The following is a 48933-nucleotide window of genomic DNA, read 5'->3' on the forward strand; positions in this document are numbered from 1 at the left end:
GCCCGCACTGGAATGGGACCTGGAAGTTCGGTGCGGCGGACGCGGGCGCCTGCCCGAACCCGACCACGCCGAGCGCGGCGAGCACCACCGCCGCCAGGCCCGTGCCTAATCGTCGAAACATGAACCACCTCCTGCACCAGGGGGATTCATGCGATCACGGCGGGTCGGGCAAGAACAGACCTGTTAGGAGGATTCGTGGTTAATCTTTCCCGTCGTCAGCCAGACCGCGGTGTCGGCGGGCAGCGTCCCGCTCCAGTCGGCCGCGCCGTCGCTGCGCAGCAGCAGGTCTCCCGGCAGGTCCAGCTCGACGGGCGAGGCGCCGAAGTTCACCGCGCACGCGAAATCCGGTTCCCGGCGGAAGATCAGCACGCCTTCCGGCGCGTCGAGCCACTGCAAGGTGCCGTCGCCGAGCGCCGGATTACCGCGCCGCAGGGCCAAAGCGTCGCGGTAGGTCCGCAGCACCGAGCCGTCGCGGGCGTCCTGCGCGGCCACAGTCGACTCCGCCCACTCCCCCGGCACCGGGAGCCAGCTGTCCGCCGAGCCGAAGCCGAACGGCGGCCGATCGCCGGACCACGGGATCGGCACCCGGCAGCCGTCGCGGCCCCGATCGGTGCGGCCGGAGCGCTCCCAGATCGGGTCCTGCCGCACCTCGTCGGGCAGGTCCAGCACCTCGGGCAGGCCGAGTTCCTCGCCCTGGTAGACGTACACCGAGCCGGGCAGGGCGAAGCTGAACAGGGCGGCGGCGCGGGCCCGCCGCGTCCCCGGCTCGCCGTCGCCGTAGCGGGTCACCGGTCGCGACACGTCGTGGTTGCCGAGCACCCACGTCGTGGTGGCGCCGACCCGGGCGGTGGTGGCCAGCGATTCCTCGACCACGGCCCGGAAACCGGCCGCCGACCACGGCGCCTCCAGCAGCGCGAAGTTGAACGCCTGATGCAGTTCGTCGGGCCGGACGTAGCGCGCCAGCCGCTCGCTGGTCGACGCCCAAGCCTCGGCCACCCCGATGCGCGCGCCCTCGTAGGAGTCGAACAGCTGCCGCCAGTCGCGGTAGATCTCGTGCACCTCGTCCTGGTCGAAGTACGGCAGTTCGCCGCGCCCCAGCAGGGAGATCTGCTTGTCCAGCCCGGTGTCCGGCAGGTCCGGGTGCTTGATCATGCCGTGCGCGACGTCGATCCGGAAGCCGTCGACGCCGCGGTCCAGCCAGAACGCCAGCACCTTCCGGAAATCCGCGCGCACCTGGTGGTTCCGCCAGTTCAGGTCGGGCTGCTCCGGCGCGAACAGGTGCAGGTACCACTGGCCGTCGGCGAGCCTGGTCCACGCCGGACCGCCGAAGATGGATTCCCAGTCGTTGGGCGGGAGTTCGCCGTCCTCGCCCCGCCCGTCCCGGATGACGTAGCGATCCCGGGCCGTGGCGCCGGGGGCGGCCGCCAGCGCCTCGGCGAACCACGGGTGCCGGTCGGAGGTGTGGTTGGGCACCACGTCGACCAGGACCCGCAGCCCGAGCGAATGCGCCTGCGCGAGCAGCTCGTCGAAGTCGGTCATCGTGCCGAACATCGGGTCCACGTCGCAGTAGTCGGCCACGTCGTAGCCGCCGTCCGCCATCGGAGACGGGTAGAACGGGGTCAGCCACACCGCGTCGACGCCGAGCCGCACCAGGTGCGGTAACCGGTCGCGCACCCCGGCCAGGTCTCCGATGCCATCGCCGTCGCTGTCGGCGAAGCTGCGCACGTAGACCTGGTAGACGACCGCGTCCCGCCACCAGTTCTGAGACATCTCTGCTCCCGTCTTCGGACTTGCTTCCGGTCGTGCCTTCGGTCGGGTGCACGCGGGCAGCGGCGATTTCGCGCGAAATCGGCGTTCCCCACGCCCGCCGGGTGGCGATTTCGCGCGAAATCACCACCGCGTCGAGGTCAGATCCGCCGGGTGGATTCCCGGGCGATGAGGGTCGGGCGGAACATGCGGCTGAAGCCCGCCGAGCTGCGCCCCGGCTCGTCCGGGTCGAGCTGCCGCGCGAGCTCGTCGACCGCCGCGGCGGCCATGTCGTGGATGGGCTGCGCCAGCGTGGTGAGCGCGGGCTGGCAGTACGCGGCCAGCGGGATGTCGTCGAAGCCGACCACCGAGAGGTCCTCGGGAGTGCTCAGGCCGCGGCGCTTGGCTTCGCGCATCGCGCCGAGCGCCATGACGTCCGACGAGCAGAGCACCGCGGTCGGCCGCGGGCCGTCGAGCAGCCGGCCCATCGCCTCGGCGCCGCCCTCCGCGCCGAACGGCGCGTTCGCGACGAGCTCCGCGGCCGGCTCGACGCCGGCTTCCTCCAGCGCCGCGGCCCAGCCGGCCCGCTTCAGCCGGGACGGGAGCGCGCGGGCCGGGCCGCTGACGAAGCCGATCCGCCGGTGGCCGAGTTCGAGCAGGTGCGTCGCGGCCGCGTAGCCCGCGAGGTGCTCGTCGACGGTGATGTCCGGGACGTCCAGGCTCGGCGCGCCGCCGTTGACGAACACCATCCGGACGCCTTCGGCGCCGAGTTCCTCGTAGTAGTTGCGGCTCTTGCGCTCGTCGTTGTCCGGGTTGGCGATCTCCGGCGACACGAAGATCATGCCCTCGACGCCCCGCGCCACCAGCATCCGGACGTACTCCCGCTCGGTCATCGCGGCGCGCGTGTTGCACAGCAGCGTCGCGTAACCGGCCAGCGCGGCGCGGCTCTCCAGGGCTTCGGCGAAGGCCGGGAAGACCGGGTTGGACAGTTCCGGCACCAGCAGGCCGACGACGCCGGTGCGGCGCAGCGCGCCGACGCCGCGCGCGGTGTGCGGCATCTGGCTGAGCACTTCGAGCACGCGCTGCCGGGTCTCCTCCTTGATGCCGGCCTTGCGGTTGAGCACCCGGCTCACCGTGGACACGCTCACCCCTGCCGCCTGGGCGATATCGGCCAGACCCGCCACTGCTCCGCTCCTCCGCACCGGGACCGTCTGCCGCCACAATCCTGCACACGGCCGAAATATTTTGCAATCGTCGCGCAACTCAGCTCACCGCTCCGCGACCCATTTATACCTGAACACCTTGACTTGCGTCACATTTCGGGTATGGAATTTAACGCCAGTCGTTCGCAAATTTTTGCAAACAGGAGGTCCGCACATGAGATCAAGGGCCACGGTCGCCGCCGCCCTGGGCCTGGTCGGCGCGCTCACCGCCGGCTGCGGGAGCGACGCCGGGAACGCAGGCGAGGTCGTCTTCTGGGACACCAGCGGATCCGCGGAAAGCCCGGTGTTCGGCGAGATCGCCGCCGAGTGCGGCCGCACCGGCGGCTACCAGGTGCGCGTCGAAGCGGTCGCCTTCGACCAGGCGCTGAACAACTACAAGACCGCGGCGCAGGGCGGGCAGGGCCCCGACGTGCTGCGCGCCGACGTCGGCTGGGTCGCGCAGCTGGCGCAGGCCGGGCTGATCCAAGACCTCTCCGGCACCCCGCTGGCGGCCGACACCGGAGACTTCCTCGCCGCACCGCTGGAATCCACCGAGTTCCAGGGCAAGACCTACGGCGTCCCGCAGGTCACCGACGCGCTCGCGCTGTTCTACAACAAGAAGCAGCTCGCGGAGGCCGGCGTGACCCCGCCGAAGAGCTGGGACGAGCTGAAGGCCGTCGCGCCGAAGCTCGGCGGCGACCGAGCACTGTTCATCAACAACGACGAGTATTACGCGCTGCCGTTCATCTACACCTTCGGCGGCGACCTCGTGGACACCGAGGCGCGGCTGATCACGGTGAACGCGCCGGAAGCGGTGCGCGGCGTGCAGGTCGCCAAGGACCTCATCGACGCGAAGGCCGCCCGCACCGCGCTGGACCAGCCGAACTCCTACAGCAGCATGAAGGCGGCGTTCACCAGCGGCGAGGTCGCGATGGTCATCGACGGGCCGTGGGCGGTCTCGGAGTTCACCGAATCGGAGCCGTTCGCCGACCCGTCGAACCTCGGCATCGCCCCGGTTCCGGGCTCCGCGACGCCGTCGCCGGTGGGCGGGCACGACTACGTGATCCGGCAGGGCAGCGACGCCACCGAGGCATCGGTGAAGTTCGTCCAGTGCATGAGCAGCGCGGAGAACCAGGCGAAGGTCGCGGAGAAGCTCGGACTGCTGCCGACCCGCAAGTCCGCCTACGACGTCCCCGCCGTGGCGCAGAACCCGGTGGTGTCCGCGTTCCGGCCGCTGGCGACCAACGCGCACTCCCGGCCGTGGATCCCGGAGAACAGCGAGCTCCTCGAACCGCTGCAGACCTCCTACGCCGACATCCTGTCCGGGCGCAAGGACGTCCAGAAGGCCTTGGACGAAACGGCGCAGACCTACAAGACCTCGGTCCTGACCGACTACGCGCTGCGCTGAAACCCGGACCGTTCCTCGCGCTCCGCGTGCGATGCGGCGTCCCCCAGAGGGGTGCCGGGACGCAATTTCAATGGAAATCGAACCTCTGATTTCCATTGAAATTGCGGCGGCACGCGGCGTCGGGGCTGCGCGCTCCGCGGCGTGCGGCCGGCGTCGCGTCGGGCGCGAGGACCGGAACCGAATCCACCAACAAAGTTCTGAGGCGGCTTCAATGCGGTTGCGGAATCTCCTGGCGCGGCACTGGTTCGTCTACGCGATGATCTCGCCGGTCGTCGCGGTGCTCGCGCTGCTCGTGGTGTTCCCCCTGCTGCAGGGGTTGTTCTTCTCGTTCACCGACATCAACGACACCAACATCGCCAACCCGGTGCTGGACCGCGAGGCGAGCTACGAGTTCGTCGGGCCGGCCAACTACCTGAACGTGCTCTCCGGCGATCCGGCGTACGGCTCGTTCTGGTCGACGCTGGTGCGCACGCTGATCTGGACCTCCGCGTGCGTGGTCAGCCACTACGCGATCGGGCTGGCGCTGGCGCTGCTGCTCAACCGGCGGATGCGGCTGCGCGGGCTGTACCGGGTGCTGCTGATCCTGCCGTGGGCCGTGCCGGTGTTCATCAGCGCGTTCGCCTGGCGGTACCTGTTCAACGCCGAGTACGGGCTGATCAACTGGGCGCTGGAGTCGGTGGGGCTGCCCGCGCAGGTGTGGCTCGGGCAGTCGGACCTGGCGCTGGTGTCGGTGATCGTCGTGAACGTGTGGCTGGGCGTGCCGTTCATGATGGTGGCGCTGCTGGGCGGCTTGCAGGCCATCCCGGCGGACCTGTACGAGGCCGCGGAGATGGACGGCGCGTCGCCGTGGCACCGGTTCGTGCACGTGACGCTGCCGGGGCTGAGGCCGGTGTCCGGCGCGGTGGTGCTGCTCGGCGTGATCTGGACGTTCAACATGTTCCCGGTCATCTACCTGATCACCGGGAACAACCCGCACACCAGGATCCTGGTCAGCTACGCCTTCGAGCGGTTCTTCGCCGGCGCGACCCGGGATTACGCGATCGCCTCCACCTACGGCGTGCTGATCCTGTCGGTGCTGCTGGTGTTCGCGACGATCTACCGCCGCGCGATGGCCCGGCGGGGAGAGGTGCTCTGAGATGACCATCGACGCAGCATCGCTGCAGGCGACGTCCGCGGCCGCCGAGCCGGGCCGGGGGCGCCGGAGGTCCACGGCGGCGAGCATCGGCCTGCACTCGGCCCTGATCGTCGCGTCGCTGATCGCGGTGTTCCCGGTGTTCTGGGTGGTGGTGGTCTCGTTCAAGCCCAACGCCAAGGCGATCGAAGCCACCCCGACGCTGTTCAACGAGTCCAGTTTGGACAACTACCGGGACGTGCTCGCCGGCGCCAAGGGCGCGTTCCTGAGCTGGTTCGGCAATTCGGTGCTCATCGCGGCGCTGACGACGGTGCTCGGGGTGCTGCTGGCGGCCACCACCGCCTACGCGGCGAGCCGGTTCCGCTTCCCGGGGCGGCGCTGGCTGCTGCTGTCGTTCCTGGTGGTGCAGATGTTCCCGTTCGCGGTGCTGATCGTGCCGCTCTACAACATCCTGCTGGGCCTGGGCCTGCAGGGCAGCGCGTTCGGGCTGGTGCTGGTGTACTGCAGCACCGCGATCCCGTTCTGCACCTACATGCTGAAGGGCTACTTCGACGGAATCCCCGGCGACATCGACGAAGCGGGCCGGGTGGACGGGCTGTCGCCGTTCGGCGTGTTCTGGCGGCTGGTGCTGCCGCTGGCCAAACCCGGGCTGGCGGTGACGGCGTTCTACTCGTTCATCGTGGCCTGGAGCGAGGTGGCGTTCGCGTCGGCGTTCCTGTCGGCCGGCGACCGGTCGAAGACGCTGGCGGTGGGCCTGCAGGTGTTCGTGCAGCAGAACCGCGCCGAGTGGGGCCACCTCGCGGCCGCGTCGGTGCTGGTGGCGGTGCCCGCGGTGATCGTGTTCTACCTGGTCCAGCGCTTCCTCGTCAGCGGCCTCTCGGCGGGCAGCGTCAAGGGCTGAGCCGCCCGGGCGGGGCGCCGGCTCCGGGGGACGGAGCGTGGCGCCGGGTGCGGAGCGTGATCGTTTGTCGGGCCTGCGGCCCGATCCGCACTAGGGTGGGTGGCATGAACGCGTTCAGCCTCAGCGGCGCATCGATGATCCTGGACGGCGGCCTGGCCACCGAGCTGGAAGCACAGGGCCACGACCTGTCCGACGCGTTGTGGTCGGCACGCCTGCTGGCGGACGCGCCGGAGGAGATCGTCGCGGCGCACGCCGCGTTCTTCCGGGCGGGCGCGGAGATCGCGACGACGGCGAGCTACCAGGCGAGCTTCGAGGGGTTCGCCGAGCGCGGCATCGAACGCGCCGACGCGGCGAGGCTGATGCAGCGGAGCGTGGAGCTGGCGCGGCTGGCCGGCGACGTCGAGCCGGGCCGGCACCGCTGGGTGGCGGCGTCGATCGGACCGTACGGCGCGATGCTCGCCGACGGCTCGGAATACCGGGGCCGCTACGGCCTGACCAAGCGCCGGCTGCAGGACTTCCACCGGCCGCGGCTGGAGGTGCTGGCGGAGGTCCGCCCCGACGTCTTCGCGCTGGAGACCGTTCCGGACGTGGACGAGGCGGAGGCGCTGGTGGACGCGATCGACGGCCTGGACGTCCCGGCCTGGCTGTCGTTCACCATCAGCGGCGACCGGACCCGCGCGGGCCAGCCGCTGGCGGAGGCGTTCGCCGTGGCGGCGGGCAGCGACGCGATCATCGCCGTCGGCGTCAACTGCTCGGCGCCGGACGACGTGCTGCCCGCGATCGAAATCGCCCGGGCCGCAACGGAAAAGCCGATCGTCGTGTACCCCAACAGCGGCGAGGGCTGGGATGCGCAGCGGCGCGCGTGGACCGGCCGCGCCCGGCTGTCGGCCGAGGAGGCCCGCGGCTGGCGCGCGGCGGGCGCCCAGGTGATCGGCGGCTGCTGCCGGGTGCGCCCGGAGGACATCGCGGCCGTGGCGGACGCGCTGGTTGATCCGGCCGACTGAGCCGGCGCTGAGCCGATCGCCATCCCGGCCAAACATTTACCGGACAGTTCAACGGCAAGTTCTTTTCCGACGTACCGGATCTGCGGTGCAATGCGTTATCCATTCGTCGGCGGAAGGACGCGCATGCGCCGGATGACGAAGCTCGCGGGGGCGGCGGCCGGGGCCGCGCTGCTGCTGCTGGGCGCCACCCAGACGACCGCGACCAGCGAGCCCCTGGCGATCGCCGGGAAGACGATCTTCACGAAGGGCGAGGGCGGCTACAACTGCTTCCGCATCCCCGCCCTGGTGCGCACGCAGGACCGGAGCACGCTGCTGGCGTTCGCGGAGGGCCGCCACAACAACTGCGACGACACCGGCGACATCGACGTGGTACTCAAGCGCTCGACGGACGACGGGAAGACGTGGCGGCCGCTGGAGCTGGTCACCGATGGCGCCGGCGACACCCGCGGCAACCCGGTGCCGATCGTGGACCGCGCCACCGGCCGGATCTCGTTGCTGACGACGCACAACCCGGGCCCGCAGTGCAGCGGCAACGGCTGCACCCGGACGCCGTTCCTGCAGCACAGCACGAACCCGCAGGGTACGCAGTGGACGAAGCCGGTGGCCCAGCCGCAGCTGACGAAGCCGGAGTGGAACACCTGGTACGCCACCGGTCCGGGCCACGGCCTGCAGATGACCCGGGGCGAGCACGTGAACCGCATGGTGGCGGGCATCAACTTCGAGGGCGAGGGCGGCGTGAAGGGCGCCGGGATCGTCTACAGCGACGACGGCGGGACGAACTGGCGGCTCGGCGCGCTGGACGACCGGACCGGCAAGGCCATCAAGCCGCAGGAGCTGAGCCTGCTGGAAACGGTCGACGCCGAGATCTACGCGGCGGCCCGCAACCAGGACAACTCCGGGACGACGATCGCCGAGGGCAACCGGGCGCACGCGGTCAGCGCGGACGGCGGGGCGACGTTCCGCGCGCCGTTCGAGGTCGTGCCGCAGCTGAAGGGCCCGGTCGTGCAGGGCTCGGTGGTGCGCCTGCGCGCGACGACGGCGGGCGACCCGCACAACCTGATCCTGTTCTCCGGGCCGTACAACACGAATCCGGACATGGACCACCGCCGCCACACGATGCGCATCCGCACGTCGTCGGACGAGGGCGCGACCTGGCAGGAGGTGGGCACGGTCGTGGACGCGACCTGGTCGGCCTACTCGGACCTGATCAACCTGGGCGGCGGCTGGGCCGGCCTGCTCTACGAGGCGGGCTCGCCGAGCTCCGGCGACGCGAACGAGACGATCCGCTACGCGAGGTTCAGCGAGAACGACCTGGCGCGCTGAAAATCCATTGGCACGGCGAGTCCATCGTCCACGGCCATCCCGTCCCGGGTCTTCGGGAGTGGTTGCGCCAGGCGGGTTTCCGGGACGTCGAGACCCGCTGACCGCCGACCACGACCGAGCCCCGCCGGAGCCACGAACGCGGGGCGCCTCCACAGGCGCCCCGCATCCACTGTGGATATACCGGCCGGAACTGCACCAGGATCTCCGGAAGATCAGCCGAGCTTCGCGCCCGCGTGCAGCGCGACACCGGAGTTGGCCGCGACGGTGGCGGTGAACTTGCCGTCCCCGCCGACCTCCACCGCGTCGCCGGTGCACGACCCGCCGGAGAGCTCGCCGGTCATCACGTTGCAGTAGGTTCCCGCGGGCAGCGACGTCTGGAAGGTCTGCGACAGCTCGCCGCCTTCCCGGTTGATCACGACGAACCCGGCGTCCCCGCGCCCGAACGCGATCTGCCCGTTGCCGTTGTCCCACCAGCCGGTGAGCTCCTCGCCCTGCACCGCGGCGTGGAACCCGGCCATCCCCGCGATGATGGCGCGCCGGTGCTCGCACACCCAAGCCGAGTTGTCGCAACTGGCGGCCTCGGTCGTGCCGTCCGCGGCGGCGGGCGGCCCGGCGTCGGGGTTGTCGAAGGCGAAGCTGGAGATCAGCTGCGGCGTCCCGTACGGGTAGGCCAGCTCGAACGCGACGGCCAGGTCGTAGGTGACGCCGTCCTTGTAGGTCAGCGTCGGCGAGCTGCGCTGCGTGTCGTGGTTGTCGATGAAGACCACGGCCTGCTCGCTCGGCAGCGGCATCTGGTCCGGCAGGTTCGCCAGCCCTGCCAGCGAACCGTTCTTGAACGCGTTGGCGACCGTGCCGTAGTAGGCGAATTCGGTGACGTCGCCGTTGCCGGCGTACTCCCCCGCCGTCGTCGTGCCGTCCGCGATCACCTCCTGGAAGACGTACGGCTTGGCGCCCGTCCCCGGAACGTTCTGCAGCGACCCGAAGATCGCGCCGACGTCCTCCGGCGGCATGTGCTTGACACCGTCCACCCGGAACCCGGAAACGCCCAGGCCCACCAGGTCGTTGAGGTAGGCGATCTCGGTGTTGCGCACGTATTCGGACTCGGTCGCGAGGTCGGCGAGCCCGACGAGCTCGCAGTTGCGCACCTCCCACTTGTCGTTGTAGTTGGCGATGTCCCGGCGGCAGCCGTGGAAGTCGGCGTCCGAGTAGACGCCCGGGTAGTCGTACTTCGAGTAGGACGAGCCGCCGCTGCCCGGCCCGCTGCCGGCCGATCCGGTGCCGCTCATGTGGTTGACCACGGCATCGGCGTAGATCTGCACGCCCGCGGCGTTGCAGGCCTGCACCATCGCGGCGAACTGCTCCCGGTTGCCGCGCCGGGACTGCAGCTGGTAGCTCACCGGCTGGTAGTCCTGGTACCAGGGGTGGCCCGCGTCGGCGAGCACCACGTGCTCCTGCGGCGGCGACACCTGCACCGCGCCGAATCCCTTGGGGCCCAGGAAACTCGTGCACTCCTGCGCGATGGAATCCCACGGCCACTGGAACATCTGGATGATCGGGCCGCGCACCGGCGCGGCGGCGGGCGCCGCCGGCAGGCCCGCCGCGGCGGGCACCAGGGCCGTGCCGCCGAGCACCGCGGCCAGCAGCAACAACGGCATTCGCATGACAACCTCCTCTGCGTCGAGTGGGTCGCCTACGATCACATTTTCTTGCAGATGTTAAGTCAATACACCATCTGCACCAGCATTCACCTGCCCAAATCACTGCAAATTATTGCAAAAAATCTCCATTGATCCGATGTGGACACACGTCGGATCGATCCTGGTCGATGCAACGCGAGGGGCGCATCGTTTCCGTAGGTGATCGCCCGTGAGCGTTTTGGGGCGCTATGGCGACCCAACACACTCACGACCCCTGACCAGTCAAAACGTCATCCAGCAACGAACCTGCAGCACCGGGTGACCGCCCGTGCACCGAGCGCAGCGCCGTGCCCGGCCCGGCCGCGCACCGGGCACGCGGCGGACAATGACGGCATGCGCGAAGTGGAGATCCGGGACGACATGATCCGGCTCGGGCAGCTGTTGAAGCTGGCGGGCCTCGTCGAGCACGGAGCGGAGGCGAAGGAGCTGCTGGAGGACGGCCAGGTCGAGGTCAACGGCGCGGTCGAGACCCGCCGCGGCAAGCAGCTGGTCGAAGGCGACGAGGTCGTCCTCGGCGGCGAGGTCGTCCGGGTCGTCACCCGCTGACGGCCGCCACCGCAGACGGCAGGGCGCCTTCGCCGAGCTTCGGCGAAGGCGCCCTTCGCTCATCAGGTCACCTCGTGCACGATGCGGCCGCCGACGATGGTGCAGGCCACCCCGAGATCCGGCAGCTCGTCCGGGGCGCAGGCGAGCGGGTCGCCGTCGAAGCGGGCCGCGACCATCAGGAAGGTCAGGTAGAAGGCAGAGGTGCCGAAGGTGCTGACGCTGCCGATGGCGGCGCGGTTGAGCGCCAGCAGCAGGCCACCACAGTCACCGCGACGGCGCCGCCGACCGGCGCCTGTTTCCGGCTGACCAGCCCGCCCACGCTCAGCAGCGCGATCCAGATCGCGCGCGGCACGTGCCGGGTCGCGTTGCGGGTCTCCTCCGAGGTCGACACGCACGCGTCGAACCCGATGAACGCCCAGCCCCCGACGGCCAGCGCCACGCCGAACCAGCTGGTTCGGCGTCGGGACGACGCCGACGAGGGCGAACACCCGCGGTCCGCGCCGTCGACGCGGCGCAGGTCGACGCCGAAGCGTTCCGGGACGCCATCACGGCCTACATCGCGGGCCTGCCCGATCCCGCGTGACCGCCGGTGCCGGCTGGGACGATGGCGGCATGAACGAGGAAGTCATCCCGATCCTCCGCGTCGCGGATGCCGCCGCCGCGGTCGCCTGGTACGAGCGGCTGGGCTTCGCCGCGCAGTGGGAACACCGCTTCGAACCCGGGCTGCCCGCCTTCGTCGAGGTGGCCCGCGGCGCGTTGAAGCTGTTCCTGTCCGAGCACGAGGGCGACGCCCGCCCCGACACGCTGGTGTACCTCCGCGTCCGCGACCTGGATGCCATCGCGGACGCGTTCGGCGCCCAGATCGAGCACGCCGACTGGGGGCGCGAGATCGAACTGCGCGACCCCGACGGCAACCGGCTGCGGGTGGGCGCGCCGCCGGCATGAGCCCGGACAGCAAGGAGGCCGGCGCCCGCGGGCACCGGCCTCATGCCAGATCGGCTTGCTCGATCAGTGGAACGAGTCGCCGCAGGCGCACGACCCGCCGGCGTTCGGGTTGTCGATGGTGAAGCCCTGCTTCTCGATCGAGTCGACGAAGTCGATCACCGCGCCCTGCAGGTAGGGGGCGCTCATCCGGTCGACGACCACGCCCAGGCCCTCGAAGTCGCGCCGGACGTCGCCGTCGAGGCTCCGCTCGTCGAAGAAGAGCTGGTAGCGCAGGCCCGCGCAACCGCCGGGCTGCACGGCGATGCGCAGGTGCATGTCGTCGCGGCCCTCCTGCTCCAGCAGGGCCTTGGCCTTGTGAGCAGCCGAGTCGGTCAACGTGACACCGTGGGCGGGCGCCTCGCTCTCGGTCGTGGTGTTCGGGGCGGTCATGGACTCTCCCTAGAGGTCTCGCTCATCCGATTCCGGCGTGAGGTGCAACCCCACCCGGGCTCGGGCTATTCCCACGGGCGCCGCCCGGGGGAGCTGTGTCTTGTCTCCTCCGCCCATGGTGGCACAGCCACCCGCCTAGCTGGTGTGATGTGGCCACCCGTTGTCTGTTCCGCCGCAGGTGTCCGGTCTGCTGCAGCCCCGGCAGTGGCGTCGAATACCCTGTTGGAGTGAGGTTCCTTCGCCGTAACAGCGCTGAGCAGACCGCCACCACCGAGTCCGACACCGAGACCGGCCCGGCTGCGGCGGAGCATGCCCCCAATCACACCCCCAAGAAGGGGAAGCCCACGCCGAAGCGCCGGGAAGCGGAAGGCAAGCGACGCGGCCCGGTCCCGCCGCCGCCGAAGACCCAGCGCGAGGCGGTCAAGCGGGCGCGCGGCAACAAGGACGAGCGCCGCCAGGCGGCGAAGGAACGCCGCGAGCGGATGATGCAGGGCGACGACCGCTACCTGATGCCCCGCGACAAGGGCCCGGTGCGCGCGTACGTCCGCGACCTCGTCGACACCCGGCGGCACCTGATGGGCCTGTTCATGCCGCTGGTGCTGATCGTGTTCGCCACCACGCTGGCGCAGAACCTGGTGATCCAGCAGTACGCGACGCTGTTCTGCATGGTGCTGCTGGTGATGATGGTCGTCGAGGGCACCCTGCTCGGCCGCTACGTGAACAAGCGGGTGCGCGCGAAGTTCCCGGACGCCAAGGACCGCCCGTTCTCCCTGGGCTGGTACGCCTTCACCCGCGCGATGCAGATCCGCAAGCTCCGGGTCCCCCGCCCCCGCTACACCCCCAAGGACATCGCCAAGGTCGCCTGATCCCGGCAATTCCGCGGGAGCCGCACCCGGCCGGGGCGAATCGATCTTCCACGTCCGGTTCCGGGTAGCGTCCGAGCGTCTGTCGTAACGCGGAGGTTTTGCTGGTGGGTGGGCGCACTCTGGTGCTCGGCGGGGCTCGGTCCGGCAAGTCCGCGCACGCCGAGGGATTGGTGCCGGCCGCTGAGCCCGTCACCTACGTCGCCACCGCGCGGCGGGATCCGGACGACCTCGAGTGGGCCGAGCGGATCGCCTCGCACGTCGCCCGCCGGCCCGACACCTGGCGGACCGTCGAGGCCGGGGACGCCGATGCACTGCTGCGCGTGCTGACCGGGGCATCCCCTGCTGCGACGGTGCTGGTCGATGACCTGGCCACCTGGCTGACCGGGGTGCTCGACGACGCCGGTGCGTGGGATCGGGATCCGGCCGCGCTCGACGTCGTGGCCGGGCACTGCGCCGCGCTGGTCGAGGCCGTCGCCCGGTGTTCCGCGCGGGTCGTGCTCGTTTCCGCCGAGGTCGGCCTCGGGGTCGTTCCCGCGACCAGGTCTGGAAGGCTGTTCCGGGACGAACTCGGCTCGCTCAACGCCCGGCTGGCCGAGGTTTGCGACGAGGTCGTCCTGCTCGTCGCCGGGCTCCCGCTCCGGCTGCGCTGATTCAACGGAGGTTTTCGCTTGTCCACCGACGACCAGAACCAGTCCGGCCCGATCAGGTTCCCGGCGGTACCGGCGCCCGACGAGCAGGCCCGCCGCCAGGCTGTCGCCCGGCACGAGCAGCTGACCAAGCCCGCCGGCTCGCTGGGACGGTTGGAGGAACTCGGCGTCTGGGTGGCGGCCCGGCAGGGCGCTTGCCCGCCGCGCCCGTTCGCCCGCCCTCGCGTGATCGTCTTCGCCGGGGACCACGGCATCGCGGCGCACGGCGTCTCGGCCTACCCCAGCGACGTGACCGGCCAGATGGTCGGCAACTTCCTCAGCGGCGGCGCGGCGGTCAACGCGCTGGCCGCCGGGTCCGGCGCGACGGTGCGCGTGGTGGACATGGCGGTCAACACCGACACACCTCCGGTGGTCAGCGCGCACAAGGTGCGGCGCGGGTCGGGCTCGATCGACCGGGAGGACGCCCTCACCGCAGCCGAGGTGGACGCCGCGATCAACGCCGGGCGCACCATCGCCGACGAGGAGATCGACTCCGGCGCCGACCTGCTCATCGCCGGGGACATGGGCATCGGCAACACCACCCCGGCCGCGGTGCTGATCTCCGCGCTCACCGGGACCGAGCCGGTGGCGGTCGTCGGCCGCGGCACCGGCATCGACGACAACGCCTGGATGCGCAAGACCGCCGCGATCCGCGACGCGCTGCGCCGCGCCAGGAAGGTGCTCCACGACCCGGTGGAGCTGCTGCGGACCTCCAGCGGCGCCGACATCGCCGCGCTGGCCGGATTCCTCGCGCAGGCGGCGGTGCGGCGCACGCCGGTGCTGCTGGACGGTGTCGTGGTGGGCGCGGCGGCGCTGGTCGCCGAGGAGCTCGCGCCCGGCGCCCGGCAGTGGTGGCTCGCCGGGCACCGCTCCGCCGAACCGGGCGGACCGCTGGTTCTCGACCACCTCGACCTCACCCCGATCCTCGACCTGCAGATGCGGCTCGGCGAAGGTTCCGGGGCGCTCACCGCGCTGCCGGTGGTCGCCGCCGCGGTGCGGGTGCTGCGGGAAATGGCCACCTTCGCCGAGGCCGGCGTCGTCGGTCCGACCGAGGCCGAGGCCACCGGCCCGACGGCGTGACGGTGCTGGACGGCCTGCGCCTGGCGGTGTCGTGGCTGAGCGTGCTGCCGGTGCCCGCGCAGCGCGTCGACGACCGCACCTGCCGCCAGGCGATCTCCTTCGCACCGCTCGTCGGCGCGCTGGTCGGCGCTTTCGGCGCCGCCGCGCTCTGGGCGCTGACCGCGCTCGGCGCTCCCCCGCTGCTGGCCGGGCTGCTCACCGTCGGCGTCCTGGTGCTGGTCACGCGGGGCATGCACGTGGACGGCCTGGCGGACACGGTGGACGGTCTCGGTTGCTACGGACCGCCGGAGCGCGCGCTGACCGTGATGCGCGACGGCGGGGCCGGGCCGTTCGCGGTGGTCGCGCTGATCCTCGTGCTCGGCGTCCAGGCGGCCAGCCTCGCCGAGCTGGCGAATGCGCCGCTGACGCTCGTCCTGGCCTGCGCGGTCGGCCGCGCCGGATTCGTGCTGTGCTGCCGGACCGGCGTGCCCGCCGCGCGCCCCGAAGGCATGGGGGCGCTGGTCGCGGGCAGCCAACCGACGTGGCTGGTCGCCGCCTGGTGGCTCGCCCTGCTCGCGGTGGCCGGCGTCGGCTTCGGCTGGCAAGCGGCCCTCGCCGTGGTCCTCGCCGCGGCCCTGCTGCTCGCCTTCACCTGGCACACCCGGCGCCGTTTCGGCGGAATCACCGGAGACGTCCTAGGCGCCGCCTCCGAACTCGCGACCACCACAGTCCTCACGACCACGGCGATCCTCACCACCACGGCCATCGCCTGACCGCAATTTCCATTGAAATCGAAGATTCGATTTCAATGGAAATTGCGGACCTTCGGCGTGCCGGGCACCCGACACGCCGAAGGTTGTGGACAACTTCCGCAATTTCAATGGAAATTGCGGACCCTGGGCCGTCAGCCGAGCTTGGTCATCCAGCCGTGGGTGTCGGCGACCGTGCCGTGCTGGATGCCGGTGAGGCGCTCGCGCAGCTTCATCGTCACCTCGCCCGGCTTGCCGTCGGCGACGGTGAACTCGCCGTCGCGGTGCTTGACGTGGCCGACCGGGGTGATCACCGCGGCGGTGCCGCAGGCGAAGACCTCGGTGAGCTCACCGGTCGCGGCCTTCTTCTCCCACTCCTCGACGGTGACCTTCCGCTCCTCCACCTGCATGCCGAGCTCCCTGCCCAGCTCCAGCAGCGACGAGCGGGTCACGCCGGGCAGCAGGCTGCCGCTGAGCGCCGGGGTCACCAGGCGGGCGTCCGAACCCGAGCCGAACACGAAGAACAGGTTCATGCCGCCCATTTCCTCGACCACGTGCCGCTCGCACGCGTCGAGCCACACCACCTGGTCGCAGCCCTTCTCCACGGCCTCGGCCTGCGCGGCGAACGACGCCGCGTAGTTGCCCGCGAACTTCGCCGCACCGGTGCCGCCGGGGGCCGCGCGCACGTACTCGTGGCTCAACCACACGGTGACCGGCTTGATGCCACCGGCGAAGTACGAGCCGGCCGGGGAGGCGATCACCGCGTAGAGGTAGGCGTTGGCCGGGTTGTTGACCCCGAGGCCGATCTCGGTGGAGATCATGAACGGCCGCAGGTAGAGCGAGCTCTCCTCGGCGCTCGGCACCCAGGCGCCGTCCACCGCGATCAGCTCCCGCAGCGACTCGACGAACAGCTCCTCGGGCAGCTGGGCCATCGCGATCCGCTGCGCCGAACGCTGGAACCGCCGCGCGTTCGCGTCGGGCCGGAACGCCGCGATCGAACCGTCGGGCTGGCGGTAGGCCTTGAGCCCTTCGAAGATCGCCTGCGCGTAGTGCAGGACCGAGGTCGCCGGGTCGAGCTGCAGCGAGTGGTAGGGCTCCACGGCGGCGTCGTGCCAGCCGCGTTCCTCGGACCACTTGATGGTCACCATGTGGTCGGTGAAGTACCGTCCGAATCCCGGATTCGCCAATACTTCCGCGCGGCGCTCGTTGCTGGCCGGTTGCGGGTTGGGGGTCCGGGTGAACGACAGTGCTCCAGTCATGCGCGTACCGTATCGCGCGCCTCGGAGCAGTGGAAACCCGATCTACGGAACTTGGTCGTCCAAATATCCGTCGTCCGCTTACTCAACGCTGAAGGAACGCCACGGTTCGTGACGCGAGGCGGTGGAGCCGGGCCGGCCGACGCCTATGATGTGACCATGACGCACGCCCAGAACACCCCGGTCCCGGCGGGGCCCACGACGACGTCGCAAGACGCGCTGGCCGCCACCCTGGCGGCGCTGCTGCCGCTGGGCGGCGGCATGCTGGTGATGCTCGGTTACTCGTGGCTCGACATCTTCGGCTTGATCCTGGGCGTCGCCGGAGCGGCCGGCTGGGCCTTCTGGTGGCGCAACAAGCACAAGACGTTCTTCCCGAAGGACCTGCGCGGCGGCTCGGTCGGCGGGATCGGCGCCCTGGTCGCCGTCATCGGCATCCTGCTGTTCATCTCGCTCTGACACCGCGGGCCGGGTGCCTTCCGGGTCGCCCCGGAAGGCACCCGGCCCCGGTTCATCAGGCGATCAGCAGTCCCTCCGGGAGGGACGGAAGTGCCCACTTCGGATCGGGCGTGGCGTCGCAGTAGGTCCCGTCGAACGGGAACCGGCCCGCTTCGGCCAGCGCGATCATGTGCTCACCCTCCGACCGCAGCCGGTCCAGGTGCTGCTCGTCGAACCGGCCGGCGGCCAGCGCGTCGGCCAACTCGTGTTCGTCCTTCCAGGACCAGCACCCGTCGGGGAACACCTCGACGTCGAGCACGCCGTCGACGCGCCGGACGCCGGTGGCGTCCCGGCCCAACGGCACTTCGAGGTTGACGTACCAATTGCGGAAGGTGCCGTCCGGCTCGAAGAACCACCAGACCGACGCCCACCGGTGCTCGTACACCAGGCGCAGCGTCGAAGTGCCGCGCCAGGTCGACCTGGCCGGGACCCGCGGTCCGTTGAAGCGCTCGGCCAACGGCATCTGGCGCGGCGAGCGGCCGTCCGGGGAGGTGGTGACCCGGATCGGCGTCCCGTCCAGGACCCAGCAGAGCAGGTGGGCACCGTCGTCCTCGACCACCCGTGCCGGGTGGACGGTGCCGAGGGAACCGTCCAGCCGCCAGAAGTTGTAGTGGACTTCGTCGCCGGGCGCCCACTTGTGCGTTTCGGTGGTGGATTTCAGGGGAATGTTGGCAACACTCGTCTTGAGCATGACCCGCCTCATCTCCAGCGACGGGACACACCTCCCGTCGCCAAAGGACCGACAACAACGACAACAAGCGTCGCAAGCATCGCAGAAATCGGCATGCTCATAGCCAGGACGACGGAGAGCCCCATTCCCAGGCACGCCCCGCGCATCGGCCAGGCCCCGCCGTCCGCCAGCAGCAGCCGGGCACCGGCGTTCGCGAAGGCGTAGTGCACGAGCAGGCAACAGGCCGCGAACGCCATCGCCGGAATGGGCTCCACCAGCAGTGCGACCGCCGCAGCAGCCACACCGGCGACCAGGTCCAGCACGTAAGGCGTCCCGGCGCTGCCGGTGCGTCCCAAAAGGCTCGGCAGGTCTCGGTCGTGCACGAGAGCCAACGCCGTCCCGCGGAACGACTCCAGCGCGCCCAGCAGCACCGGCAGCAGCGCCACCGCCGCGCCGACGCCGACCAGCGGTGCGAGATCGGCGGCCGCGGCGGCGGTCAGCACCTCGCGGATCGGCATCGGCGACAACGCCAGCCGCGACCAGCCCAGCTGGTGGACCAGTGCGGCGGTCACCGCCGACAGCACCACGACGAGCGCGACCAGCGAGATCACGAGGCCGCGCTTCATCGACGACCAGGCGAACCGGTCCTGCTCGACGGCGGGCGCGGTCAACCGCTCGAAGCCGAGGAACGCGAAGAACAGCACCGCGGCGGCACCGGTGATGCCCACCGCGCTGTCGGACAGCGGGCGCCCGGCCGGGATCGGTGGCACGGGTTCGATCGCGAAGCAGGTGACCATCACGAGCCCGAGCACGGCGGCGGTCAGCACGAGCCAGATCCAGGCGGCGGCGCCCCGGATCCGCAGCCCCGCCGTCGCCGAGAGCACGACCAGCAGCAGCGCCGCCGCGGCGACCTGCGGCGCGGCCGAGGGCAGGAAGAAGTCGCCCAGCACCCGTGCGATCGCGGCCATCCCGGCGACCTGCCCGGCCAGGTACGCGCTGGCCCCGACCCGCGACGGCACCACACCCACTCGGGCCCGCACGCACACGTAAGCCGCGCCGGGCACGCGGTAGGTCTCGGACTGGTACGCGGTCGACGACGCCGAACACACGACGGCCGCCAGCGCGATCAGCAGCCCGAACGGCAGCCACGGCCCGGCCGCTGCGGCCGCGGGCGCCGGTCCCACGAACACCCCGGCGCCGAGCATCCCGCCTAGCGCGAGCGGGACCGCACCGGCACCGGATGCGAGCCGGCCGGCCGATTCAACCTGTTGGGCCACGGGACCACCCTTACAGACGAACACCGATGCGTGCAGCCGCCTGTCGGCTGACGCGAGAGTAGTCACGACCGGGTGCCCGAGCGCACCGCAACGCCGACCGATGTCCTGGTCTGATTCCCGGTTGCCGAGCGTTCTAGAGTGCGAAGAGCTTTGCTGACACCGCAGCGTTGATGCGTTACCCGGAGGATGACCACGTGACGACCCCGAAACTCGCCCTCACCGACACGGCGGTGGCCAAGCTGACCGCGGACGCGCTCGTCGTCGGAACCGTCCAGGGCACCGACGGCATGCGGCTCGCACCCGGCACCGATCAGGTCGCCGCCGCGTACGACGGAGACCTGGCGAAGGTCCTCGTCTCGCTGGGCGCGACCGGCAAGGCGGACGAGGTCGTCAAGCTGCCCGCGGGCGGCAAGCTGCGCGCCGGCATCCTGGTCGCGGTCGGGCTGGGCAAGCCCGCGGCCAACGGCGGGGTTTCCGGCGAGGCGGTGCGCCGGGCGTCCGGTGCCGCGGCCCGCGCGCTCGGCGGCGTCGAGCACGCCGCCACCACGCTGTCCGCTGTGGACCTCTCGGCCGCCGTGCAGGGCACGGTGATGGGCGCCTACGGCTACACCGAGTACAAGTCGCAGTCGGGCGACGCCCCGGTGTCCAAGGTGGACTTCCTGGTCGCCGACGCCAAGGCGGATGGGAACGCGCACGCGCTGAAGGGCGCCACCGCGATCGGCGAGGCCGTCAACACCGCCCGCGACTTCATCAACACCCCGCCCAACGACCTGTTCCCGGCGTCCTTCGCCGAGCGCGCCGCCGAGCTGGGGCGCTCCGCCGGCCTCGAGGTCGAGGTGCTCGACGACAACGCGCTGCGCAAGCAGGGCTTCGGCGGCATCCTCGGCGTCGGCGCCGGTTCCTCCCGCCCGCCGCGCCTGGTGCGGCTGCGGCACAAGGGCCCGAAGGCCGCCAAGAAGGTCGCGCTGATCGGCAAGGGCATCACCTTCGACACCGGCGGCATCTCGCTGAAGCCCGCCGCGAACATGGAGGAGATGACCTCGGACATGTCCGGGGCCGCCGCGGTGATCGCCACCATGCTGCTGGCCGCCCGGCTCAACTACCCGCTGGACATCACCGCGACCGTGCCGATGGCCGAGAACATGCCGTCGGGCACGGCGTACCGCCCGGGCGACGTGCTGACCATGTACGGCGGCAAGACCGTCGAGGTGCTCAACACCGACGCCGAGGGCCGGCTGATCCTGGTCGACGCCATCACTCGCGCCTGCGAGGACGAGCCGGACTACCTGATCGAGACGTCCACGCTGACCGGCGCGCAGGTGGTGGCGCTGGGCAAGCGCACGCCCGGCGTGATGGGCAGCGAGGACTTCCGGGACCGGGTGGCGCGGCTGTCGCAGGCCGTCGGCGAGGGCGGCTGGCCGATGCCGCTGCCGGAGGAGCTGCGCGGCGACCTGGATTCCAAGCTCGCCGACCTGGCGAACATCACCGGGCACCGCTGGGGCGGCATGCTCGCCGCGGGCATCTTCCTCGAGGAGTTCGTCGCCGACGGCGTGCAGTGGACGCACCTGGACATCGCGGGCCCGTCCTACAACACGAACTCGCCGTGGGGCTACACGCCCAAGGGCGGCACGGGCGTCCCGGTCCGCACCATCGCGGCGGTCCTCGCCGACATCGCCGGCCGGGGCTGACCGGTCCCGACGGGGTCGTGGGTCCGCCGGATCCACGACCCCGTCACGGCGAGTAGTTCTACGCCGCCGAGGTGGCGTATTTGTGACGTGAAACTCAAAAGGATCACCACTGCCCCGCACCGCGGTGTCACGATGGGTCGATGACCGATACGAAACCGGCCGCGCCCAGCACGGCCCGGCACGGCTACCAGGTCGACGTCGTGTGGACGGGCAACACCGGGCAGGGCACCAGCTCCTACCGCAGCTACGAACGCACCCACGAGGTGCGCGCGGCCGGCAAGGACGCCATCGACGCATCCGCGGATCCGGTCTTCCTTGGCGACGCGGACCGGTACAACCCGGAAGAACTGCTGGTCGCATCGTTGTCGCAGTGCCACATGCTCTGGTTCCTGCACCTGGCCGCGGACTGCGGCGTGGTGGTCACCGGCTACCACGACCAGGCGCGCGGGATCCTCGCCGAGAACCCCGACGGCTCCGGCCAGTTCGAAGAGGTGCGGCTCGCGCCCCAGGTCACGGTGGCCGACCGGGCGAGCGTGGACGTGGCGGAGGCGCTGCACGAGCGCGCGCACGAGCTCTGCTACATCGCGAAGTCGGTGACCTTCCCGGTCAACTGCACCCCGACCACCCGAATCGCGAACTGACGATCGAAGCCGTTCCAGACTCGCCCCGCATCGCGGTGCGAGTTGCCGGAGTGGGCTGAGCGGCTGCGCCGCTTCAAAGATCCGCTGCGAACGGCCCTAGCCGTCGGCCGCCTTGCGGTCGCGGTCGCGGAGGATGCGCTGGCGGGCCTGGTAGTCCCGCATCCGCTGCGGGTAGCCGACCTTGGCCACCTCGTAGAGCGGGATGCCGATCTTGCGGGTCAGCCGGTGCGCCGCCGCCGGGCCGTCCACCCGCCGCCGGGTCCACTCGCCGTCGTGCGCGATGAGCATCAGCGTCGTCTCGGTCACCGTCGTGCGCGGCTCCAGGTACCCCTCGACGCCGCGGCGCTGCGCCGCCCAGCCGATCAGGTGCTCGGTGTCCGCCGAGCTCGCGCCGCGCATCCTGCCGGAACGCCTCCCGCGGAACCGGTCGAACAGGCCCACCGGACTCGCCTCCCGTCGCTGGGGATGTGAAACAGCAGACGCTTCCGATGATGCCACCGCCCACATGGGGCGTGTGTGAAAAGCGTTCACTCCGGGCTGATCGGCGCCGACCTCGCAGTTGTGATCCGCGGCAGTGCAGCGCAGATCACCCGGCCCACGTCGCGTACGCCCGTCGTGTGGTGACAAGATGGCTCTCAGGCGCCCGTGAACGTCCTGTTCCGGCGGCGCCATCAGCTAGTCAACGATGCCTGTCGAGGAGTGCGAAGTGACCGACACGTCCGCCGATCTGGTCATTCTCGGCGGCGGTTCGGGCGGCTACGCCTGCGCCTTCCGCGCGGCCGAGCTAGGCCTGTCCGTCGTCCTTATCGAAAAGGACAAGCTCGGTGGGACGTGCCTGCACCGCGGCTGCATCCCGACCAAGGCACTGCTGCACGCAGCCGAGGTGGCCGACTCCGCCCGCGACGCCGACCAGTTCGGCGTCCGCGCCGCCCTCGAGGGCATCGACATCGACGGCGTCAACAAGTACAAGGACGGCGTCGTCGCCGGCCTGTACAAGGGCCTGCAGGGCCTGGCCAAGGCCCACAAGGTGACCCTGGTCGAGGGTGCCGGGACGCTGGTCGACGCGAAGACCGTCGAGGTCGACGGCACCCGGTACACCGGCAAGAACGTGGTCCTGGCCACCGGCTCCTACTCCAAGACGCTGCCGGGCCTGGAACTGGGCGGCAGGGTCATCGCCAGCGAGCAGGCCCTGAACCTCGACTTCATCCCGGAGAAGGTCGTCGTGCTCGGCGGCGGCGTGATCGGCGTCGAGTTCGCCAGCGTGTGGCGCTCCTTCGGCGCCGACGTGACCATCGTCGAAGCCCTCCCGCACCTGGTGCCCAACGAGGACGAATTCGTCTCCAAGCGCCTGGAGCGCGCCTTCCGCAAGCGCGGCATCAAGTTCAAGACCGGCGTGAAGTTCACCGGCGCGACCCCGACCGCCGCCGGCGTCTCGGTGAGCCTGGAGAACGGCGAGACCTACGACGCCGACCTGCTGCTCGTCGCGGTCGGCCGCGGCCCGAACACCGCCGGGCACGGTTTCGACGCCGCCGGCGTGCACATGGAGCGCGGCTTCGTCCGCACCGACGAGCGGCTGCGCACCAACCTGCCGGGCGTCTACGCCGTCGGCGACATCGTGCCCGGCCTGCAGCTGGCGCACCGCGGTTTCCAGCAGGGCATCTTCATCGCCGAGGACATCGCGGGGCTCAACCCGCAGCCGATCGACGAGGCCGGCATCCCGCGGGTGACCTACTGCCACCCCGAGGTCGCCTCGGTGGGCCTGACGGAGGCCGCGGCGAAGGAGCAGTACGGCTCGGTCGAGACGTTCACCTACGACCTGGCCGGCAACGGCAAGAGCCAGATCCTCAAGACCCAGGGCGCGGTCAAGCTGGTCCGCGCCACGGACGGCCCGGTGGTCGGCCTGCACCTGGTCGGCGACCGCGTCGGTGAGCTCATCGGCGAGGCGCAGCTGATCTACAACTGGGAAGCACTGCCGGAGGACGTCGCTCCCCTGGTGCACGCCCACCCCACCCAGACCGAAGCCCTGGGCGAGGCGCACCTCGCCCTGGCCGGCAAGCCGCTGCACGTGCACGGCTGACGTCGGCTCCCCAGTCAGCCAGCACCCCGCCACACCACGAGGAGTCAGCAACAGATGGCCTTCTCCGTTCAGATGCCGGCACTCGGCGAGAGCGTCACCGAGGGAACGATCACCCGGTGGCTCAAGCAGGAGGGCGAGACCGTCGAGGTCGACGAGCCGCTCCTGGAAGTCTCCACCGACAAGGTCGACACCGAGATCCCGTCGCCCGCCGCCGGCGTGCTCCAGCGCATCGTCGCCCAGGAAGACGACACCGTCGAGATCGGCGCCGAGCTCGCCGTGATCGCCGACAGCGGCGAAGCAGCGGCGCCCGCTCCGGCCGCCCCGGCCGAGCCCGCAGCCCCGGCACCCGCCGCGGAGCAGCCCGCCCCGCCGCAGCCGGAGGCCCCGGCTCCCGCTGCCGCCCCGGCTCCGGCCGGTGGCGCGACGGGCACGGACGTCAACATGCCGGCGCTCGGCGAGAGCGTCACCGAAGGCACCGTGACCCGGTGGCTCAAGCAGGTCGGCGACACCGTCGAGGTCGACGAGCCGCTCCTGGAAGTCTCCACCGACAAGGTCGACACCGAGATCCCGTCGCCGGTGGCCGGCACGCTGCTGGAGATCGCCGCCGATGAGGACGACACCGTCGAGGTCGGCGCCAAGCTCGCCGTGATCGGCGCCGCCGGCGCGGCTCCGGCCCCGGCTGCTCCGCCGGCTCCGGCGGCTCCGGCCCCGGCCCCGGCTGCTGCCGCTCCGCCTCCCGCCGCTCCCCCGGCCCCGCCGGCGGCCCCGGCTCCCGCTCCGGCCGAGCCGGCGTCGGCCGCCGGTGCGCCGTACGTGACGCCGCTGGTCCGGAAGCTGGCCAACGAGCACGGCATCGACCTGTCCGCGATCAAGGGCAGCGGTGTCGGCGGCCGGATCCGCAAGCAGGACGTGCAGGCCGCGATCGACGCCAAGCAGGCCCCGGCGCCCGCCGCCGCGGCTGCCCCGGCCGCCGTTGCACCGGCCGCTCCGGCACCGGTCGCGGAGCCGTCGGCGGAGGCCAAGGCGCTGCGCGGCACGACGCAGAAGATGTCCCGCCTGCGCCAGCTGCTGGCCCGCCGGATGGTCGAGTCGCTGCAGACCGCGGCGCAGCTGACCACGGTGATCGAGGTCGACGTGACCCGCATCGCCCGGCTGCGGGACCGCGCCAAGGCGAACTTCGAGGCCGCCGAGGGCGTCAAGCTGTCGTTCCTGCCGTTCTTCGCCAAGGCCGCGGCCGAGGCGCTGAAGCTGCACCCGAAGCTGAACGCCTCGATCGACGACGAGAACAAGCAGGTCACCTACCACGGTGCCGAGCACCTGTCGATCGCGGTGGACACCGAGCGCGGCCTGGTCTCGCCGGTGATCCACGACGCCGGGGACCTCAACCTCGGTGGGCTGGCCCGCAAGATCGCCGACCTGGCGGCGCGGACCCGGAACAACAAGATCAAGCCGGACGAGCTCTCCGGCGGCACCTTCACCATCACCAACACCGGTAGCCGCGGCGCGTTGTTCGACACGCCGATCCTGAACCCGCCGCAGGTGGGCATGCTCGGCACCGGCGCGGTGGTGAAGCGCCCGGTGGTGGTCGCCGACGAGAACGGTGGCGACACCATCGCGATCCGCTCGATGGTCTACTTGGCGCTGACCTACGACCACCGGCTGGTCGACGGCGCGGACGCCGCCCGCTTCCTCGCCACGCTCAAGCAGCGTCTGGAAGAAGGCGCCTTCGAGGCCGACCTGGGCCTCTAAGAGCTGTTTCGAAGGCGGTTTGCTCAGCGGTGCGGGTAGCCGCTTGTGAAACAGAACCTCTGATCCGGCGATAGCGACAAGGGCCGCTCACCTCCACGGTGGGCGGCCCTTTCGCTTCGATCCCGGCGGAATCGCTCGCACCGCGCCCGCCGGTGCGGGACGATTCCTGGCATGCGCGTGGTTGTCGCCGGTTCATCCGGGTTGATCGGCACGTCCCTGGTAGCCGCGTTGCGGCAGGCCGGGCACGAAGTGGTCCGGCTGGTTCGCCGGCTCCCTACCGCTCCCGACGAGCGGGGCTGGGATCCGGAGGGCGGCCAGCTCGACGCGGACGCGCTGGACGGCGCCGACGCGGTCGTGAACCTCTGCGGCGCGGGCATCGGCGAAAGGCGCTGGAGCCCGGAGCGCAAGCGGCAGCTGGTGCACACCCGGGTGCGGCCGACCGAAGTGCTCGCCGAGGCCGTCGCCGAGCGGGGCGTCCCGGTGCTGGCGAACGGGTCCGCGGTCGGGTTCTACGGCGACAGCGGTTCGAAACCGGTGACCGAGGCGTCCGAGCCGGGCTCCGACTTCCTCGCCCGCCTGTGCCAGCGCTGGGAGGCGGCGACCAAGCCGGCCACGGACGCCGGCGTGCGGGTGGTGCGACTGCGCTCCGGCCTGGTGCTCGCCCCTTCCGGCGGGCTGCTCGGCCAGCTCCGGCCGCTGTTCTCGATGCTGCTCGGCGGCCGCCTCGGCGACGGCACCCAGTACATGTCGTGGATCTCGCTGGACGACGAGGTCAGTGCCATCCGGTTCGTGCTGGAGCGGCCCGGGGTGTCCGGCCCGGTCAACCTCACCGGCCCGGCGCCGGTCACCAACGCGGAGTTCACCCGCGCGCTGGGCGAGGCGCTGGGCCGGCCGGCGCCGTGGATCGTGCCGGGCTTCGCGCTCCGGATCGCCCTCGGCGAGCTCGCCGACCAGGCGCTGACCGGGCAGCGCGCGTTGCCGACGGTGCTGGAGTCGGAGGGTTTCGCGTTCCAGCACCCGTCGGTCGGGGCGGCGCTGGCGGCGGCCGTCTCGTCGTGAGCCTTCGGGCGTCGCCGCTGGACCCGGGGCGTAGCCTGGCCGCGTGAGTCGTGCCAACACTTCGTGCCGCGCATCCGCCGATCCGATGGCCGTGCGCAACCTGGGAACCATCGATTACCTCTCCGCCTGGGACCTGCAGCGCGAGCTGGTCAACGGCCGCGCCGAGGGGCTGAACCCGGACACCCTGCTGCTGCTGGAGCACCCGTCGGTCTACACCGCGGGCAAGCGCACCTCGCCGGAGGACCGCCCGACGGACGGGACGCCGGTCATCGACGTCGACCGCGGCGGCAAGATCACCTGGCACGGCCCGGGGCAGATCGTCGGCTACCCGATCGTGCAGCTGGCGGACCCGATCGACGTGGTCGACTACGTCCGCCGCCTGGAGCAGGCGCTGATCTGGGTGTGCGACCAGTTCGGGCTGGAGGCGGGCCGGGTCGAGGGCCGCAGCGGTGTCTGGTTCCCGGCCGACGACGGCCGTCAGGAGCGCAAGATCGCGGCGATCGGCATCCGGGTGCAGCGCGGCATCACGATGCACGGGCTGGAACTGAACTGCAACGCCGACCTGACCAGCTTCGACCGGATCGTGCCGTGCGGCATCGCCGACGCGGGCACCACCTCGCTGAGCGCGGAGCTCGGCCGGACGGTCGAGGTGACCGAGGCGATGCCACTGGTCGAGAAGGGCGTGCGGGACGCGCTGGACGGCACGCTGCCGCTCAGCGAGCGCAACATCCCGCGCGAGCAGCCGACCGCGGCCGGGGTGACGCTCTCGCTGGACCCGAGCCTGCGCTGATCGGGGTCGACCGACGAACCGAAATCCACTCCTCTAGTATTCCGTAATTACGGACTACTAGAGGAGTGGATGTCATGCCGCTGTCCCGCCGCCGCCTGCTCGCCGCCACCGGGGCCGCCGTGCCGCTGCTGCTCGCCGCACCCTCGGCCGTCGCGCAACCGGCCGCCCCGCCCGACCTGGCGACCCCCGAGGGCTGGCTGACCTGGATCAGCGCGAACCGCGACAGGTTCGGCCTCGTGGTCGACGACGGGCACGGCAACCGGCTGCTGCACCGCCCGGACGCAGCGCAGCCGCTCGCCTCGGCAGTCAAGGTCGTGCACCTGGCCGCCTACTCCGCCGCCGTCGCCGAAGGCAGGCTGGACCCGGAGGAACAGATCCGCCTCGGCGACTGGGAACGCTTCTACGTGCCGACCGACGGCAACGCGCACGCGACCACGCTCAAGCACCTCGGCATCCCCACCGATCCGACCGGCCTGCACGCGGCGGACCCCGATCACCGGGTCAGGCTCGACGACATGGCCTCGGCCATGATCATGTTCAGCGACAGCGCGGTCCCCGACTTCCTGCGCAACCGGCTCGGTGACGCCGCGCTGCGCAAGGCCGCGGCGGCCGGCGGCTGGGCGCGGCCGGACATCCGGTCCATGTGCGCGGAGTACCTGTTCCTGCTGCCCGAGTTCGCGCCACCGGCGCAGCTGCCCACCCCGGCCCGGCGAATCTTCGGCTACGCCCTGGAACAGCGCTACAGCAACGACGCCGACCTGCGCAAACGCGTGCTGGACCGACTGATGCGCAACGGCCTGCCGCCGTACGAGCAGCAGCTCAGGTGGGGGTCGAAGACGATGTCGTCGACCGCGAGCCAGCTGGCCTCGCTGCACCGTGCCATCGCCACCGGCGGCGTCCCGGCCGAGGCCGCCCGCACCCACCTGGAACGCCCGCTCAGCGGCCACCTGCCGCCGGGCGTGCTCGGGATCGGCATGAAGGGCGGCAGCCTGCCCGGAGTCCTGACCTGCGGGATGTCGGTGCGCCGCCAGGACGGCACGGTCGCGTGGGGCGCCCTGCTCGCGCACGGCGATGTCACGCTGGAACAAGTCGGCACCGGCGATCCGGGCCTGCCGCTGCTGCTCGCGATGCAGCAGCCGGAGTGGCGGGACCGGCTTGCACGGGCGCTGGCCGGCTGAGGCAAGCTCGTCCGGTGACATCGGAGGACTTGCACCAGCGGATCGCCGCGCTGGAAGAGCGCGTCGCCGCCCTCGAAGGAGGGCGACGGGCCGACGAGGTCGAGCCCAGCGGCGGCGTCGTCCAGTACCAGGGCAGCCTGGCCGAACCGGTCGAGCTGGAGTGGCGCATCCACGTCGACCCGGCCTGGGTGCTCGGCATGGACGACGGCCCGCGCACGGACGTGCTGGCGGCGCTCGGCCACCCGGCCCGGGCCGCGATCGTGCGCCTGCTGGCCCAGCGGGGCGCCCAGCCCGCCGCCGCCCTGCAGGAAGCGGCGGACCTGGGCTCCACCGGGCAGCTCTACCACCACCTGAAGAGCCTGACCGCGTGCGGCCTGGTGGAGCAGGACAAACGCGGCACCTACCGGCTGCGCGCCCAGGCGACGATCCCGGCCCTGATCCTGCTCACCGCGGCCTCCGACATCGCGGGCCAACTCGGCCCGCGCTGAGCAGCGGTCCGGCCCGGCCTGCGCCAGATGCTCTCCGCTGGTCAGTCCCGCGAGCACGTTAGGTTGCTACAGGAACCAAAGTACTCACGGACAGCTGCGGAACCGCCGAAGCGTGGAAGCCGTCGCGCCCAGCGGTTCAAGGCCTACGCAGAGCCTGGCGGAGGACCTGGGCCAGGTGGGTGCCCTGGCGGTCGGTTCCCTGGGTGATCTGGGTGCGGCAGGAGAAGCCGTCGGCCAGGATCAGGTCGTCGGCGTCGGCGGCGCGGACCTTCGGGTAGAGCTCCTGCTCGGCGCAGGCATGGGAGACGTCCCAGTGCCCGCGTTCGAAGCCGAAGTTGCCCGCCAGGCCGCAGCACCCGGCCGAGATCACGTCGGTGTCGACGCCGACCCGGGCCAACACCTCGCGGTCGGGGTCGTAGGAGCCCTTGGCCTCCTGGTGGCAGTGCACCTGGGACACCGCGCGCACGTCCAGCCGCGCGAAGGGCCACGGCCCGTCGTGCTCGGCGACGAACTCGGCGAAGGTCCGGGTCTGCGCGGCGAGGCGCTGCGCGCGGGGATCGTCCGGCAGCAGCTCGGTCGCCTCGTCGCGCAGCATCACCGTGCAGGACGGCTCCAGCCCGATGATCGTCTGCCCAGCGGCCAGGTGCGGCGCCAGAGAGGCCAGCGACCGGGCCAGCACGCGCCGGGCGGTCGACAGCTGACCGGTCGAGTGCCAGGTCAGTCCGCAGCAGACGAAGCCGTCCGGCAGCACGACCCGGTAGCCCAGCGCCTCCAGAACCTCCACGGCCGCCCGGCCGACGTCGGGGCTGAGGAAGTTGGTGAACGTGTCCGGCCAGAGCACCACTGTCCGCGCCCCGTTCGACGCGCGTCGACGCATCCACCGGGACAGCGACCGCGGTGCGAACCGGATCATCTCGCGGCGGGGTTCGATCCCGCCGAGCCGCTTGACCAGCGCCGCGACCGGCCGCCTCGACAGCAACACGTTCGCGGCCGATGCCGTCCCGGGCACCGATGCGAGCAGCTTCGCCCACAGCGGCAGCCAGCCCATCGAGTAGTGCGCCATCGGCCGGACACGTCTCGCATAGTGGTGGTTCAGGAACTCGGCCTTGTAGGTGGCCATGTCCACATTGACCGGACATTCGCTTGCGCAAGCCTTGCAGGACAAGCACAGATCCAGCGCTTCCCGCGTCTCCTCCGACCGCCATCCGTCCGAAATGGACTCCCCGCGCAACATCTCGGCGAGCACCCGGGCACGCCCGCGCGTGGAGTGGACCTCGTCCCGCGTCGCCTTGAACGACGGGCACATGCTCCCGGTGTCGAGCGAGCGGCACGCGCCGACGCCGACGCAGCGGTTGACCGCCGCCGCGAACGATCCCCGGTCCCGGTGCAGCGCGTGTACCGGCGTCACCTCCAGCGCCCGGCGCCCGGGGCCCGGCCGCACGTCGGCGTCGATCGGCGCGGGAGCGACCAACACACCGGGGTTCAGTGTCGAATGTGGATCGAAGATGTGTTTGAACGCGGCGAAGCAGTCCAGCATCGGCCGCGAATACATGGTGCCGAGCAACTCCGAGCGCGCCCGCCCGTCACCGTGCTCACCGGACACCGATCCGCCGTGCGCGGCCACGACCTCGGCTGCGGCGGTGATGAACGACCGGTACCCGGCGAGACCTTCCTCGGTGCCAAGCTCGAAATCCACCCGCAGGTGCAGGCAGCCTTCCCCGAAGTGTCCGAATGGGACGCCGCGCAGCCCGTGCTCGTCCAGCAGTGCGTACAGGTCACGCAGGTACGCGGCCAGGTTCTGGGGCGGCACCGCGGAGTCCTCCCAGCCCGGCCACGCCTCGCCGCCGTCGGCGAGCCGGGTGACGATTCCCGCGCCGGATTCCCGGATCCGCCACAGCGCACGGGTTTCCGCCGCATCCGTCACCACCGATGACTTCACCGCGTCGACCCGCTCTATCGCGAGCCTGGCGAGCTCGTGAGCCCGCTCCTCCGCGTCGGCGAGCGACGCGCCCCCGGCCTCGCAGTAAAGCCACGCCTGACCCGCGGGCAGGACGTCCCCGGCGTTGGCCTTGCCGGGCCGTGACCGCAGCGCCGCGAGCAGGTCGGCACCCATCCCTTCGACGGTCATCGCCCCGGCCGCGGCCAGCTCCGGTGCGACTTCGGCGGCGCGGTAGACGTCCGGGAAGCCGAGCACGAGCAGGGCTCGGGCGGCCGGTGTTTCGACGAGCCGCACCGTCGCCTCGGTGATCAACCCGCAGGTGCTTTCGCTGCCCACCAGCGCCTTCGCCACGTCGAAGCCGCGTTCCGGCAGCAGGTGCTGGAGGCCGTAGCCGGACACCTGCCGCCCGAACCTGCCCAGCTCGGTGCGCAGCAGCGCGAGGTTGTCGCCGACCAGCGCGCGCAGCCGCTCGTCCGTTCCCGCGTCGCCGCTGGAGGTACCGGTAACGGTCACTTCGCGGCCATCGGCGCGCACGATGCGCAGCTCGATGACGTTGTCCGCGGTCGTGCCCCAGACCACCGAGTGAGAGCCGCAGGCGTTGTTGCCGATCATCCCGCCGATGGTGCAGCGGGAATGGGTAGAGGGGTCGGGCCCGAAGGTGAGCCCGTGCTCGCTCGCGGCGGCCCGCAGGTCGTCGAGCACCACGCCTGGTTGCACCCGCGCGGTGCGCGCCTGCGGGTCGATCTCGACGATCCGGTTCATCCGCCGCGAGAAGTCGAGCACCACGCCGCGACCGATGGCGTTGCCCGCCACCGATGTCCCGCCGCCGCGCGCCGTCACGGGCACCCCCGCGTCGGCGGCAGCCCGGACGACGGCCGCGACGTCCGCGGCCGAGCGGGGTTCGACCACGACGATCGGCACCTGCCGGTAGATCGAGGCATCCGAGGCGTAGGCGGCGCGCGTGGTCCGGTCCGCGCGCACCAACCCGGGCAGCTCTGTTTCGAGTTTCCGTTGCAGTGCAACCGCTTTCGCCTCGTCAACCACGAGCACACCTCTTCCGCCACAAGACCGGACAGCAATCCGAACGTTATGTTGCATGCAACAGTTGCATGTTACGTTCTACCGCACCGCGGAGGAAGCACGTCGAGAGGCTCCGCTTTCCGCGACCGGAAACCGTGTCAGCAGGCAAGGAGGCCAGACATGCCACGGGAAGCGCCACCGAAGACCGAGCCCGACGTCGGCCGCAGCGCCCTGCGCAAGGCCACCCGCAGAATCATCCCGATCCTGATGGCCGGGTACATCATCAGCTACCTGGACCGGATCAACATCAGCTTCGCCAAGTTCGGAATGGAGGAGAGCTTCGGCATGAGCGCGACCGCGTACGGTTTCGCCGCCGGGGTGTTCTTCATCGGGTACGTGCTGTTCGAAGTGCCCAGCAACATGATGATGCGCAAGGTCGGGGCGCGGCTGTGGATCAGCCGGATCATGATCAGCTGGGGCCTGATCGCGGCGGCCATGGGCTTCGTGCACAGCGCGGAGTGGATCTACGTGCTGCGCTTCCTGCTCGGCGTGGCCGAGGCGGGCTTCTTCCCGGGCATCATCCTGTACCTGACGTACTGGTACCCGGCCGCGCAGCACACCAAGATCATCTCGACGCTGATGATGTCGATCCCCATCTCCGGTGCCATCAGCGGGCCGATCAACGGCTGGATCCTGGACACCTTCGACGGCGCGTGGGGCATGGAAGGCTGGCGCTGGGTGTTCATCATCGGCGGGGTCCCGGCGGTCCTGCTCGGCGTGGTGTTCCTCGCGACTCTGACCAACAAGCCCGCGCAGGCGAAGTGGCTGACCCCGGCCGAACGCGACTGGCTGACCGACACCGTCGCCGCAGAGGAGCAGGCCCGCAGCGAAACCGCGCCGAAGGGGCACGCCGCGGTGTTCCGGGACAAGAAAGTGCTCGCCCTGGCGCTGGTGTACTTCCTGCTGCAGTGCGGCGCCTACCCGCTCACCTACTGGATGCCGTCGGTCATCGACGATGTCGGCCAGGGCCTGACCCCGACCCAGCTCGGCTGGCTGACCGCGGTGCCGTTCGCCTTCGCCGCGATCGCGATGTACCTGGTCGGTCGGCTGGTCCGCAAGGAGGGCTCGGCGGTGCCAGTGGCCATCGCGCTGGGCATCTCGGTGCTGGGCTTCGCGGGCACCGCCACCACGCTGAGCACGCCGATGCTGGCCTTCCTGCTGATCACGATCGCGACGATGGCCGCGCAGACGTCGAAACCGCTGTTCTGGCCGCTGTCCACGCTGTACCTGTCGGGTGCAGCCGCCGCCAGCGGGATCGCTCTGATCAACTCGCTGGGCAACGCCGCCGGGTTCATCAGCCCCTACGCGGTGGGCTGGATCCAGGACGCCAGCGGCGGCAACAACGGGTTGTCGATGATCGTGATGATCACCGCGAACCTGTTCGCGGTGATCATCGTGGCGCTGCTGAGCAGGTCGCGCAAGCACGCCTGACCGCTCGCACCGTAGTCGGGGCGACGGCAAGGGGGACCGTCGCCCCGACTACGATTCGGGGCGACGGCAAGGGGGACGCAGTGGACCGGTTGTCCGAGGAGCCCACCAAAAGCGAGCGGCTGGCCGTCGCGGTACGCGACGCGATCCGCAGCGGTGAGCTGGCGCCAGGACGCCTCTACTCCGCGCAGGAGCTCGGCGAGCGCTTCGGGGTCTCCCGCACCCCGGTGCGCGAGGCGTTGCTGAAGCTGGCCAACGCGGGCCTGGTGCGCATCGAGCGCAATCGCGGCGCGAGGATCCTCACCAGCACGGACAAGGACATCAACGAGGTCTTCACCCTGCGGCTGCTGCTGGAACCGCCGGCGGCTGGGCGGGCCGCCGGGCAACCGGCGTTCCCGGTGGCCGACCTCGACGCCGCGTTGGCCGACATGCGCGCCAACCAGGACGACCGCGAGGCGTTCTTCGCCGCCGACCGCGCCTTCCACGCCGTGATCCTGCGGGCCAGCGGCAACGAGCGGCTGGCGGAGTTCGTCGCCGGGCTCCGCGACGCGATCTCGCTGCAGGGCCGCCGGACCGTCCCCAGTGGACGCAGCCCAACGGAGATCCTCGCCGAGCACGAGGAAATTGCTGCGGCGGTCTGTGCAGGCGACCGCGAGCTGGCCGCCCGCATGATGCGCGAGCACCTGATCAGCACAGCGGAACTCCTGCTCGCCGACGACCGCACCGAACTCCGGGAATGGCTGCGCTGACCCCGCTCAGCCGATGAGCGAGAGACAACTCCGACACGCAACGTCCAGAGATCGGCACCTCTTTCGCCTGCCCAAGACCCGTGAGCACGTTGGGTTTCTATAGAGCCTGTTTCCAAACTCGCTCTGCGTGGCGGTGCGGGTGGCGGCCCCCATGCGGGAGTTACTGCCGCCTTCCACGACATCCAAAACAGCCTCTACAGCCACCCAACGTACTCACGGTCAATGACCTGGGCGAACGTCCACCCAGATGCACACGATCAGCCTTGAATCCCAGCGAGGAAACCGATCCGGTCAAAGGCGCCCTTCAGCGGAGAAGCATCAGAGCTGGGTGGCGACCTCGGCGGCGACCACGTCGAGGTGGTCCAGGTCGGCGAGGTCGAGGACCTGGAGGTAGAGGCGGGTGATGCCGGTGCGCTCCCGCCAGGCCCCGATCTTGTCGACGACCTCGTCGGGCGTCCCGGCCAGGCCGTTGAGGCGCAGCTCCTCGGGCTCCCGGCCGATGGCGTCGGCCCGGCGCGAGACCTCCGCGTCGTTCTTGCCGACGCACAGCACCAGCGCCGCGGACCGCACGATCTCCTCCTGCGGCCTGCCGATCGCGGCGCACGCCGCCGCCACCCGCTCGAACTGCTCCGCCGCCGCGTCCAGGCCGACGAACGGTAGGTTGAACTCGTCGGCGAACCGGGCGGCCAGCTCCGGCGTCCGCTTCTTGCCCTGCCCGCCGATCAGCAGCGGCGGGCGCGGCTGCTGCACCGGCTTGGGCAGCCCCGGCGATTCCTCGATCCGGTAGTACCGGCCGTCGTAGTTGAAGTGCTCGCCGGCCGGGGTGCCCCACAGCCCGGTGATGATCTCCAGCTGCTCGGCGTAGCGGTCGAACCGCTCCTTCAGCGGCGGGAACGGGATGCCGTAGGCGGTGTGCTCCTCCTCGTACCAGCCGGTGCCGAGGCCGAACTCGATGCGCCCGCCGGACATCTGGTCGACCTGCGCGACCGAGATCGCCAACGGCCCGGGCAGCCGGAAGGTGCCGGCCGTCATCAGCGTGCCGAGCCGCACCCGGCTGGTCTCGCGGGCCAGCCCGGCCAGCGTCACCCAGGCGTCGGTCGGACCGGGCTCACCGGACACCGCCCCCATCTTCAGGTAGTGGTCGGAGCGGAAGAACGCGTCGTAGCCGGTGTCTTCCGCGTGCTTGGCCACGCGCAGCAAGTCGTCGTAGGTCGCGCCCTGCTGGGGCTCGGTGAAGATCCGCAACTTGAAGTGTTCGCTCACGGTCCCCGAGGCTAGTAGCGGGGCTCTGCCCGCGCCGACCGCCGCCCGATCACGTGTTCCGCAGCCCGTCGAGGACCCGCTCGACGCACTCGCCGATGTCGGCTCGGGCCTGCTTGGGCGACTTCGACCCGGCGATCGCGGTGGCGCCCGCCGACAGCGAGCCGAACACCACGCGGGCCAGAGCCTCGACCGGCAGCGGGACGATGTCCCCCGACTCGACCAACGTCCCGACCACGCCCCGGACGACGCCGAAGGTGTAGGCCTCCTCCGCCGCCCGCCACCGCTCCCAGCCCATCACCGCGGGCCCGTCCTGCACGACGATGCGCTGGTAGGACGGCTCCAGGCAGACCTCCAGGAAGGCCCGCAGCCCGGACCGGGTGGCCTCCCAGGGGCTGCCGGTGGAGATGACCTCGGCGAGGCGGGCCACCACGCTCGTCTCCACCGCGTCGAAGGCCGCCTCGAACAGCGCCTGCTTCCCGCCGAAGTGGTGGTAGAGCGCGCCCTTGGTGACCCGGGCTCGTTTGGCGATCTCGTCCAGCGAGGCACCCGCGTAGCCGTGCTCGGTGAACAGCTCGACGGCGGAGTCCACCAGCGCCTGCCTGGTGCTTTCCGAGTACTCCACGCGCCGTGGTCGAGCTGTCGCCATGCTCACAACCCTATGACATACCGGCGGTACGGACTCGTGGTACCGTCGGTGCACCAACATACTCTCGGTATGCCGCACACCTGGGGTATCACCCCGGGCCCGATCCCGGAGAGCGAAGATGAGTTGGAACGACTTCCGTCGGCGGCAACAGGCGATCCAGACGGTGCTCGACGACGCGAGCCGAAACCCGTCCGAGGCCCTCACCCAGGTGCCCGCGCCCTTCCTCGACGCCACCGATGCGCTCCGCGCCCTGCAGTACAAGTGGACCCAGCAGCTGACCGGCCGCATCGGCGTCGCGCTCGCCGAAACCGATGACGCCCCGCACGCCGACCGGGTCCAGGCCGTCACCGCCGCGTGGCGGCGCACCGCGGAGGCCAACCCGGTGCTCCGCGACCTCCTGGACCGGCACGAATCGGATCCGGTGCTGCGCGGCGACATGGCCCGCGAGCACCGGCTGCTCGCCATCGCCGCCGGGCTCGCCGAGCACACCGAACCCGCCGATGACGTGGCCCGCGTCGGCCGCGCGTTCTTGCAGCTGGTGCGCATCACCCCGGAGCCGTCCCCGCAGTGCATCGGCGGCCGGCTCCGGAAGCTGATCCCCAGCTTCTGACCGCCCCGGAGCCGGTCACCGCTCGTGAGCACTTTGGATCGCCATAGCGATCCAAAGTGATCACGACTCTTTGACCAGCGGAAAAGCTCTCCGGCGATCAGGCGCGATGCTGCATCCACTGGCGGGTCGCCGCGTCCGCCGGAGCCTGCACCAGCAGCAGCGCGGAGCCGTCCGGCTGCAGCAGCGAGCACTCGAAGCGCAGCCGGCGGCCGTCGACCGCCACCGTGACCGGCCAGCCACCGAACTCGCGGACCGCCCGGCAACTCCACCAGTGCGCGAGGTCCGGGCGCAGCTCCTGCAACCGGTCCACGACGTCGTCGCCCGGGAACCGGTCGGCACGCGCCCGGAACCGGAGGAAGAGCTCGTAGAGGAACCGCTCCTCCGGCACCAGCAGGTCCTGCAACCGCCCGCTCCCGGCGAAGGCCAGCAGCAGGTTCGGGCGGCCGGACAACTCCGGTTCCGGCCACACCGCCGCGTACGCCTCGTTGCCCGCCAGGACGTCGAACCGGTGGTTCAGCACGAGCGCCGGCGTCAGCGGCCAGCTGTCCAGCATCGGCCGCAGCCGCTCGACCACCCCGTCATCGCCGGCGTCGTCGGACACGAAACCGCCCAGCGCCAACAGGTGCCGCCGCTCGTCGAGCCCCATCCGCAGGGTGCCGGCGAGGGCCTGCAGCACCTCGCGCGAAGTCCGCACCCTCCCCTGCTCCAGCCACGTGTACCAGGCCAGGCCGACCCCGGAGGCCGCCGCGACCTCCTCGCGACGCAGCCCCGGCGTCCGCCGCCGCCCGGTCGCGGGGAGGCCGAAATCGGCCGGATCGAGCCGCTCCCGGCTCGCGCGCAGGAACGCGCCGAGCTCCCGGCGCCGGGGGTCCGCTGCGGTGCTCACGTCGCCAGCCTATGACCTGGGATCACCGCATGAACCGGCTCCTGGATGAGATCCCGGCAGCCGGACAGGCTGGGGCGCGTCCACCCGGAACCGAAAGGAACAGCCCGTGCCCCAACAACTCTGGCGCCGCGACCCCGACTCCTCGAACCTGCCGGCGCCCCGGACGTTCGTGCGGGTGTTCGTCGCCGCGGACCAGCTCGAACCGACCACGGCCTGGTACGAGCGGCTGCTCGGCGTCGAACGCGACATGGTCCTGCCGTACCCGGAGAAGGACCTCGCACTCACCGCGGTCGGCGGCTTCCTGATCATCGCGGGCACCGACGAGTCGCTGGCCCCCTTCCGCCGGACCGTCGGCACCCTGCTGGTCCCCGACATCGACCCGTACGAGGAGCGGTTCCGGGAAGACGGGCTGGAATTCGTCCAGCAGCGGTTCCGCGCCCCGGTCGGCGAGGGCTTCACGGTCCGCCACCCGGACGGCACGGTGATCGAGTACGTCCACCACCGGCCCGCCGCCCACGAGCTCAGCTGACCGGCTGCGGCACCCGTCGCACCAGACTGGGCAGCGGCAGCCGGACCGCGTGCCCGGCGGTCAGCGCCCGCCGGGCACGCACCGACGCGATCATGCCCCGCACCTGGGCCTGCGGCTCGACCGAGTCCTGCCGCACGAGCTCCACCGGCCACGCCAGCACGTGGCAGAGCTTGAGCAGGAACACCACCGGCAGCACCGCGATCTCCGCGAGCAGCTCCAGCGTCGCGCCGGTGAACAGCACCGCGAACCAGAGCACGAACGGGATGGCGATGATCGCCGAGATCGGGTCGTCGCCGAGACCGCTGGGCAGGCTGTCCATCGCGTCCTCGAACGAAAGCCTGCGGCGCCACAGGAACCAGCGGCGACGTCCGTAGGGGCTGAGCCGGCGGGAAACCAGCCGCCACCGCCGCGCGCTGATCTCCACCGGCTGGAGCTCGGCCTGCTCTGCCGCCAGCAGGGCGCGCGCGTCGTCCAGCCCCGGATTGGCGCCCAGATGCTCGCGCAAGGACCGGCGCAGCCGGCGAGCCGCGGCCAGGCTGCCCACCCGGATCACGCCCGCGCGGCAACCCCGGCTGCTGACTTCCAGCCGCCACCCCGTCCCGGCGACCCGCACGATCAACGCGAACGGCAACAGCACCAGGACGAGCAGCAGCTCCAGCCAGCAGCCCAGCAGCACGGGCACGAGCAGCAGGAGCCAGGCCAGCCGGAGCGCCACCGAGATCGGTCCTTCGCTCAGCCGCGGCCAGCGATCCCCGGCGAGGTGCAGCCGCACGACGCGGGACCACGGCGCCCATCTGAGGCGAACTGCCCAAGAGGTTGTCGACACGACTGTGCAGTATGACGCGCGAGATCACGCGAAACCGAAGCGCCTGGTAGTGACCCCTCCCACCTTCTCGAACCGGTTGTGTCAGGGGCGTAGCCTGTCGTCGTGACTGTCGCGCCGGAGGGCCGGAAGCTGCTGCGGCTGGAAGCCCGCAACAGCCAGACGCCGATCGAGAAGAAGCCGTCGTGGATCAAGACCCGCGCACGGATGGGCCCCGAGTACCAGGAGCTGAAGGGCCTCGTCCGCCGCGAGGGCCTGCACACCGTCTGCGAGGAAGCGGGGTGCCCCAACATCTTCGAGTGTTGGGAGGACCGCGAGGCGACGTTCCTCATCGGCGGGGACCAGTGCACCCGCCGATGCGACTTCTGCCAGATCGACACCGGCAAGCCGGCCGAGCTGGACGTCGAGGAGCCGCGCCGGGTGGCGGAGTCGGTGCAGGCGATGGGCCTGCGCTACTCGACGGTCACCGGTGTCGCCCGCGACGACCTGCCCGACGGCGGTGCCTGGCTGTACGCCGAGACGGTCCGGCAGATCCACGCGATGAACCCGGGCACCGGCGTCGAGCTGCTGATCCCGGACTTCAACGCCGACCCGGACCAGCTGGCCGAGGTGTTCGGTTCCCGCCCGGAGGTGCTCGCGCACAACCTGGAGACGGTGCCGAGCGTGTTCCGGCGGATCCGGCCGGGCTTCCGCTACGAGCGGTCGCTGAAGGTGATCACCATGGCCCGCGACGCCGGCCTGGTGACCAAGTCGAACCTGATCCTCGGCATGGGCGAGACGCCGGAAGAGGTGCGCCCGGCGCTGCAGGACCTGCACGACGCCGGTTGCGACATCATCACCATCACCCAGTACCTGCGCCCCAGCCCGCGGCACCACCCGGTGGACCGCTGGGTCAAGCCGGAGGAGTTCGTCGAGCACACCGAGGCCGCCGAGGAGATCGGCTTCCCCGGTGTCATGGCGGGCCCGCTGGTGCGGTCCAGCTACCGCGCCGGCCGCCTGTACGCCAAGGCCACGGTGCACCGCGGCATGCCGCTGCCGGAGAACCTGTCCCACCTGGCCAAGGCCGGCACCGCGGCCCAGGAGGCCACCAGCCTCCTCAACCGCTGACGCTTTCCGCGTGCAGGGCACCGCCGGGCGGCCACGCCGCTCCGCGGTGCCCTTCGCCGTTCACCCGGCCGTGTTTTCGGGTCGGAGTTCACGGGTCGGTCACGCATCTCGGACCGCACCTGCACCCGGCGCGGACCGGGCCGTATCCTGAAAACCATGGCCAAGCAGGACAAGGCCGCCAAGAAAGCGGCGGCCAAAGCAAGGCGCCAGGCAACACGGGGCCGGATCAAGCAGATCTTCGAGGCGTTCAAGATGCAACGCCGGGAGGACAAGCTCCTCCTCCCGCTGATGCTCGGGGCGTTCCTCGGCGTGACCGCCGTGGTGTTCCTGCTGGGCATGATCTGGAGCCTGCACTGGGTGTTCCTCCCGGTCGGCCTGGCCTTCGGGCTGCTGGCCGCGGTGATCATCTTCGGTCGGCGCGTGCAGTCGACCGTCTACCGCAAGGCGGACGGCCAGCCCGGCGCCGCCGGATGGGCCCTGGACAACCTGCGCGGCCGCTGGGTGCTGACCCAGGCCGTGTCAGGCACCGCCCAGCTCGACGCCGTGCACCGGCTCATCGGCCGCCCGGGGATCGTGCTGGTCGGCGAGGGCTCGCCGCACCGGGTCAAGTCGCTGATGGCGCAGGAGAAGAAGCGGATCTCCCGGCTCGTCGGCGAAACCCCGATCTACGAGATCACCGTCGGCCACGAGAAGGACCAGGTGCCGCTGAGCAAGCTGCAGCAGCGCATCATGAAGCTGCCGCGCAACATCGGCCCGGCCCAGATCGACTCGATCGAGAACCGGCTCGCGGCGCTCGCCAGCCGGGGAAACTCGCTGCCCAAGGGCCCCATGCCGCAGGGCGCCAAGATGCGGAACGTGTCGCGCGCCGTTCGCCGCGCGAAGTAAGAAGCGACGAGGACGAAGAAGCGGGCCCGGGTCGAACAACCCGGGCCCGCTTCTTCGCGTCGCGATCCTTCAGCGGCGGAGGACGATGGTGCCGGTGAGCCGGTCGTGCCAGGAGCGGCCGTCGAAGTTCCACACGACGGCCGGGACGATCAGCCCCGTCAGGACGCAGCGCACCGCGGCCCGCCACGGCCCCACCATGACCGCGCCGTCGACCCGCGCGACCCAGATCCGCATCGCCGCCATGCCCGGCGTGGCCCCGAAGAAGGTCACCGGGACCACGGTGATGACCACCCAGGCCACCAGGCTCCAGTTCTGCGGGTAGTCCGGCGCGGTGAACAACGCGGCGACCAGCGCGGCCAGCACGATGTCGATGAGGAACGCCGCCATCCGCCGGCCCACCGGCGCCGCCGCGCCGGGCCCGCTCTCCGGCAGCCCCAGCCGCTGGCCCCGCCACTCGGGCCGGGTCTCGTTCGCCTGCTCGCGCGCCTGTTTGAATGCGCTCTTCGGGCCGTCCAGCCACGATCCGACTTTTCGCACGTCACCCAGGGTACGTGCCGCCCGCGCTGGCGCTGTCGGAGCATCACGTTCGGCCACTGCGCGCAAGCCCTACCACCCGAACAGGCGGCAGTTAACGCCCGCGAAACATTCGGGTGACGACGGGGCAACACCCCTGACATAACGTTGGCTACGAGCCGGCGGCGGAACCCCATGGCATGGCGGTCGGTGAGCTGTACGAGTGCGGTTAGGAGCCACCGAGGTTGTTCAAGAATCCTGACGAGGTCCTGCGCTTCATCGCCGATGAGGACGTGAAGTTCGTCGATGTCCGGTTCTGCGACCTGCCGGGCGTGATGCAGCACTTCACGGTGCCCGCGACCGCGTTCGACCAGGACGCTTTCACCGAGGGGCTGGCCTTCGACGGCTCGTCGGTGCGCGGCTTCCAGTCGATCCACGAGTCCGACATGCTGCTGCTGCCGGACCCGTACACCGCTCGCATCGACCCGTTCCGCGCCGAGAAGACGCTGATCCTCAACTTCTTCGTGCACGACCCGTTCACGCTGGAGCCCTACAGCCGCGACCCGCGCAACATCGCGCGCAAGGCGGAGCAGTACCTGAACGAGTCCGGCATCGCCGACACCGCGTTCTTCGGCGCCGAGGCCGAGTTCTACATCTTCGACTCGGTCAAGTTCGGCGAGGCCGCCAACAAGACCTTCGCCGAGGTCGACTCGGTCGAGGGCTGGTGGAACACCGGCCGCGACGAGGAAGGCGGCAACCGGGGCTACAAGACCCGGATGAAGGGCGGCTACTTCCCGGTCTCCCCGTACGACCACTTCGCGGACCTGCGCGACCAGATGGTCAAGCAGCTGATCGGCTCGGGCTTCACCATCGAGCGAGCGCACCACGAGGTCGGCACCGGCGGCCAGGCCGAGATCAACTACAAGTTCAACACGCTGCTGCACGCGGCGGACGACTTGCAGCTGTTCAAGTACGTCATCAAGAACACCGCCTGGCAGCACGGCAAGACCGTGACGTTCATGCCCAAGCCGCTGTTCGGCGACAACGGTTCCGGCATGCACAGCCACATGTCGCTGTGGAAGGACGGCAGCCCGCTGTTCTACGACGAGTCCGGTTACGCCGGCCTGTCGGACATGGCGCGCTACTACATCGGCGGCATCCTGCACCACGCGCCGAGCCTGCTGGCCTTCACCAACCCGACGGTGAACTCCTACCACCGCCTGGTGCCGGGCTACGAGGCCCCGGTGAACCTGGTGTACTCGCAGCGCAACCGCTCCGCCTGCATGCGGATCCCGATCACCGGTGCGAACCCGAAGGCCAAGCGCGTCGAGTTCCGCTGCCCGGACCCGTCCGGCAACCCGTACCTGGCGTTCGCCGCGATGATGATGGCCGGTCTGGACGGCATCAAGAACAAGATCGAACCGGCGGAGCCGATCGACAAGGACCTCTACGAGCTGCCGCCGGAAGAGGCCAAGAACGTGCCGACCGTGCCGGACAGCCTGTCCAAGGTCATCGACAACCTGGAAGCCGACCACGACTTCCTGCTCGAGGGTGGCGTGTTCACCCCCGACCTGATCGAGACCTGGATCGGCCTGAAGCGGGAGGACGAGATCGACCCGATCCGCCTCCGCCCGCACCCGCACGAGTTCTCGCTGTACTTCGACGTGTGATCGGCTGAGCGTTGCTAAAGCGGGGTGGGGACTTCGGTCCCCACCCCGCTTTAGCATTGCTGATCAGATGCCCTGCCACGGCGTCAACGGGGCACCGACCGTGCCGGGCTTGAACCGCAGCAGCGCACCCGCGCAAGGATCGGCGAGCAGCCCGGGCTCGTCGTAGCCGAAGCACGCCGACGTCACGTACATCTCCTCCAGCCGCGATCCGCCGAAGGCCAGGCTCGTGATCCGCCGGGTCGGCGCCCACAGCACGGTTTCGAGGTCCCCGCTCGGGGCGTACCGGTGGATCCGCCCGGTCCAGTGCATCGCGACCCACACGCAGCCCTCGGCGTCCACCGCGACGCCCTCCGGACTGCCCTCCGACTCCGCGCACGCCACCCACTGCCGGCCGGACAGCGCCCGGGCCCGCTCCACGTCGTAGTCGTAGACCCAGATGGCGCGCGTGTCGACCACGTACATCCGCGTGCCGTCCGGGCTCCAGGCCAGCCCACCGGCGGCGGTCACCCCCTCGACCAGCAGCCGCGCGCGGTCGCCGTCGAGGACGAACAGCGCGCTCGCGCGGACGTCGCGGGCGTGCGTCAGCGTGCCTGCCACGAACCGCCCCGCCGGATCGCACGCTCCGACGCTCATCCTGTCGCCGTTGCGCACCTGCACGACCGGCTCCAGCGCGGCGCGGCCCAGGTACACGCGCGCGAAACCGTTCCCCGCGGCGGCGATCAACTGCCCGTGCCGCGTCGCGCCCAGCGCGGTCACCGCGCCCGGCAGCACCCGCACCTCGTCGGCACCGGAATCCCGGTGATAGGTGTGCAATTCGCGGCGCATCAGGTCCACCCAATACACGCAATTGAGCGCCGGCATCCACAGCGGGCTCGTCCCGCACAGCGCCTGCCGGTCGACGAGCAGCTCGAAGTCCTCGGACATCGACCTCTCCCATCCCGAAACACGCCCGCACTCGATCGCCGAGGCTACTGGCGAATTCGGCAATTCGGGACCGCCGACCGGGGTTTCCCAAAAATGGTCCAATGGGGACGCCGGAGCGGCGATGCACCATCCGGCCTATTCGATTACCGCGATTGCGCGCGGTGGAACAATTTCACCGGCCGCCCGCCCCGAATGCTCCACGTTGCACGATCACCGGTCAAAGCCCCGAAATGTCCCGGACGAAACAAACCCGGTCGTGCCCCCGGCCATCGTAATCGCGGTGCACGGGCACCCCGTCGGCCTCGGCGTCGCCGGGAACGAGCTCGAATCCCATGCGCCGGTGGAACGCGATCGACCCGGAGTTGGCCGGGGACGTGATGCAGTGGACTCGGCGGCGCCCGGCACGAGAAGCGGCATCGAAGAATTTGGCATATAGCGCGCGAGCGAGCCCGCTTCGGCGCAGCGTCGGATCGACGCCGACGAAGTGGATGTAGGCGTCCTCGGCGCGGTCGGCGGACAGGAATCCGATCAGGAAACCGGTCATTCGGCCATCCCGCTCGGCCACGAAGCTGGTGCCGGAGAAATGCTGCAGGAACAATCGCGGCACCAGCAGCGACAATTCGCGAGCGGCGGCGGGGCTGCGGGAATCCGTCCACCACGACTCGATCGCCGCCACGATCCGCTGGTGGTCGTGCTCTTCCGCCTGGCGAAGCCGATCAGTCATGCTCGCCACCCTAGGCGTTGCGATCAGGAACCGTAAAAGACGCGTTCGACGACGGCGCGGGCATGCCGCGTGACCCGGAGGTAATCGTCGACGACCTCACCGGTGTCCACTCCGGCCGGATAGCCCAACGCGGCGGCGACCGCGCTCAGCTCCCGGGTGTGCTTGGGAAGCTGGTCGTCGGGCTTGCCGCGCACCAGCATCACCGCGTTGCGCACGCGCATCGCCAACGTCCACGCCTCGATGAGCTCGTCGGCATAACCGGCCTCCATGACGCCGACGGCCGCCGCGGCGCGCAGCCCGTTCACGGTCGAAGTGGTTCGCAGCTCGGGGAACTCGTGCGCGTGCTGCAGCTGCAGCAGCTGCAGCGTCCACTCCACGTCGGCCAGGCCGCCGCGCCCGAGCTTGGTGTGCGTGGCCGGGTCGGCGCCTCGCGGCAGCCGCTCGGAATCCACCCGCGCCTTGATGCGCCGGATCTCCCGGACCTTGGCTTCCTCCAGGCCGCCCTCCGGATACCGGATCGGGTCGATCGCGTGGCAGAACCGCTCGCCCAGGTCCCGATCGCCGGCGACGGCGCGCGCCCGGAGCAGGGCCTGCGCCTCCCATGCCTCGCCCCAACGCCGGTAGTACGTCAGGTAGGAATCCAGGGTTCGAACCAACGCCCCCTGCCGCCCCTCCGGCCGCAGGTCGATGTCGACCTCCAGCGGCGGATCCTGGCTCGGCGCGCCGAGCAGCCGCCGGACCTGCTCCACGACGGAAGTGGCGAACCGGACGGCCGAGCGCTCATCGGCCTCGCCAACGGGCTCGCACACGAACATCACGTCGGCATCGGAGCCGTAACCCAGCTCGTTGCCGCCCAAGCGCCCCATCCCGATGACCGCGATCCGCGCCGGGACCTCGCCACCGGACCGGCTGGCCACGTCCCGCACGGCGACATCCAACGCGGATTCCAGCACGGCGACCCAGATGTTCGACAGGGCTCCGAACACCGTGGTCGGTTCCATCAGTCCGAGCAGGTCGCCGCACGCGATGCGCAGCAGCTCGTGCCGCCGCAAGGAACGCGCCGCGGACACCGCCCGCTGCGGCTCCGAGTACCGCGCCACCGCGCTGCGCAGCGAAACCGCTGCCTCCATCGGATCGCGCTCGGCGAGTGCGGAAGTGTCCGAGAGCAGCCGCAGCACCTCCGGTGCCCGCACCAGCAGTTCCGGCACCAGCTTCGAAGTGCCCAGCAGCTGCGCCAACCGCTCGGCGACCACGCCCTCGTCGCGCAGCAGCCGCAGGTACCAAGGGGTTTCGGCCAGCGCCTCGGAAACCTTGCGGTAGGCCAGCAGACCGCCGTCGGGATCCGGCGTGTTCGCCAGCAGATCCAGCAGCATCGGCAGCAGAGTGCCCTGGATGCTGGCCCGCCGCGACATCCCGGACGTCAACGCCCCGATGTGCCGCAACGCGCCTTCCGGCGAGGTGTAGCCGAGCGCGGCCAGCCGCTCGACGGCCGCCGAGGTGGTCAACCGCAGCGCCGCGGTGGGCACCTTCGCCACCGCCTCCAGCAGTGGGCGGTAGAAGAGCTTCTCGTGCAGTCGGCGAACCCTGTTGCCGTGCCGGCGGAACTCGCCCACCAGGGCCTGAGCCGCGGTGTTCCGGCCACTGGAGCGCAAACCGACCGCGCGGGCCAGCACCGTCAGCGCATCGGCGTCGTCGAACGGCGGGAAGAGGTGGGTGCGCCGCAATTGCCGCAGCTGCAACCGGTGTTCCACGGTGCGCAAGAACCGGTAGGAGTCCACGAGATCGGCCGCGTCCGCGCGGGCCACGTAGCCGCCGTCGCCCAGTGCCAGCAAAGCGTCCAATGTGGATTTCGAGCGGAGCGAGCCATCGCTGCGGCCGTGCACCATCTGCAGCAGTTGCACGGCGAACTCCACGTCCCGCAAGCCGCCGCGGCCGAGCTTCAGCTCACGCTCCACCAACTCCGATGGGACGTGCTCCTCGACCCGCCGCCGCATGGACCGCACGTCCACGACGAATCCCTCGCGCTCCGCTGCGGTCCACACCAACGGCTGCACGGCCTCCAAGTAGCGGTCGCCGAGCTCTTCGTCGCCGGCCACCGGCCGCGCCTTCAACAACGCCTGGAACTCCCAGGTGCGAGCCCACCTGCGGTAGTAGCTGAGGTGCCCGTCGAGCGTCCGAACCAGCGCGCCGGCCTTGCCCTCCGGCCGCAACGCGGCATCGACCTCGAAGAAGGCCGGGCCCGCCACGCGCATCATGAGGCTGGCCAACCGGGTCGCCGTCGGGATCTCCGATTCGCTGTGGGCGACGAACACGACGTCGACGTCGCTGACGTAGTTCAGCTCCCGGCCGCCGCACTTGCCCATCGCGATCACCGCGAGCCGAGGCACCTCGTCCACGCCGGACCGCCGCAGTTCGGCGACGGCGACCGACAGGGCCGCGCGAAGCGCAGCCACCGCGACGTCGGAGAGGTTCGCCGCGACGCTCTCGTACGGCATCGCGGGCAGCGAAGGCTCCGCGACGCTCGCCATGTCATTGCCGGCGACGTCCAGCAGCAAGCCTCGATAGGTACTCCGCAAAGCACTGACCGCCTCCGGGCCGTGCAACTTCGCAACCGGGCCGCCCCCTGTTCCCGGTGCCCCGTCACCGTCCGCCCCCACTGACGCCAGCAGCACAGCAGTGCGTTCCTGGAGGGTGCTCGGCTGAACGGTGTCGGAGCGCAAACGGCACCAGTCACCGGGATTCGCCACGAGATGATCGGCGAACGCCGTGGAATCGCCGAGCACACCGAACAAACGCCCGCGCAGCCCGATGTCGTCCGCGAGCGACCGCGACAACTCCGCCCAGCCCGAGCCGACGGCTTCCCGAATCCGGTCGAGCGACAGCAGCGCGAGATCCGGGTCCGGCGTGCGGGACAACGCGGCGACGATCGGCTCGGATTCCCCCGGGCCGGTGTCCGACCACCAGCCGACTCGCCTCAACTGGTCCCCGGCACGCGACGCGTCGCTGAATCCGTAACGCGCGGTGGACGGCACCGAACCCGATCGGGACGAGTTGCTGTTCGCCATGTTCGAACCGTAGTCCGCATTGAATCCCGTTGGAGACCCCACCTGACGACAATCACGCCAACGGCAGGAACCTGCTGGTGGTCCGCTCCTCCGGCGGCGTGGCGACCAGCCGGACGAAGCGCTCGGCGACCGGCTGCCAGGTTTCGGCGAGGTCGGCGTGGAACTCCCGCAGATGCTCGACCTCCAGTTGCCCCGGCCGCACCGTCTCCGCGACCTCGGGCGACAGCCTGGCCCACTCCAACACCATGTCCGGCGTCGTCTCGATGTGGAACTGCAACCCGTAAGCGCAGTCCCCGACCCGGAACGCTTGGTTGTCGCACTTCGGGGAAGAGGCGAGCAGTTGCGCCGACGGCGGCAGGGAAGAGATCTCGTCGGTGTGGAACTGCAGCACGTCAGGGGTCAACGGAACCGGGCCGAGGAGCGGATCCTCCGCCGCGGCATCCCGCTTCGCCACCAGCAAGGTCCCGGCCTCCGGCCCCTTGCGAGCTGGACGCACCTGGCCGCCGGTTGCGACGGCGAGCAGCTGAGCACCGAGGCATACCGCCAGCACCGGCACCCGCTCACCAACGGCCTTGCTCAGCAGGGCGCGAAGCCCGGCCAACCAAGGGTGTTCCGCGTCGTCGTACACGCCCATCTCGCCGCCGAGCACGACCACGCCATGATGATCTTCGAAGCCGGCCGGGAGCTCCTTCTCCGCCGGAAGCACGACCTCGAGCTCCGCGCCGGCGGCGAGCAGCCATTCACCGAGCTCGCCCGGCGGATCCAACTTCGACGGTTGGACAACGAGAATCCGCACACCACCCATGACCGTGAGCGTACGTGCCGGCAGCACGGCCGCCTACGGCCTTTCGGGCTCGGTTCGCACTTCACGACAAATAGAGAAAGGGTCCCTTCTTTTCCGTTCTACCGGAAAAGAAGGGACCCTTCCCACATAATGTGTCGGCGGTGTCTTACTCTCCCACACCCTGTCGAGTGCAGTACCATCAGCGCTGGGGAGCTTAGCTACCGGGTTCGGAATGGGACCGGGCGGA

General features: G+C 70.8%; 47 protein-coding genes and 1 rRNA gene (1 of these 48 running past the window's edge). 27 read left to right on the plus strand and 21 right to left on the minus strand.

The genetic code is table 11. The annotated features are described in order from the left end of the window. The 3 genes from ACWEV3_RS06760 to ACWEV3_RS06770 all read right to left on the minus strand — a co-directional run. Nucleotides 1-121, minus strand: the start of a protein-coding gene (locus ACWEV3_RS06760) for a M23 family metallopeptidase (protein WP_452612932.1). 725 nt of this gene lie to the left of the window's left edge; the window shows 121 of its 846 coding nt (coding positions 1-121); the start codon lies at nucleotides 119-121; its stop codon lies beyond the left edge, outside the window. A gap of 62 nt (nucleotides 122-183) precedes the next feature. Continuing rightward, nucleotides 184-1770 (minus strand): glycoside hydrolase family 13 protein, encoded by a 1587-nt coding sequence (locus tag ACWEV3_RS06765; protein WP_452612933.1) that lies wholly within the window; start codon nucleotides 1768-1770, stop codon nucleotides 184-186. Nucleotides 1771-1907: 137 nt separating this feature from the next. Next, complete coding sequence (locus tag ACWEV3_RS06770; protein WP_452612934.1) at nucleotides 1908-2930, minus strand: LacI family DNA-binding transcriptional regulator; 1023 nt, start codon at nucleotides 2928-2930, stop codon at nucleotides 1908-1910. A gap of 193 nt (nucleotides 2931-3123) precedes the next feature. Here ACWEV3_RS06770 and ACWEV3_RS06775 point away from each other — a divergent pair, with 193 nt between their 5' ends. The 5 genes from ACWEV3_RS06775 (at nucleotide 3124) to ACWEV3_RS06795 (ending at nucleotide 8716) form a co-directional block, all read left to right on the plus strand. Further along, the gene (locus tag ACWEV3_RS06775; protein WP_452612935.1) at nucleotides 3124-4356 is read left to right on the plus strand and encodes an extracellular solute-binding protein; all 1233 of its coding nucleotides are present in this window, start codon (nucleotides 3124-3126) and stop codon (nucleotides 4354-4356) included. Nucleotides 4357-4567: 211 nt separating this feature from the next. Then, nucleotides 4568-5491 carry a carbohydrate ABC transporter permease gene (locus tag ACWEV3_RS06780; protein WP_452612936.1) on the plus strand — a complete coding sequence of 308 codons (924 nt, stop codon included), beginning with the start codon at nucleotides 4568-4570 and terminating at the stop codon, nucleotides 5489-5491. A 1-nt stretch (nucleotide 5492) separates the two neighbouring features. Then, on the plus strand, nucleotides 5493-6389 hold the full coding sequence (locus ACWEV3_RS06785) for a sugar ABC transporter permease (protein ID WP_358570412.1): 897 nt from the start codon (nucleotides 5493-5495) through the stop codon (nucleotides 6387-6389). A gap of 104 nt (nucleotides 6390-6493) precedes the next feature. Then, nucleotides 6494-7393, plus strand: a complete 900-nt coding sequence (gene mmuM, locus ACWEV3_RS06790; RefSeq protein WP_452612937.1) for a homocysteine S-methyltransferase — start codon at nucleotides 6494-6496, stop codon at nucleotides 7391-7393. A 132-nt stretch (nucleotides 7394-7525) separates the two neighbouring features. After that, complete coding sequence (locus ACWEV3_RS06795) at nucleotides 7526-8716, plus strand: sialidase family protein (RefSeq protein ID WP_452612938.1); 1191 nt, start codon at nucleotides 7526-7528, stop codon at nucleotides 8714-8716. A gap of 212 nt (nucleotides 8717-8928) precedes the next feature. Here ACWEV3_RS06795 and ACWEV3_RS06800 read toward each other — a convergent pair whose 3' ends face one another. Further along, a complete protein-coding gene (locus ACWEV3_RS06800) occupies nucleotides 8929-10377 on the minus strand; it encodes an alpha-amylase (RefSeq protein WP_452612939.1) in 1449 nt (482 codons plus the stop codon). 369 nt (nucleotides 10378-10746) lie between these two features. On the opposite strand from ACWEV3_RS06800, the gene ACWEV3_RS06805 reads away from it, so the two are divergent. Further along, nucleotides 10747-10959 (plus strand): RNA-binding S4 domain-containing protein, encoded by a 213-nt coding sequence (locus tag ACWEV3_RS06805; protein WP_132482729.1) that lies wholly within the window; start codon nucleotides 10747-10749, stop codon nucleotides 10957-10959. Between the two features lie 62 nt (nucleotides 10960-11021). Here the strand turns inward: ACWEV3_RS06805 and ACWEV3_RS06810 are convergent, their stop codons facing one another. Then, nucleotides 11022-11354, minus strand: coding sequence for a hypothetical protein (locus ACWEV3_RS06810; RefSeq protein ID WP_452612940.1), 333 nt, complete (start codon nucleotides 11352-11354; stop codon nucleotides 11022-11024). A gap of 217 nt (nucleotides 11355-11571) precedes the next feature. On the opposite strand from ACWEV3_RS06810, the gene ACWEV3_RS06815 reads away from it, so the two are divergent. Continuing rightward, on the plus strand, nucleotides 11572-11904 hold the full coding sequence (locus tag ACWEV3_RS06815; RefSeq protein WP_452612941.1) for a glyoxalase superfamily protein: 333 nt from the start codon (nucleotides 11572-11574) through the stop codon (nucleotides 11902-11904). 63 nt (nucleotides 11905-11967) lie between these two features. On the opposite strand, the gene ACWEV3_RS06820 is transcribed toward ACWEV3_RS06815, so the two are convergent. Next, nucleotides 11968-12333, minus strand: a complete 366-nt coding sequence (locus ACWEV3_RS06820) for a HesB/IscA family protein (RefSeq protein ID WP_093277650.1) — start codon at nucleotides 12331-12333, stop codon at nucleotides 11968-11970. A 227-nt stretch (nucleotides 12334-12560) separates the two neighbouring features. On the opposite strand from ACWEV3_RS06820, the gene ACWEV3_RS06825 reads away from it, so the two are divergent. The 4 genes from ACWEV3_RS06825 to cobS all read left to right on the plus strand — a co-directional run bounded on the left by ACWEV3_RS06825 (nucleotide 12561) and on the right by cobS (nucleotide 15717). Continuing rightward, a complete protein-coding gene (locus tag ACWEV3_RS06825) occupies nucleotides 12561-13199 on the plus strand; it encodes a DUF3043 domain-containing protein (protein WP_452612942.1) in 639 nt (212 codons plus the stop codon). A 104-nt stretch (nucleotides 13200-13303) separates the two neighbouring features. Further along, nucleotides 13304-13849: a bifunctional adenosylcobinamide kinase/adenosylcobinamide-phosphate guanylyltransferase gene (cobU, locus tag ACWEV3_RS06830; protein WP_452612943.1), complete on the plus strand. Its 546-nt coding sequence runs from the start codon at nucleotides 13304-13306 to the stop codon at nucleotides 13847-13849. A gap of 18 nt (nucleotides 13850-13867) precedes the next feature. Then, nucleotides 13868-14965 (plus strand): nicotinate-nucleotide--dimethylbenzimidazole phosphoribosyltransferase, encoded by a 1098-nt coding sequence (cobT, locus tag ACWEV3_RS06835; RefSeq protein WP_452612944.1) that lies wholly within the window; start codon nucleotides 13868-13870, stop codon nucleotides 14963-14965. Further along, a complete protein-coding gene (gene cobS / locus ACWEV3_RS06840; RefSeq protein WP_452612945.1) occupies nucleotides 14962-15717 on the plus strand; it encodes an adenosylcobinamide-GDP ribazoletransferase in 756 nt (251 codons plus the stop codon). Before cobT ends, cobS begins: the two co-directional genes overlap by 4 nt. Before the next feature lie 131 nt (nucleotides 15718-15848). Here the strand turns inward: cobS and ACWEV3_RS06845 are convergent, their stop codons facing one another. After that, a complete protein-coding gene (locus tag ACWEV3_RS06845; protein ID WP_452612946.1) occupies nucleotides 15849-16952 on the minus strand; it encodes a branched-chain amino acid aminotransferase in 1104 nt (367 codons plus the stop codon). 156 nt (nucleotides 16953-17108) lie between these two features. On the opposite strand from ACWEV3_RS06845, the gene ACWEV3_RS06850 reads away from it, so the two are divergent. Further along, a complete protein-coding gene (locus tag ACWEV3_RS06850; RefSeq protein WP_132482717.1) occupies nucleotides 17109-17405 on the plus strand; it encodes a hypothetical protein in 297 nt (98 codons plus the stop codon). Between the two features lie 55 nt (nucleotides 17406-17460). Here ACWEV3_RS06850 and ACWEV3_RS06855 read toward each other — a convergent pair whose 3' ends face one another. Then, nucleotides 17461-18135, minus strand: a complete 675-nt coding sequence (locus tag ACWEV3_RS06855) for a DUF402 domain-containing protein (RefSeq protein WP_452612947.1) — start codon at nucleotides 18133-18135, stop codon at nucleotides 17461-17463. 8 nt (nucleotides 18136-18143) lie between these two features. Continuing rightward, nucleotides 18144-19391, minus strand: a complete 1248-nt coding sequence (locus tag ACWEV3_RS06860) for an amino acid permease (RefSeq protein WP_452612948.1) — start codon at nucleotides 19389-19391, stop codon at nucleotides 18144-18146. Between the two features lie 194 nt (nucleotides 19392-19585). On the opposite strand from ACWEV3_RS06860, the gene ACWEV3_RS06865 reads away from it, so the two are divergent. Continuing rightward, complete coding sequence (locus ACWEV3_RS06865) at nucleotides 19586-21079, plus strand: leucyl aminopeptidase (RefSeq protein WP_452612949.1); 1494 nt, start codon at nucleotides 19586-19588, stop codon at nucleotides 21077-21079. Nucleotides 21080-21219: 140 nt separating this feature from the next. Continuing rightward, nucleotides 21220-21720 (plus strand): OsmC family protein, encoded by a 501-nt coding sequence (locus ACWEV3_RS06870; protein WP_093277666.1) that lies wholly within the window; start codon nucleotides 21220-21222, stop codon nucleotides 21718-21720. Nucleotides 21721-21816: 96 nt separating this feature from the next. Here ACWEV3_RS06870 and ACWEV3_RS06875 read toward each other — a convergent pair whose 3' ends face one another. Continuing rightward, complete coding sequence (locus tag ACWEV3_RS06875) at nucleotides 21817-22161, minus strand: oxidoreductase (RefSeq protein ID WP_132482709.1); 345 nt, start codon at nucleotides 22159-22161, stop codon at nucleotides 21817-21819. Nucleotides 22162-22426: 265 nt separating this feature from the next. On the opposite strand from ACWEV3_RS06875, the gene lpdA reads away from it, so the two are divergent. From lpdA to ACWEV3_RS06905, 6 genes are all read left to right on the plus strand, one after another. Continuing rightward, complete coding sequence (gene lpdA, locus ACWEV3_RS06880) at nucleotides 22427-23797, plus strand: dihydrolipoyl dehydrogenase (protein WP_452612950.1); 1371 nt, start codon at nucleotides 22427-22429, stop codon at nucleotides 23795-23797. A gap of 54 nt (nucleotides 23798-23851) precedes the next feature. Next, nucleotides 23852-25546 carry a 2-oxoglutarate dehydrogenase, E2 component, dihydrolipoamide succinyltransferase gene (sucB, locus tag ACWEV3_RS06885; protein ID WP_452612951.1) on the plus strand — a complete coding sequence of 565 codons (1695 nt, stop codon included), beginning with the start codon at nucleotides 23852-23854 and terminating at the stop codon, nucleotides 25544-25546. Between the two features lie 171 nt (nucleotides 25547-25717). Continuing rightward, entirely contained in the window at nucleotides 25718-26605 is an 888-nt protein-coding gene (locus ACWEV3_RS06890) for a TIGR01777 family oxidoreductase (protein WP_452612952.1), read from the plus strand. Between the two features lie 43 nt (nucleotides 26606-26648). Beyond that, the gene (gene lipB, locus ACWEV3_RS06895) at nucleotides 26649-27395 is read left to right on the plus strand and encodes a lipoyl(octanoyl) transferase LipB (protein ID WP_452612953.1); all 747 of its coding nucleotides are present in this window, start codon (nucleotides 26649-26651) and stop codon (nucleotides 27393-27395) included. A 74-nt stretch (nucleotides 27396-27469) separates the two neighbouring features. Continuing rightward, entirely contained in the window at nucleotides 27470-28573 is a 1104-nt protein-coding gene (locus ACWEV3_RS06900) for a serine hydrolase (protein WP_452612954.1), read from the plus strand. 14 nt (nucleotides 28574-28587) lie between these two features. Further along, complete coding sequence (locus ACWEV3_RS06905; RefSeq protein ID WP_452612955.1) at nucleotides 28588-29061, plus strand: ArsR/SmtB family transcription factor; 474 nt, start codon at nucleotides 28588-28590, stop codon at nucleotides 29059-29061. Nucleotides 29062-29197: 136 nt separating this feature from the next. On the opposite strand, the gene ACWEV3_RS06910 is transcribed toward ACWEV3_RS06905, so the two are convergent. Continuing rightward, nucleotides 29198-32050, minus strand: a complete 2853-nt coding sequence (locus tag ACWEV3_RS06910; RefSeq protein ID WP_452612956.1) for an FAD-binding and (Fe-S)-binding domain-containing protein — start codon at nucleotides 32048-32050, stop codon at nucleotides 29198-29200. A 150-nt stretch (nucleotides 32051-32200) separates the two neighbouring features. On the opposite strand from ACWEV3_RS06910, the gene ACWEV3_RS06915 reads away from it, so the two are divergent. Both ACWEV3_RS06915 and ACWEV3_RS06920 read left to right on the plus strand, forming a co-directional pair. Beyond that, entirely contained in the window at nucleotides 32201-33511 is a 1311-nt protein-coding gene (locus tag ACWEV3_RS06915; RefSeq protein ID WP_452612957.1) for an MFS transporter, read from the plus strand. Nucleotides 33512-33591: 80 nt separating this feature from the next. Then, nucleotides 33592-34257 (plus strand): GntR family transcriptional regulator, encoded by a 666-nt coding sequence (locus tag ACWEV3_RS06920; RefSeq protein ID WP_452612958.1) that lies wholly within the window; start codon nucleotides 33592-33594, stop codon nucleotides 34255-34257. A gap of 318 nt (nucleotides 34258-34575) precedes the next feature. Here the strand turns inward: ACWEV3_RS06920 and ACWEV3_RS06925 are convergent, their stop codons facing one another. Both ACWEV3_RS06925 and ACWEV3_RS06930 read right to left on the minus strand, forming a co-directional pair. Next, nucleotides 34576-35520: an LLM class F420-dependent oxidoreductase gene (locus ACWEV3_RS06925; RefSeq protein ID WP_452612959.1), complete on the minus strand. Its 945-nt coding sequence runs from the start codon at nucleotides 35518-35520 to the stop codon at nucleotides 34576-34578. Nucleotides 35521-35569: 49 nt separating this feature from the next. Further along, nucleotides 35570-36166: a TetR/AcrR family transcriptional regulator gene (locus ACWEV3_RS06930; RefSeq protein ID WP_452612960.1), complete on the minus strand. Its 597-nt coding sequence runs from the start codon at nucleotides 36164-36166 to the stop codon at nucleotides 35570-35572. Nucleotides 36167-36284: 118 nt separating this feature from the next. Here ACWEV3_RS06930 and ACWEV3_RS06935 point away from each other — a divergent pair, with 118 nt between their 5' ends. Further along, nucleotides 36285-36776 carry a hypothetical protein gene (locus ACWEV3_RS06935; protein WP_132482693.1) on the plus strand — a complete coding sequence of 164 codons (492 nt, stop codon included), beginning with the start codon at nucleotides 36285-36287 and terminating at the stop codon, nucleotides 36774-36776. 97 nt (nucleotides 36777-36873) lie between these two features. Here the strand turns inward: ACWEV3_RS06935 and ACWEV3_RS06940 are convergent, their stop codons facing one another. Then, a complete protein-coding gene (locus ACWEV3_RS06940; protein ID WP_452612961.1) occupies nucleotides 36874-37662 on the minus strand; it encodes a helix-turn-helix domain-containing protein in 789 nt (262 codons plus the stop codon). Nucleotides 37663-37768: 106 nt separating this feature from the next. Between ACWEV3_RS06940 and ACWEV3_RS06945 the strand changes: the two genes are divergently transcribed. Continuing rightward, nucleotides 37769-38191 (plus strand): VOC family protein, encoded by a 423-nt coding sequence (locus ACWEV3_RS06945; protein ID WP_452612962.1) that lies wholly within the window; start codon nucleotides 37769-37771, stop codon nucleotides 38189-38191. Here ACWEV3_RS06945 and ACWEV3_RS06950 read toward each other — a convergent pair. Continuing rightward, a complete protein-coding gene (locus ACWEV3_RS06950; RefSeq protein ID WP_452612963.1) occupies nucleotides 38184-39017 on the minus strand; it encodes a hypothetical protein in 834 nt (277 codons plus the stop codon). The genes ACWEV3_RS06945 and ACWEV3_RS06950 overlap by 8 nt on opposite strands. Before the next feature lie 102 nt (nucleotides 39018-39119). On the opposite strand from ACWEV3_RS06950, the gene lipA reads away from it, so the two are divergent. Beyond that, nucleotides 39120-40121 (plus strand): lipoyl synthase, encoded by a 1002-nt coding sequence (gene lipA / locus ACWEV3_RS06955; RefSeq protein ID WP_452612964.1) that lies wholly within the window; start codon nucleotides 39120-39122, stop codon nucleotides 40119-40121. Between the two features lie 156 nt (nucleotides 40122-40277). Next, entirely contained in the window at nucleotides 40278-41006 is a 729-nt protein-coding gene (locus ACWEV3_RS06960; protein ID WP_452612965.1) for a DUF4191 domain-containing protein, read from the plus strand. 69 nt (nucleotides 41007-41075) lie between these two features. Here ACWEV3_RS06960 and ACWEV3_RS06965 read toward each other — a convergent pair whose 3' ends face one another. Further along, nucleotides 41076-41543, minus strand: a complete 468-nt coding sequence (locus tag ACWEV3_RS06965) for an RDD family protein (RefSeq protein ID WP_452612966.1) — start codon at nucleotides 41541-41543, stop codon at nucleotides 41076-41078. 221 nt (nucleotides 41544-41764) lie between these two features. Between ACWEV3_RS06965 and glnA the strand changes: the two genes are divergently transcribed. Continuing rightward, a complete protein-coding gene (gene glnA / locus ACWEV3_RS06970; RefSeq protein ID WP_452612967.1) occupies nucleotides 41765-43189 on the plus strand; it encodes a type I glutamate--ammonia ligase in 1425 nt (474 codons plus the stop codon). Nucleotides 43190-43252: 63 nt separating this feature from the next. Here glnA and ACWEV3_RS06975 read toward each other — a convergent pair whose 3' ends face one another. From ACWEV3_RS06975 to rrf, 5 genes are all read right to left on the minus strand, one after another. Further along, complete coding sequence (locus tag ACWEV3_RS06975; RefSeq protein ID WP_452612968.1) at nucleotides 43253-44113, minus strand: SMP-30/gluconolactonase/LRE family protein; 861 nt, start codon at nucleotides 44111-44113, stop codon at nucleotides 43253-43255. Between the two features lie 217 nt (nucleotides 44114-44330). After that, nucleotides 44331-44837 (minus strand): N-acetyltransferase family protein, encoded by a 507-nt coding sequence (locus tag ACWEV3_RS06980; RefSeq protein ID WP_452612969.1) that lies wholly within the window; start codon nucleotides 44835-44837, stop codon nucleotides 44331-44333. 23 nt (nucleotides 44838-44860) lie between these two features. Further along, nucleotides 44861-47902, minus strand: a complete 3042-nt coding sequence (locus tag ACWEV3_RS06985) for a bifunctional [glutamine synthetase] adenylyltransferase/[glutamine synthetase]-adenylyl-L-tyrosine phosphorylase (RefSeq protein WP_452612970.1) — start codon at nucleotides 47900-47902, stop codon at nucleotides 44861-44863. Between the two features lie 52 nt (nucleotides 47903-47954). Next, nucleotides 47955-48707 carry a type 1 glutamine amidotransferase gene (locus ACWEV3_RS06990; RefSeq protein ID WP_452612971.1) on the minus strand — a complete coding sequence of 251 codons (753 nt, stop codon included), beginning with the start codon at nucleotides 48705-48707 and terminating at the stop codon, nucleotides 47955-47957. Between the two features lie 132 nt (nucleotides 48708-48839). Then, a 5S ribosomal RNA gene (gene rrf / locus ACWEV3_RS06995) occupies nucleotides 48840-48933 on the minus strand; the annotation flags it as partial.

Source organism: Saccharopolyspora sp. NPDC003752, from assembly GCF_053605825.1.

Coding starts and splice junctions, on each gene's coding strand:
- ACWEV3_RS06915 (WP_452612957.1), top strand. CDS start 32,201: ATGCCACGGGAAGCGCCACCGAAGACCGAGCCCGACGTCGGCCGCAGC.
- ACWEV3_RS06820 (WP_093277650.1), bottom strand. CDS start 12,333: ATGACCGCCCCGAACACCACGACCGAGAGCGAGGCGCCCGCCCACGGT.
- ACWEV3_RS06890 (WP_452612952.1), top strand. CDS start 25,718: ATGCGCGTGGTTGTCGCCGGTTCATCCGGGTTGATCGGCACGTCCCTG.
- ACWEV3_RS06815 (WP_452612941.1), top strand. CDS start 11,572: ATGAACGAGGAAGTCATCCCGATCCTCCGCGTCGCGGATGCCGCCGCC.
- ACWEV3_RS06930 (WP_452612960.1), bottom strand. CDS start 36,166: ATGGCGACAGCTCGACCACGGCGCGTGGAGTACTCGGAAAGCACCAGG.
- ACWEV3_RS06870 (WP_093277666.1), top strand. CDS start 21,220: ATGACCGATACGAAACCGGCCGCGCCCAGCACGGCCCGGCACGGCTAC.
- ACWEV3_RS06780 (WP_452612936.1), top strand. CDS start 4,568: ATGCGGTTGCGGAATCTCCTGGCGCGGCACTGGTTCGTCTACGCGATG.
- ACWEV3_RS06850 (WP_132482717.1), top strand. CDS start 17,109: ATGACGCACGCCCAGAACACCCCGGTCCCGGCGGGGCCCACGACGACG.
- ACWEV3_RS06785 (WP_358570412.1), top strand. CDS start 5,493: ATGACCATCGACGCAGCATCGCTGCAGGCGACGTCCGCGGCCGCCGAG.
- ACWEV3_RS06960 (WP_452612965.1), top strand. CDS start 40,278: ATGGCCAAGCAGGACAAGGCCGCCAAGAAAGCGGCGGCCAAAGCAAGG.
- ACWEV3_RS06800 (WP_452612939.1), bottom strand. CDS start 10,377: ATGCGAATGCCGTTGTTGCTGCTGGCCGCGGTGCTCGGCGGCACGGCC.
- ACWEV3_RS06795 (WP_452612938.1), top strand. CDS start 7,526: ATGACGAAGCTCGCGGGGGCGGCGGCCGGGGCCGCGCTGCTGCTGCTG.
- ACWEV3_RS06775 (WP_452612935.1), top strand. CDS start 3,124: ATGAGATCAAGGGCCACGGTCGCCGCCGCCCTGGGCCTGGTCGGCGCG.
- ACWEV3_RS06845 (WP_452612946.1), bottom strand. CDS start 16,952: ATGACTGGAGCACTGTCGTTCACCCGGACCCCCAACCCGCAACCGGCC.
- sucB (WP_452612951.1), top strand. CDS start 23,852: ATGGCCTTCTCCGTTCAGATGCCGGCACTCGGCGAGAGCGTCACCGAG.
- ACWEV3_RS06990 (WP_452612971.1), bottom strand. CDS start 48,707: ATGGGTGGTGTGCGGATTCTCGTTGTCCAACCGTCGAAGTTGGATCCG.
- ACWEV3_RS06900 (WP_452612954.1), top strand. CDS start 27,470: ATGCCGCTGTCCCGCCGCCGCCTGCTCGCCGCCACCGGGGCCGCCGTG.
- ACWEV3_RS06855 (WP_452612947.1), bottom strand. CDS start 18,135: ATGCTCAAGACGAGTGTTGCCAACATTCCCCTGAAATCCACCACCGAA.
- ACWEV3_RS06765 (WP_452612933.1), bottom strand. CDS start 1,770: ATGTCTCAGAACTGGTGGCGGGACGCGGTCGTCTACCAGGTCTACGTG.
- ACWEV3_RS06985 (WP_452612970.1), bottom strand. CDS start 47,902: ATGGCGAACAGCAACTCGTCCCGATCGGGTTCGGTGCCGTCCACCGCG.
- ACWEV3_RS06975 (WP_452612968.1), bottom strand. CDS start 44,113: ATGTCCGAGGACTTCGAGCTGCTCGTCGACCGGCAGGCGCTGTGCGGG.
- ACWEV3_RS06935 (WP_132482693.1), top strand. CDS start 36,285: ATGAGTTGGAACGACTTCCGTCGGCGGCAACAGGCGATCCAGACGGTG.
- ACWEV3_RS06980 (WP_452612969.1), bottom strand. CDS start 44,837: ATGACTGATCGGCTTCGCCAGGCGGAAGAGCACGACCACCAGCGGATC.
- ACWEV3_RS06805 (WP_132482729.1), top strand. CDS start 10,747: ATGCGCGAAGTGGAGATCCGGGACGACATGATCCGGCTCGGGCAGCTG.
- mmuM (WP_452612937.1), top strand. CDS start 6,494: ATGAACGCGTTCAGCCTCAGCGGCGCATCGATGATCCTGGACGGCGGC.